Here is a 57671-nt window from a genome sequence, read left to right as displayed (position 1 = left end):
CGACGAGCGCCGTGGGCACCATGTAGTCCGGCAGCCGCTCGGTCAGGGCGGTCCGGAGCCGGTCGAGGTCCAGCGGGCCGGCCGCCGGGACGACATACCCCGTGAGCCGCTTGTCGCCGGGCTGGTCCTCCCGTACGAGCACCGCGTGGGCGAGGACGCCGGGCTGGGCCGCGAGCGCGGCCTCCACCTCCGCGAGCTCGATCCGGAAGCCGCGCACCTTGACCTGGTCGTCGGCACGGCCCACGAACTCCAGCCGGGCGTCGCCGTTCCACCGCACCAGGTCGCCTGTGCGATACATACGTGTTCCGGGCGTGCCGTAGGGGTCGGCGACGAACCGCTCGGCCGACAGGCCGGGACGGGCCCAATAGCCCCGGGCCAGACCGGCGCCCGCCACGTACAACTCTCCCGCGACCCCGTCCGGCACCGGGTGGAGGCCCGGGTCGAGAACGTACAACCGCATGTTGTCGAGCGGCCGCCCGATGGGAACCACGCTGGAGATCCCGTCGGCGTTCCGCGCGCCGACCGGGTTGCGGGTCGCGAACACTGTGGTTTCACTGGGCCCGTAGCCATTGACGATCTCGATGCGCGGGCAGCGGGCCAGCACCCGGCGTACCGCGGCCGGGGAGACCACGTCGCCGCCGGTCCAGACCTGCCGTACGCACTCGAAGGCGTCGGGCCGTTCCTCGGCCATGACGGCGAACAGGCCGGCCGTGAGCCACAGCCCGGTGATGCCGTATCCGGTGATGAGCGAGGCCAGGGACTCCAACCCGAGGTCGCCCGCGGGGGCGACGACGACAGCTCCCCCGCCGAGGAGCGCCACCCACAGTTCCAGGGTGAGCGCGTCCCAGGCGTGCGGCGAGTGCAGCAGTACGCGCTCGGCGCAGCCCGAGTCCCACCACCGGTCGTACACGAGGTCGGCGATGTTGCCGTGCGTGGTGGCGACGCCCTTGGGGTCGCCGGTGGAACCCGAGGTGAACGTCACGCAGGCCAGCGTGTCCGGCAGCGGGGTGCACCCGGGGGCCGTGCTCTTCTCACTGGCCAGTGCGCGGGCCGTCTCCGGGTCGTCGACCACGACGACCTCGCGGTCCCCGGCTGCGGCCAGGGCCCGGTCGCGCAGGGCGCGGTCGGCGATCAGCAGGGGCGCCCCGGTCTCCTCGACGATCCAGCGAAGTCGGTCGTCGGGGTAGGTGGCGCTCAGCGGCACGTAGGCGCCGCCCGCCTTGAGTACGGCGAGCACGGCGACGACGAGGTCGACCGAGCGTTCCATGAGGAGCGCGACCCGCGACTCGGCGCCCACGCCGGAACGGCGCAGCCGGTGCGCGAGCCGGTGGGCCCGCGCCGTCAGTTCGGCGTAGCTGAGAGCCTCGCCGTCGGCGACGACCGCGGCCTTGTCCGGGGTGGCTGTCGCGTGGCTCTCGAAGAGTCCGAGCAGCGTTCCGCCGGGCGTGGCGCGTGCCGTGTCGTTGCGGTCCTCCAGAAGCGCGCCGCGTTCGGTGCCGCTCAGTACGTCGATACGGGTGACCGGTAGGTCGGGATCGGCGAGGGCCGCCTCCAGTATGCGTACCAGGCGGGCGGCCAGCCGCTCGGTGGTGATGACGTCGTACAGGTCGGTCGCGAAGTCGATCCGGCCGGTGAGACCCCAGCCGTCAGGATGGGTCCGAACGAAAGTGACGGATAGATCGAACTTGGCGATGTTCGTACGGAGTTCGTGCCCGGCCACGGTCAGTCCGGGCAACCGGAGGGTGTGGGCGAGGGCCTCCTGATCCGCAGTGTCGTCCAGGGTGAGGACGGTCTGGAACAGCGGATGCCGGGAGGTCGAGCGCGTCACATCCAGCGCGTCCACCAGCCGTTCGAAGGGCACGTCCTGGTGGGCATAGGCGGCCAGGTCGAACTCGCGTACACGGGCGACGAGTTCGCGGAAGGTGGGATTGCCGGACAGGTCGGTGCGCAGCACCAGGGTGTTGGCGAAGAACCCGATGAGATCCTCGACGGCGTCATCGGTGCGCCCGGCGATCGGGGTGCCGATCGGGATGTCGGTCCCCGCCCCGAGCCGGGACAGCAGGGTCGCCAGCGCGGCCTGCACCACCATGAACGGACTGGCCTCGAACTCCCTCGCCACCGCCGTCAGCCGCTCGTGCAGCGCGGACGGCACCTCGAACTCCACCGAGCCACCGGCATGGGTCGCGACCGCGGGCCGCCGGCGGTCCAGCGGCAGGTCGAGCTCCTCCGGCAGCCCTTCCAGGGCCCCCCGCCAGAAGGCGAGCTGCCGCGAGACGACACTGTCCGGGTCGTCCTCCGCACCCAGCACCTCCCGCTGCCACAGCGTGTAGTCGGCGTACTGGACCGGGAGTTCGGCCCACTGCGGGGTTCTGCCCGCCAGGCGTGCCGCGTAGGCGGTGGTCAGGTCCCGCGCGAGCGGGCCGGTCGAGCGGCCGTCGCCCGCGATGTGATGAACCACGAGAAGCAGCACGTGCAGGTCCGGTGCCTGGTCCCACAGCACCGCGCGCAGCGGAGTCTCGGCGCTCAGATCGAAGGAGTACAGGGCCTCCTCCCGCAGCTCGGCCTCGGTCGTCGCCGTGTGCAGCCGCGGCCGGGCCTGGTCCAGCACCATCTGGTACGGGCCGTCGTCGTCCTCGGCGAAGACCGTGCGCAGCGACTCGTGCCGCGCGACCAGGTCGGCCAGCGCCGACTCCATCGCCTCCCGGTCGAACTCGCCGGTCAGCCGGAGGGCCAGGGGAATGTTGTAGGTGGCGCTGGGGCCGTCGAAGCGGTGCAGGAACCACAGCCTCCGCTGGGCGAACGACAGCGGAATCCGCTCGTGCCCGCGCTCTTGGCGTATGACGGGACGCCGTGCGCCGTCGGCCTGCGAACCCGCCGCCAGCGCCCGCCCGAGGGAGACGACCGTCGGCGCATCGAACAGCTCGCGGATGGAGAGTTCGGTGCCGAGCGTGGCGCGGATGCGGTTGGCGAGCCGGGTGGCGAGGAGTGAGTGGCCGCCGAGGTCGAAGAAGTTGTCGTCGATGCCGACCCGGTCCACGCCGAGGACCTCGGCGAACAGGCCGCACAGGATCTCCTCGCGCGGTGACCGCGGAGCGCGGTACCGCTCCTGGATCCCGTACTCCGGCGCGGGCAGGGCCGTGCGGTCCAGCTTGCCGTTGGTGGTCAACGGCAGCGCCGGGAGGAACATCACCGCGGACGGCACCATGTACTCCGGCAGTTCCGACGACAGCAGCGCGTGCACCGAGGCGATGTCCGGCGGGTTCTCGCCGGGTACGGCGTACGCGACGAGACGCTTGTCGCCCGGCTGGTCCTCGCGGACGATCACCGCCGCCTGGGCAACCTCCGGGTGCTCCAGCAGCGCGGCCTCGACCTCCCCGAGCTCGATCCGGAAGCCGCGGATCTTGACCTGGTCGTCGGACCGGCCCAGATATTCCAGCTCCCCGTCGATCGTCCACCGGGCGAGGTCGCCAGTGCGGTACATGCGCTCGCCCGCCGAGGTGAACGGGCAGGCGACGAACCGTTCCGCGGTCAGCCCCGGACGGTTCAGATAGCCGCGCGCCAGACCCGCACCCGCGACGTACAGTTCGCCCGTGACCCCGGCCGGAGCCGGCCGGAGCGCACCGTCGAGCACATAGACCCGCAGGTCGGCGATGCCGGCACCGATGAGGCTCGGGGAGTGGCCGGCCCACAGGGAGCGGTCGAGGACGCGGGCGCTGACATGGACGGTGGTCTCGGTGATGCCGTACATGTTGACCAGTACGGGCCCGGTGTCACCGTGCCGCCGTCCCCACGCGTCCAGTCGGCTGAGATCCAGGGCCTCGCCGCCGAAGACGACCCAGCGCAGACTCAGCTGGTCGCCGAGCTCCGGGTGATCCTGGTCGGACTGGATGAGCTGGTAGAAGGCGGAAGGCGTCTGGTTGAGGACGGTCACGCGCTCCCGCACGAGCAGCCGGAGGAACTCCACCGGCGTTCGACTGACCTCGAACGGCACCACGACCAGTCGCCCGCCGTACAGCAGCGCTCCCCACAGCTCCCACACGGAGAAGTCGAACGCGCTGGAGTGGAACAGCGTCCACACGTCGTCCGCGCCGAAGCCGTACATCTCCTGCGTCGCCGTGAACAGCCGCACCACGTTTCCGTGCGGCACCACGACACCCTTGGGGCGTCCCGTGGATCCCGAGGTGTAGATCACATAGGCCGGATGGGCCGGCCGCCTGGCGCCACGCTCGGCCGGAGCGAGATCGTGGTCCTCGCACGCGGCCAGCGCCTGCGCGGTCTCCTCCGCGTCCAGGATGAACGTGCGCCGGTCCGGGTCGTGCGGCAGCCGGTCGGCGATCTCCGTACGAGTCACCACCAGCCGGGGAGCCGCATCGGCCAGAACGTACGCGATGCGGTCCGCCGGATATCCGGGATCGACGGGTACGTAGGCCGCCCCCGACTTCACCACGGCCAACAGGGCGACCACCAGCTCCGCCGAGCGGGGCAACGCGATCGCAACGAACCGCTCCGGGCCCGCACCGCGCTCCACGAGCAGCCGGGCCAGCCGGTTCGCCCGCCTGTTCAGCTCTCCGTACGACAAGGCCTGCGCACCGAACGAGACGGCCACCGCATCCGGTGCATGCGCCGCCTGACGCTCGAACAGTTCGGCGAGCGTCTCCGTGGGCGCGGCCGCCGCACCCTGCCCGGCGGCGGCCAGCAGCCTTTCCCGCTCGGCCGCGTCGGTCACCTCCACGCGGGTGACGAGCCGGTCCGGGTCGGTGAGCACCGCGTCGAGCACCCGCAACAGGCGCTCGGCGAGCGAGCGCGCGGTACGGGACGTGTACAGGTCCGTGCTGTACGTCAGCGTGCCCTGCAGGCCGGCCGACGTGCCGTCCGCGGCACGCCGTTCCTCGAATGCCACGACGAGGTCGAACTTCGCGATTCCGGCGTCGAGCGACTGGGCGTGGACGGAGAGCCCCGGCAACGAGCGCAGCGAGCCGAGCGCCTGCTCCACGGTGTCGTTCCAGCTGAGGACGGTCTGGAACAAGGGGTGGCGGGAGGTCGAGCGGGCGGGGTTGAGGATCTCCACCAGTCGTTCGAAGGGCACGTCCTGGTGGGCATAGGCGGCCAGGTCGAACTCGCGTACACGGGCGACGAGTTCGCGGAAGGTGGGGTTGCCGGACAGGTCGGTGCGCAGCACCAGGGTGTTGGCGAAGAACCCGATGAGATCCTCGACGGCGTCATCGGTGCGCCCGGCGATCGGGGTGCCGATCGGGATGTCGGTCCCCGCCCCGAGCCGGGACAGCAGGGTCGCCAGCGCGGCCTGCACCACCATGAACGGACTGGCCTCGAACTCCCTCGCCACCGCCGTCAGCCGCTCGTGCAGCGCGGACGGCACCTCGAACTCCACCGAGCCACCGGCATGGGTCGCGACCGCGGGCCGCCGGCGGTCCAGCGGCAGGTCGAGCTCCTCCGGCAGCCCTTCCAGGGCCCCCCGCCAGAAGGCGAGCTGCCGCGAGACGACACTGTCCGGGTCGTCCTCGGCGCCCAGCACCTCCCGCTGCCACAGGGAGTAGTCCGCGTACTGCACCGGAAGACCGGGGCCTGCCCACTCCTGACCGGTGCTGCGTGCCGCGTAGGCCGCCGTCAGATCGCGCGCCATCGGTCCGACGGACCAGCCGTCGCCCGCGATGTGGTGGACCACGAGCAGCAGCACATGGTCACCGGGTGCGAGGGAGAAGAGCCGGGCGCGCAGGGGCGGTTCGGCTGCCAGATCGAAGCCGAGGCCGACCGCTTCGCGCAGCAGCCCGTCGAGCTGTCCCTCGTCCGTACGCACCGTCTCCAGGTGCGGCCGGGCGGCATCGGGGGCGAGCACCCGCTGGTGCGGTCCCTCGGCGTCCTCGACGAAGAGCGTCCGCAGCGACTCGTGCCGCGCGACCACGTCGCCGAGCGCGCGCTCCAGAGCGTCCCGGTCCAGTTCCCCGGTGAGCCGCAACACCGCGGGGATGTTGTAAGTTGCGGGCGCCTGGGCGAACTGGTTGAGGAACCACAGGCGTTCCTGTGCGAAGGACAGCGGCAGCCGCGGGGGTCGCTCGCCCGACGTGACGCGGGCACGGTCCGTCGCCGTGCCGTCCCCCGCCGCGAGTGCGGCCGGCGTGGGCGTCGCGAACAGCTCGCGGATGGAGAGTTCGGTGCCGAGCGTGGCGCGGATGCGGTTGGCGAGCCGGGTGGCGAGGAGTGAGTGGCCGCCGAGGTCGAAGAAGTTGTCGTCGATGCCGACCCGGTCCACGCCGAGGACCTCGGCGAACAGGCCGCACAGGATCTCCTCGCGCGGTGACCGCGGAGCGCGGTACCGCTCCTGGATCCCGTACTCCGGCGCGGGCAGGGCCTCGCGGTCCAGCTTGCCGTTCGGAGTCAGCGGCAGCGTCTCCACCGACACGAACGCAGAGGGCACCATGTACTCCGCCAGCCGTGCGGCGACGTGCCGACGCAACTCCGCCGGGTCGGCCGTGGTGCCGGGCACGGGCACGACGTAGCCGACGAGCCGCTTGTCGCCCGGCCGGTCCTCGCGCACCACGACGGCGCCGCGGGCAACCGAGGGATGAGCCCCCAGGGCCGCGGCCACCTCACCCGGCTCGACCCGGAAGCCGCGGATCTTGACCTGGTCGTCGGACCGGCCCAGGTACTCGAGTTCCCCGTCGGCGGTCCAGCGGACGACGTCGCCAGTGCGGTACATGCGCTCGCCCGCCGAGGTGAACGGGCAGGCGACGAAGCGCTCGGCGGTCAGCCCCGGACGGTTCAGATAGCCGCGGGCCAGACCGCGACCCGCGACGTACAGCTCGCCGGGGGTGCCCACAGGTACGGGGAGCAGGGAGCCGTCCAGTACGTACAGCCTGCTGTTGACGATCGGGACCCCGATCGGCGGCACCCGCTTCCCCGACAGCGGCTCGCTCATGCTCGCGCACACCGTTGTCTCCGTGGGCCCGTACGCATTGATCATCCTCCGGCCGACGGACCACCGCGCCACCAGGTCGGATGCGGCAGCCTCGCCCGCCACTACCAGCGTCGTCACACTCTCCAGCGCCCCGTCTGCGAGGACGGCCAGCGCCGTTGGGGGCAGCGTCACATGCGTGACCCGCTGCCGCGCCACCAGATCCTCGAGGGCGGGGCCCGGGGCGAGGTGCTCGGCGGGGGCAACGACGAGTGCGGCGCCTGTCAGCAGGGCCATGCCCAGCTCGGAGACGGCCGCGTCGAAGCTCGGTGACGCGAACCACAGCACCCTGCTGTCCGGCACCACCGCGAACACCTCGGACTGCCCGGCCACCAGGCTCGCGATGCCCGTGTGACTGACGGAGACGCCCTTGGGCACGCCGGTCGAACCGGAGGTGTAGATCACATAGGCCGGGTGCGCCGCGGCGAACGGCGGCAGATCGCCGGCATTCCGACGCGCTACGTCGGCTTCGGCATGGGCGAGCCAGTCCGCGTCGACGACCAGCGCCGGATCGGCGTCCCGCAGGATGTGGGTGATGCGCTCGGCCGGGTAGTCCGGGTCCACGGGCACATACGCCGCGCCGGACTTCATGACGGCCAGCAGTGTGACCACGAGGTCGATCGAGCGCGGCAGCAGCACCGCGACACGGCGTTCCGGGCCCGCACCGCGCTCGACGAGCAGCCGGGCGAGCCGATTGGCCCGCGCGTTGAGCTCGGCGTACGTCAGATCCCCTTCCTCGGACGCCACCGCCGTGGCGTCCGGGGTGCGGGCCACCTGCGCCTGGAAGAGCTCGGGCAGCCCGCCCGATGCGACCTGGCCCGTCCGTGTGCCCCAGGTGTCGAGCAGCCGCCGCTCGGTGGCGTCCAGCAATCCGACGCGCCCGGCGGGCAGGCCTGGCCACTCGGCCAGCGCCTCCAAGGCCCGCAGCAGCCGGTCCGCGACAGCTGTCGCGGCCGTACGGCCGACCAGGTCCGGTTGGAAGTCCAGCCGGAACCGCAGTTCCGCGCCCGGCACCGCGACGAGGCCGTAGGTGTAGTGCACCGCGTCGTGGGTCCGGGCCCCCGTCAGGCGGATGCCGGTGCCTTCGGTGAGTGCGTCGAAGCCGGTGGGGTCGAGGGGGTAGTTCTCGAAGACGAGTGAGGTGTCGAAGAGTTCGCCGTGCCCGGTGGTGTGCTGGATGTCGGCGAGGCCGAGGTGGTTGTGGTCGAGGAGTCGGGTCTGTTCGTTCTGGAGGCGCTTGACGAGGTCGGTGAGTGTTTCGGCGGGGTTGACGGTCAGGCGCAGGGGGACGGTGTTGATGAAGAGGCCGACCATGTTTTCGATGCCGTCGGTTTCGGCTGGGCGTCCGGAGACGGTGATGCCGAAGACGATGTCGTCGCGTCCGAGGGAGCGGGCGAGGGTGAGGCCCCAGGCTGCCTGGACGACGGTGTTGAGGGTGACGCCGAGTGTGCGGGCCTGCTCGGTCAGCTTGGCGGTCGCCGACACCGACAGACCGAAGTCGACGGTGTCCGGCAAGAGCGGCGTGCGTTCGACGGGCGAAACCGCCATCCGCGTCGGCTCCTCCAGTCCGGCGAGGGCCTGCTGCCAGGCCTGTTCTGCGGCGTTCCGGTCTCGGCCGGCCAGCCATGCGAGATGGTCGCGGAAGGGCCGTACGGGCGGCAGGGTGCCCTCGCCCCGGTACAACTCCAGCAGTTCCCGCACCACCACCGGCAGCGACCAGCCGTCCCACAGCACATGGTGGGACGTGATCGCGAAGCAGTACCGCGAGGTGTCCGTGCGCACCAGCGTGAACCGAACGAGCGGAGGCCGCGCCGGGTCGAACCGGCGGGCGCGCTCGGCCTCCAGGACCTGACGGGCCTCCCGTTCGCGGTCGGTCTCGGGCAGGCTCCGCAGATCCACCTCGTCCCACGCGAGCGGTACGTCGCGCAGGACGGCCTGGACCGGTCGGCCCAGCCCCTCGTGGACGAACGCTGTCCGCAGGTTGGCATGCCGGTCCAGCAGGGCGTCCGCGGCCGCTGCGAGGGCACCGGGGTTCACCGGTCCCTCGATGTCCAGGGCGAGCTGCGTGGTGTAGACGTCGCCGGAGTCGTCCTTGTCGGCCGTCTGGTCGAAGGCGTGGTGGAAGAGGAGACCCTCCTGCAGAGGCGACAGCGGCAGTACGTCCTCCAGGGTCGGCAGTCGGCGCTCCAGAATCTCGATCTCCCGCTGGCCCAGCCCCGCGAGCGCTATGTCCGACGGCGTCAGACCGCCCGCGTCGGCGCGGCGGGCGTGCCTGGCCAGGCCGCGCAGAACGGTGAACCATTCGTCCGCCAGCGCGCGTACGTCGTCCTCGCTGACGAGCCGCCTCGCCCAGGTCCAGGTGGCGACGAGCTCGGGGCCCTCCGCGCCCTCGACGGCGAGGGCGTTCAGCTCCACCGCGTGGGCGAGAGGGGTGCCGGCGTCGGCTGAGCCGCCGATGCCCTGGCTGTCCGGGACGACGGCCCAGTCGGCGTCTTCGTCCCGGGTCACGCGGCCGAGGTAGTTGAAGCCCAGAACGGGCTGTGGCAGTGCGGACAGCTCATCCGAGGCGGCCGGGTCGAGATACCGCAGCACTCCGTAGCCCGTCCCGTTGTCCGGCACCGCCCGCAGCTGCTCCTTGACGTGCTTGAGCAGCAGGCCCGCTTCCCGTCCGCCCGCCCGCACCCCGGCCCGTCCCGGCCCGTCGAGGGCACTGGTGTCCAGCCGTACCGGAAACAGGCTGGTGAACCAGCCCACGGTGGCGGCCACATCGGTGGCGGAGGCACCCGTGCCGACGGCACCATTGCGGGCGGCCGGCAGGTCGTCGCGCCCATGCCCCTCGACGTCCACCAGCACAGATGTGCTGTGCGCGGGCCGCCACGACGAGGTGGCCGCCAGCGCGAACGCGGCGAGCAGCACGTCATTGACCCCTGCCCTGTAGCGGGAACCGACGGATGTCAGGACGTCCGCGGTCACCTCGGCGGGCAGCCGCAGCGTCAGCGATGCCGCGCTGCCGTATGTGTCGAGCTCCGGGTCGAGCCGGACGGAGGCGGACTCCTCGGTGCCCTCCCCCGTGAGCACCCCACGCCAGTAGGGAAGCTGCCGGCGGTACGCGCCCTCGACGCCGGAACTCTGCAGGCCGCGCGCCCACGACCGGAAGGAACGGGTGGCCGGAGCGGCGTCCGGTGTTCCACCAGCCACCGCCGCCGTATAGGCCGCCGTCAGATCGGGCAGCAGGATCCGCCACGACACGCCGTCCACGACGAGATGGTGCGCGACCAGCACCAGCCGCCCGGACTCCGCCGGTCCCCGGTCGAGCCACACCAGTTGCAGCATGGTGCCCCTGCGCGGGGCGAGCCGCGCCCTGGCGGCCGCGGCGTGCCGGGCCGTCAGCTCGTCCAGCGCCGCGCCCGTGATACCCACGGCGTCCACCCGCCGCAGGCAGGCCTCTTCCGGCACCGATCCGGGCTCGCCGATCTCCAGCTCCCAGGCGGTGTCGCCGGCCAGCCGCATACGCAGCGTGTCATGGCGGTCAAGCACGGTCCGTACGGCCACCAGCAGACCGGCATGGCTGGTCCCGGCGGGCGTGTGCACCGCCACGGACTGGGCGAACCCGTCCACGGGGCCGCCGCGTTCGGCCAGCCAGTGAGCGATGGGAGTGAGCGGGACGGGGCCGACGGCGACGTCCCGCTCGTCCGCACCGATCTCCGCCGTCCGCCCGGCGACCGCGGCGAGAGCTGCGACCGTGCGCTGCTCGAAGACGTCACGCGCCGTCAGGACCAGGCCCTCGCGCCGGGCCCTGCCGACCAGCTGGATCGACATGATGCTGTCGCCGCCGAGGTCGAAGAACCCGTCGTCGACGCCTACACCGGTGACCCCCAGCACCGCGCCGAAGAGCCGGCCCAGGATCCGCTCGGCGTCGGTGCGCGGTTCCCGGCCGCTCTTCCCTGCGGCGGGTTGGTCCGGCGCCGGCAGCGCCTTGCGGTCCAGCTTCCCGTTCGGGGTCAGCGGCAGCGCGTCGAGGGCCACGAAGGCCGACGGCACCATGTAGTCGGGGAGTGTCGCCGCCAGATGGCCGCGCAGCTGTTCAGGCGGGAGGCCACTGCCCGACGGCAGGACGTAAGCGACGAGCCTTCGGTCTCCCGGCCGGTCCTCCCGGACCACGGCCTCGGCCCACGCGACACCAGGGTGTGCCGCCAACGCCGAACCGATCTCGCCCAGTTCGATACGGAAACCGCGAATCTTCACCTGGTGGTCGGTGCGCCCGATGTACTCCAGAACGCCGTCCGCCCGCCACCGGGCCACATCCCCGGTCCGGTACATCCGGGAGCCCACCGGACCGTACGGGTCGGCGACGAACCGCTCGGAGGTCAGCCCGGCCCGGTTCAGATAGCCGCGGGCCAGACCGGCGCCGGACAGATAGAGCTCGCCGGGCGTGCCGACGGGCACGGGGCGCAGACCGCTGTCCAGGACGCGGGTCGTGATATTCCAGATCGGCCGTCCGATCGGCACCGATGCACCGGTGTTCTGCGGGCGGCACATCCACGCAGTCACGTCGATCGCGGCCTCGGTCGGGCCGTAGAGGTTGTGCAACTCCGCGTCGAACCGCTCGTGGAACTGCTGGGCAAGCTCGCCCGGCAGCGCCTCACCGCTGCAGATCACCCGGCGCAGAGAGGTGCAGTTCGCCGTGCCGGGCTCCTGCAGGAAGGCCTGGAGCATCGACGGCACGAAGTGCACGGTCGTGACCCGCTGGGTCCGGATCAGCTCGGCGAGATAGGCCGCGTCCTTGTGGCCGTCTGGCCGTGCGACGACCAGGGCTGCGCCCTCGGCCAGCGGCCAGAAGAACTCCCACACCGAGACGTCGAAGCTGAACACCGTCTTCTGGAGCACACGGTCCGTACTGCTCAGTCCGTAGGCGCCCTGCATCCAGCGCAGCCGGTTGCCGATGGCCGCGTGGTCCACGACCACGCCCTTGGGTCGCCCGGTGGAGCCGGAGGTGTAGATGACGTACGCGGGGTGCGAGAGCGACGCCGGAGCCGTCCGCTCCACGTCCGTGAGGTCGACGGAGGCGTAACCGGCCGTGTCCGCCTCGTCCAGCAGGAGACGAGCGGTGCCGTTGTCCGGCAGCCGTTCGGCCGTCTCGCTCCGGGTCACCAGGAGCTGAGGACCGGCGTCGTCCAACACGTAGGCAATGCGGTCCGCGGGATACTCCGGGTCGACCGGCAGATACGCGCCACCCGCCTTGATCACCGCGTAGATGGCCACGACCAGGTCGAGCGAGCGTGGCAGGGCGATCGCGACGCGGCGCTCCGGGCCGGCACCGTGCTCGACGAGCAGCCGGGCGAGCCGGTTGGCCCGCGCGTTGAGCTCGGCGTAGGTGAGCTCTTCGGCCTCGTACACCACGGCCGTGGCATCGGGGGTGCGGGCGACCTGTGCCTCGAACACCTCGGCCAGGGTGCTCAGCGGTACGGGGTGCGCGGTGTCGTTCCAGGTCCGCAGGACCCGCTGCTTCTCGGCCTCGTCCAGTACCTCCAGCCGTCCGACAGGCAGCCGGCCGTCGGAGGCGACGGTCTCCAGCACCCGGGCGAATCGGGCCAGGTATGCCTCGGCGGCCGTACGGCCGACCAGGTCCGGTTGGAAGTCCAGCCGGTAGCGGAGTTCGTCGCCGGGCACCAGGACCAGCCCGAGGGCATAGTGCACCGCGTCGTGCGGGTACACCTCGCCGATGCGCAGGGATGCCGCGGCGGCGCCGTCCTGGAGAGCGGTGGGGTCGAGGGGGTAGTTCTCGAAGACGAGTGAGGTGTCGAAGAGTTCGCCGTGCCCGGTGGTGTGCTGGATGTCGGCGAGGCCGAGGTGGTTGTGGTCGAGGAGTCGGGTCTGTTCGTTCTGGAGGCGGTTGAGGAGGTCGGTGAGTGTTTCGGCGGGGTTGACGGTCAGGCGCAGGGGGACGGTGTTGATGAAGAGGCCGACCATGTTTTCGATGCCGTCGGTTTCGGCTGGGCGTCCGGAGACGGTGATGCCGAAGACGATGTCGTCGCGTCCGAGGGAGCGGGCGAGGGTGAGGCCCCAGGCTGCCTGGACGACGGTGTTGAGGGTGACGCCGAGTGTGCGGGCCTGCTCGGTCAGCTTGGCGGTCGCCGACACCGACAGAGCGGACTCCAGCCGCTCCGGCCGCTGCGGAACCCGCCCCGCCGCAGCCGCGGCCACCCGGGTCGGCTCCTCCAGTCCGGCGAGGGCCTGCTGCCAGGCCTGTTCTGCGGCGGTCCGGTCGCGGCCGGCCAGCCATGCGAGATGGTCGCGGAAGGGCCGTACGGGCGGCAGGGTGCCCTCGCCCCGGTACAACTCCAGCAGTTCCCGCACCACCACCGGCAGCGACCAGCCGTCCAGCACGGCGTGGTGGACACTCAGCGCGAGCACATGGCGGTCCGGCGCGGTACGGGCGAGCAGGAACCGTACGAGCGGCGGCGCGGCCAGGTCGAACCGCCGCTCACGCTCACGCGTCAGCATGTGCCGCAGCGCCGTGTCGTCGGCAACCTCGGCCTCGGTCCAGTCCACCGGCACGTCGTGCTGCGTGAACTGGACCGCCCGGCTCAGCCCCTCGACGAGGAATCCGGAGCGCAGCGCCTCGTGCCGGGCGAGCAGAGCGTGGGCCGCCGCCTTCAGCCTGCCCGCGTCGAGCCGCCCGAGGAGCTCGACCCCCACCTGGAGGGTGTAGATCTCGGGGGCGTTCTCGTCGAAGACGCTGTGGAAGAGCAGGCCCTCCTGCAGCGGAGACAGCGGCAACACCTCGCCGGGACCGGGCAGAGCCTCGGTCACCCGGGCCAGTTCAGTGCCCTCCACCGGCGGCCGAAGGAGGTCCGGACGGATCTCCTCGAGAACAGCGCCGGTCGTGGCCTCCGCCAGCCCGGCCACAGTGCGGTGGGTGAACACGTCCTTGACGGTGAGGGGGAACCCGGCCTTGCGGGCGAGTCCCACCAACCGCACGGCGACGATGCTGTCACCTCCGAGGTCGAAGAAACTGTCGTCGATGCCGGCCCCCGGGACTCCCAGGACCTGCGCGAACAGCCCGCAAAGCCGCTCCTCACGGGGGTTGCGCGCTCCGCGTCCCGACAACACGACATCCTCAGCGCCCGGAGCGGGCAGCGCCGACCGGGCGAGCTTCCCGTTCGGTGTCAGCGGCAGCTCAGCCAGCATCACGAACACCGACGGCACCATGTAGTCGGGCAACTCCCGTGCCACGAAGTCCCGCAGCTCCGCGCTGTCGGCCGCGCCCACGGTGTACGCCACCAGCCGCCGCTCGCCGGGCCGGTCCTCCCGTACCACCACGACGGCCTGCGAGACCTCCGTGTGCCGCAGCAGCACGGCCTCGATCTCCCCGGGCTCGATGCGGTAGCCCCGCACCTTCACCTGGTGGTCGACCCGGCCCACGTACTCCAGGTCCCCGTCCCGGGACCAGCGCACCAGATCCCCGGTCCGGTACATGCGGTCGCCCGGCCCGTCGAACGGATCGGCGACGAAGCGCTCCGCTGTCAGACCCGGCTGGTTCCAGTACTCCGAGGCCAGGCCGGCACCTGCGATGTACAGCTCACCGGCCGTCCCGACCGGCGCCGGCCGCAACACACCGTCGAGCACGTATACCCGCGTATTCGCGATCGGCCGGCCGATCGATCCCCGTACCGCGCTGCCGGGCGACACCTCGCCCGCCGTCGACCACACGGTCGTCTCGGTGGGCCCGTACACGTTGAGCACCGAACGGGCCGCGCCCCTCAGCCGGTCCGCGAGATCGGCCGGCAGCGCCTCGCCGCCCACCAGCACCCGCACACCGGACAGCACCGCTTCGGCGTCCGGGACCGCGTCCACCAGAGCACGCCACAGACTCGGCGTCGCCTGCATGACCGATACCCCGGCCGCCGTCACCAGCGCTCCCAGCGCCTCCGGGTCACGCACGGTGTCCCGGTCCGCGAGGACCACCGTGGCGCCCGACAACAGCGGCACGAACAGTTCCAGCGTCGCGATGTCGAACCCGACCGTCGTCACGGCGAGCAGCCGGTCCCCGGGGCGCATCCCCAGCGTCTCCCGGAACCATCCCAGGAAGTTCACAAGCGCTGCGTGTCCAACCACCACGCCCTTGGGCCGGCCCGTCGAGCCCGACGTGTAGATCACATAGGCCGCCGCGGACGGCTCCACCGGGCCGAGGCCCGTGTCCGCGAACCGTTCGGCGACCGCCGTCGAGGCCGCCAGCCAGGCTTCGTCGATCACGAGTGCGGGAGCGGCGTCCGCGAGGATGTACGCCCTCCGCTCCGCCGGGAACTCCGGGTCCACCGGGAGATACGCCGCCCCGGTCTTCGCCACCGCCAGCAGTACGCACACCAGGTCCGCTGATCGCGGGAGCACGACCGCGACCCGTCGGCCGGGGCCCGCCCCCTGCTCGGCCAGCAGTCGGGCAAGGCGGTTGGCCCGCGCGTCGAGCTGCGCGTACGTCATTTCCATGCCCTGGAAGACCAGGGCCACTGCATCCGCAGTGCGGGCGGCCTGTGCCTCGAACCACTGCGGAAGCGCGGGTTCCACCACGTCCCGTGCTGTGGCGTTCCACCCCGCGAGCACCTGCTCCCGCTCGGCCTCCGCCAGCACGTCCATCCGGCCCACCGGCACGTCCGCATCCGCGGCCAGCGCTTCCAGCGCGCGCACGAAGGCGTCCAGGGCACGCGTGGCCATCGGCCGGCCCACGAGGTCGGGCTGGTGGTCGAGACGCAGCGCCAGTTCCGGACCGGGGTGGATCACCAGGCTCAGCGCGTAGTGGGCACCTTCGTGGGCCCGGGCGTCGTCAAGGGTGAGACCTGCGCCCTCGGCGAGTGCACTGATCGTGGAGCGGTCCAGCGGGTAGTTCTCGAAGACCGTCGACGTGTCGAAGAGCTCTCCGAGGCCGACCCAGCGCTGGATGGCCGCCAGGCCCGTGTACTGGTGCGGCATCAGTGAGGTCTGTTCCCGCTGGAGCCGTAGGGCCAGGGTGCCCACGGACTCCGCCGGGTCGAGCCGGACCCTCAGCGGCAGCGTGTTGATGAACAGACCGGCCTTGTCCTCGACCCCGTCGAGTTCCGCGGGCCGTCCCGACACCGTGGTGCCGAAGACCAGGTCCTGGCGTCCCATCAGCTGGGACAAGGTGAGCGCCCAGGCCGTGCTGGTCAGCGAGTTGAGCGTGACGCCCAGGGAGCGGGCCCGCTCGTCGAGGCGCGCGGTGAGTCCCGCAGACAGGGTTCGCAGGACGCGCTGCGGTGCCGTTGGCGTACGGCCCGCCGCGCCCGGAGCCAGCAGGGCGGGCTCCGCCAACCCCTCGAACGCGGCGGTCCAGGCCTGCCGGGCGCCCTCGGTGTCGCGGCGCGCCAGCCACTCCAGGTAGCGGTGCAGGGGCTGGGGCCGGGGGCGCGGACGATGGCCCGCGTAGGACTCCAGCAGGTCCCGCACGACGACCGGCAGCGACCAGCCGTCGAGGACCGCGTGGTGGGCAGTGACCGCCAGGCAGTGGCGGCCGGGTCCGGTGCGGACCAGCAAGAACCGCACGAGAGGTGGCCGGTCCAGGGCGAAGCGCCGGACCCGCTCCCTCGCCAGAAGTTCCTCCAGCTCCAGGCCGTCGGCGGCAGCCGACTCACACCAGTCGAGGGCCGCATCGCGGGGAACGATCTGCACGGCGCGGCTGAGCCCCTCGTGCACGAATCCCGCGCGCAGGGCATCGTGCCGGTCGAGCAGGGCCGTGGCCGCGGCCTTGAGCGCGGGAACGTCGAGGCCACCACCGAGTTCGAGGACGGCCTGCACGGTGTAGAGGTCGGGTCGGCTCTCGTCGAAGACGCTGTGGAAGAGCAGACCTTCCTGGAGTGGTGTCAGCGGCAGCACCTGGGTGCTCTCGGGCACGCCGAGGAGCTCCCGCTCGTCCTCCGGCAGGGGAGATTCCAGGACGTACGCAGCGTCGTCCGCGGACTCGGCCGCCTCCGCTGCGACGGAGGCCAGGCCCTGCGCCGTACGGTGCACGAAGACGTCCTGCGCGGTGAACGCCAGTCCTGCCCGGCGCGCGCGGCTGACCAGCCGGACCGCGAGGATGCTGTCACCGCCGAGGTCGAAGAAACTCAGGTCGGCCCCGACGGACTCCAGTCCGAGGGTTTCGGCGATGAGCGCGCCCAGCTGCCGTTCGCGTGCCGTCCGCGGTGCCGCGCCCCGGGACTCGTAGCGCGGGGCAGGCAGCGCCCGCCGGTCCAGCTTGCCGTTGGCGGTCAACGGCAGCGCGTCGAGGACGACGACGGCCGAGGGGACCAGGTAGTCCGGCAGGGTACGGGCGGCCCGCTCGCGCAGTTCGGCGGGCTCGGCCTGGCCCACGACGTAGGCGACGAGCCGCTTGTCGCCCGGCCGGTCCTCCCGCTGCACCACCAGGGCGCGCTCCACCGACGGATGGGCCGCCAGCACCGCCTCGATCTCCGCCGGTTCCACCCGGAACCCGCGCACCTTCACCAGGTGGTCGGAACGGCCGAGGTACTCGAGTTCGCCGTCAGCCGTCCACTGGGCGAGGTCGCCGGTGCGGTACATCCGGGCGCCCGGTGCGAAGGGGCAGGCAACGAAGCGCTCGGCGGTCAGCCCAGGACGGTTCAGGTAGCCGCGGGCCAGACCCGCGCCCGCGACGTACAGCTCACCGGGAGCGCCCACGGGGACCGGGCGCAGCTCGGTGTCGAGCACGTACACGTGCGTGTTGGCGATCGGCCGTCCGATGCGAACGGACTCGTCGGTGACCTCCGCGTACAGGCTGTCGCCGCTGGCCTCGGAGGAGCCGTAGAGGTTGAGCAGGCGCGCCTGTGGGAGCGAGGCCGCGAACTGCCGGGCGTACGCCGGGGGAAGGGCCTCGCCGCTCGTCACCCACAGCGTGCAGGGAGCCAAGGCTCCCTCGTCGTCGCCCTCCAGGAGCTCGGCAAGCAGGCTGGGCACCACCGTCGTACGGGACACCCCGTGCCGAGCGACGAGTTCGGTCAGCCCGGCGGCGCTGCGGGCCTCCTCGGCGCCGCACAGCACCACGGGGGCACCGTGAACCAGCGGGCCGAGCAGCTCGGTGGTGCCGTCCACGAAGCTGAGGGAGCTCTTGGCCAGTACCGGCCGCTCGGAGTCGAAGGGGAATGCCCGGCCGAACCACAGGAGGCGGTTCACCGCGCCCCCGTGCAGGCCGAGAACCCCCTTGGGGACACCGGTGGACCCCGAGGTGTAGATGACGTAGGCGGGGTGCGCGGGACGCAGTGGCCGAACGCGATCCTGGTCCGTGGGATCGTCCGCCGGCTGCCCGGCCGTGTCCAGGTCGTCGAGCAGCAGGACCTCGGCCGAACCGAGCGGGAGCCTGCCCGCTAGGTCGGGCGTGGTGAGGACCAGCCCCGGCGCGGTGTCGCCCAGCATGTGGGCGATCCGCTCCGCCGGATAGTCCGGGTCGACCGGCAGATAGGCGGCGCCGGCCTTGAGAACGGCGAGCAAGGCGACGACAAGGTCGGCGGTACGGGGCAGGACAAGGCCGACGTAGTGCTCGGGGCCCGCGCCGCGGGCGATCAGCAGATGAGCCAGGCGGTTGGCCCGGGTGTTGAGCTCGACGTAGGTGAGCTCAACAGAGTCGTGGAGCAGCGCGGGGGCGTCGGGCGTGCGCGCGGCCTGGGACTCGAAGAGGGCGGGCAAGGTGACGGTGGGCAGGCCCGTCCCTGTGTGGTTCCACTCCCTCAGCATGCACCTCCGCTCGGTCGCGGTGAGCAGATCGAGCTCGGCCAAGGGTCGGTCGGGTTCAGCGGCGGCTCGCTCCAGAAAGGCGAGGAAACGTTCCTGGTGGCGGGCGACGTCGTCGTGATCGTAGAGAGCGCTGTTGCCGCTGAACTCCAGACGCATGCCGGCCGCGCGGCTGCCCGCGCCGCCCGGCATGCGGTAGACGTTGATGACGAGATCGGCGACCAGTCCGGTCGACAGCTGCCGGTACTCCGCTGGGCACGAGCCGAAACTGAACTCCTGCTCGAAGGCCATGACGTTGACCTGTGGGCCGGTCAGAGCCGCCGCATCACCGGACAGTCCGAGATCGGCGCGCAGGAGGTCACCGCGGTAGCGCTGGTGGCGGACCGTCTGCCGGATCTTCTCAGCGGCCTGACCCACTAGCTCGGTGAAGGTGGTCGTCGGACCGACGGAGAGCCGGACCGGCAGTTCGTTGGCGAGCATCGCAGGCGTGCGCAGCCCCGCCGGCGAACGGCGCGCGGCCATGGGGAGTTTGATGACCACTTCAGGACTGCCGAGGAATCGGTGCACATATGCCCCGGTGGCAGCGAGGATCGCCGCGGACCAACCGCCCACGCTCCCCCGCCCGGTACCGAGAAGCGTGTCGACGCGCTGCTGGTCGAGGGTCACGGTGTGGCGCACGCTGGGGCCCGAGGGAGCTGTCCGCCCGGCCAGCGGCGTGCCTTCGGGCAGGTCGGCGTACTCAGCCCGCCAGAAGGCCGCGTCGCGGGCGTGCTCGGCCGACGCGTGGTAGGCAAGGTCCTCGTCGAGCAGCTGGGACAGCGGTGCGGCGACGGACGGTCCAGGCTCCTGGCCGGCCTCGAAGCCGGTGTACAGCTCGGCGAGTCGGCGGCAGTAGAGGAACTGGCCGAACCCGTCCATGACGATGTGGTGGTACCGGAAATACAGCAGGCTCTGCCGGGGTGCCAGGGTGAACAGCACATGGGTGTAGGGAACTCCGGCCGCCAGGTCGAGCGCGACAGCGAGATCGTCGCGCATCCAGGCCTCTGCCGCCGCCGCGGGGTCCTCTGCGTCGGACAGATCGATCAGCCGGAGAGAGGGCTCGCCCTCCGCCGCGACGGTGAGCCGGACGCCGTCCGGGGCCTCGTGGAACCGCGTGCGCAGGGTCTCCGTCTCGGCGACGGCCCGGGTCACGGCGCGGCGGAGAGCCGCACGGTCGACCGAGCCGGTGAGGGTGAAGACGACGCCACAGTTGAAGAACGGGTTGTCGGGTTCCAGTTGCTGCGCCACCCAGATGCCGGTCTGAGCGGCGGAGGCGGTACGGAGAACGGTGTTGTCGGACACTTTCTTCCCATCCCGGAGCGGCACAACTGCGGCACGGCAGCGTGGACTGCGCGCCGGGGCCGGGGTGTCGTGATGACGACCCCCGGGCCCGGCGTTCTTGCTGGGCGGTTCTTGCTCAGGCGGCGCGGGACAGCTCCGCGCTGATCGCCTCGATGAGCGCGTCGACGGTGGGGTTGTCCCACATCATCGTGGGATCGACCGTCAGCCCGAAGTGGTCCTCGATCTCGGTCGCGACTGTCAGGGCGTAGAGCGAGTCCAGGCCGTAGTCGCTGAGCGGCACGTCCGGCTCGAGCTCGTCGGGGGACATGCGTAGATGCTCGGCGAGCCGCTCCACGAGCCACTCGCGCATGGTGTCCGGGTCGTCCCTGACCAAGGACTCTTCCATCTCGTTTCTCCAATCAGGCTGACGCGGTGCGTCGTGGGATGAGCCCGAAGCCCTGGGCGCGGTCGAAGCGTTCGAGCAACCGCTCCCACAACGGGCCTTCGAGGTACGGCGGCAGGCTGCGGTCCGCCCCACCGGGGGTGCCGCGTAGCCTGTGGAGTGCGGCGGCCGCCCAGACGGGGTCCGACAGGAGCGGGTCACCGGTGATCCGGGCCTGCCGCCATGTCTCGAAGCACGCGGCTGCCACCAGGACGTTCACATATCGGGTGGTCAGGTCGTACGCGTACGAACTCGCCGCTACGGACAGTTCGCCGGGCGAGAGCACGGCGCACTCCTCCGCGAGCCTGACGAGTTCCTGGGCGAAGTGCTCGCCGTACGCGCGGAGTGCGGAGTACGCGCGGCCCTCGCCCTCCGGCATGGCCGCGAGGGCGGCGGCGAGCGTGGTGCTCAGGCTCTCGCGGCCCCCGGCGGTGACCGCCAGCTTGCGGAAGTCCATCGCCGGCAGGTCGGCGCCCGGCCGGAACAGTCCGGCAGGCGCGGTGGCGTCACCCAGCCAGGAGCGGCGGGCCAGCAGCGGCAGCTGCGGCAGCATCGAAACCTGGCAGGCCGCGCGGGCAGCGTGGCCGAAGCCCACCGGCTGGATGTCCCGCAGCATCTTCTGGAAGATCGCGGAGGGGCCCTCCCTCAAGTAGAAATGCGCCCCGAGGACCGAGGAGAGCTGGTTCATGGCATCCATCAGTGCCTTTGACACGAAGTACTTGACGGCCTGGCCGTGGATCGCCGTCTCGGCCGGCAGCAGATGCAGGGCGCGGGTCGCGACGGTCGCGAAGCAGTCCGCCGTGAGCAGATCCGAGAACACCCCGGTCAGCACCGACCGTACGTGCGGGAGATCGGCGGCTGTCCGCCCGTACAGGTGGCGGCCCCGCGCGTGGCGCAGCGTGGTCTCCAGCGCCGTGTCGACGACGCCCGTGGACATCGAGACCAGTGTGGTGCGGGTGACCTGGAACGAACGCAGGGCGGTTTCCAGCCCCTTCCCCGCACCGCCGAGCAGGGCGTCGTCGGGCAGCGGGCAGTCGTGGAACTCCACACCGCCGAGTTGCACTCCGCGCATGCCGCTGGTGCGGAACCGCGGCAGATAGGCCATCCGGCCGGCCGGAAGCCGGGACTTCTCGATGTACAACTGCGAGTGGCTGCGGCTGCCGGGGGCGGTCGAGGTACGGGTGAACACCACGATGGCCTCGGCGCGCTGGACGTTGGTGATCACTTCCTTGCGGCCGTTGAGAAGGAGCCGCCCGTCGCCGCTCGGCAGCGCGGTGAACTCGGTGCGCGCCATGTCGTTGCCGTGGGCCAGTTCGTGATACGCGACGGCCACCCGGCTGCCGTTGAGCAGGTGGGCAGCAGCGGCCCGGCCCTGCTCCTCGCTGCCCATGGTCCAGATGTTGACGCCTGCGATGAAGGAGCTGGCGCCGTAACCGAGGCCGAGACAGGGGTCACGCCGGTAGACCGTGCGCATCACGTCGACGAGGTGATCGAGGCGGGTGAGACGGCCGCCGAGGGCGGCGGGCACGAACTCGGCGTTCAGGCCGAACTCGTGCAGTACAGCCTCGCCCGCCGGCAGCATCTCCCCCCGCTCGTCGGCGGCGATCACAGCGGCGTGGCCGACGGGATTCGCCGGGTCGGCGGGATCGCCGAGCAGCCGGTCCAGGGTGTCGACCCGGGAGGGCAGGGCGGGGGCGGTGGACGCTGTCGTCACAGAATGCTCCCCTGTGTCTGCTGGGCCGAGCGGGCGGCGGGAATGCGGCCGTCGGACCCCAGGAGCTGGTCGGCCAGCAGGTCGAACGGTTCGGCGCGCGCCTCGTCGGTCTCAAAGCCCAACCTGGCGAGTACGAGGGCCAGTCCGGCCCGCAGCCACAGGCTGTCGTACGAGGTGCGCGCGCTGTCGAGCCACAGGTGGATCAGGGCCGCCCCCGCGAAGCACAGCTCGTACTGGGCCGCCAGGTCGAAGGCGGCCTGGGGGACGTCCCTGGGAGTTCGCTCCAGGTCCGCCATGGCGGCGTGCACGGACGTCGCGGATGCACGGAGCTCATCGGCCATCCGCGCGGCCTCCTGGGGTAGGAGCCCTTCCTGCACGGCGTCCTTGAGGCTCTGGGTGGACTCGGGCAGGAGTTGTACGAGGCTGCACCCGCCGGTCGACAGCAGCCGCAGCCGCGTCGGGTCGAAGGGGGTGGCAGACGCACCTGGCATGGTGCGCGCCACCGCGTTCCGGTCGGCCGAGCCGGCACGCCATGCGCGGGCGAGCGCGGGGAAATGGTCGATGAGCACGTTGCGGTTGACGGCTGTGCTGCCGTCGAAGACCGCCACGATCCGGTGGTCCCGCTCGAGTTTGGCGAAGGCACCGTCAAGGTAGGACTCGCTCAGAAAGCCACGCACACCGAGGAGTTCAGAGATCCGTTCGAGGGCGTCCTGCACGAGTGTCGGTACGAACGCCTTGGTGACGGCGGAGATCACACTGAGTTCGGGGGTGAGCGTCTGGATGCTCCGGGCGGCCAGCGTGGTGACCGAGTCCGCGACGACCAGGGCCGCGGTGACCTCGCCCAGGATACGGCGGACCCGTGGCAGGTCGCCGAGATAACGCCCGTAGAGATTTCGGGAGTTGGCGTAGTCGGCAGCGATCGCCAGTCCGTGGTCGAGAGCCCCGAGCGACAGGGCGGTGCACATGGTGCGGGTCAGCTGGAGGGACTTGAGGACCGTCTCGATGCCGCTTCCGACCTCCCCCACGAGCGCATCGGCCGGGACGAGCGCGCCGTCGAAGACGATGCCACTGATGTCCGCACCTCGGATGCCGTGCGTCCGCGCCTTCGGCAGCGTCCGGTACGAGCCGGGTGCCAGCTGTTCCTTGTCGACCAGGAACAGGCTGAATCCCCGCGGTCCTCCCGTCTCCGCCGTCCGGGCGAGCACGCACACGTACTGGCCGCGCGTGGCGTTGTTGATCAGCCACTTCTCGCCGTTGATCCGCCAGCCGTCCTTCTCCGGAAGAGCCGTGACCCGTCCCGACAGCAAATCGCTGCCGTGGTCGCGCTCCGTGAGAGCCCAGGACACGACCGCGCCCTCGCACACGGCCGCGGCGAGCCGGGCAGCCTGTTCGGGGGAGCCCGCGATCCAGACGGGGGCCGAACCGAGGAAGGTCTTTCCGTGGGCGACGGCGACCGTCAGATCTCGGCGAGCGACGGTGCGCTGCAGCCGGACCAGCTCGACCATGTCACGCAGCCGACCCCCGTGGCGGGCGTCCACGTAGTGGGAGGCGAGGCCGAAGGCGTCCAGCGCCGCACAGGCTTCGGCGGGGAACTCCTCCTCCCGGTCGAGTTCGGCCATCGCCGCACCGGTGAACAGCGCGTGCGTGCCGGAGCGGTCGAGGAACTGATCGAGTACGCGTACGGAGTCGTGCAGCACGATGAACCCCCGGGATGCGGTGACTGAGCTGATGAATGCGTCTCACGGGCTGCCTCTCGCCGCCTGGCGGCGCAGCGCGTCAGGAGACGGTCTGCTCGAGCGAGCGGTCGAGCTTCGCGAACAGCGGTCGCAGGGCATGGGCGCGGAACATGTCGCGCGTCTGCAGGCGCTGGATCTTGCCGCTGGTGGTACGCGGAACAGTGCCGCGGCTGACCAGGACGAGGCCGGCGAGGTGTGCGCCGAACGCGGTGGAGACCGCACGCCGGATCGAGGCGGACAGCTGCTCCAGCTCCTCCTCGCCGGGCTTGCCGCGGACCTCGTGCACGAGGACGAGGAGCTCCTCCTCCAGGCCGGTCTCATCCCGGACAGGCACGGTGAACGCGGCGCCGAACAGGCTCTGGAGCTGGGGGTGGAGGCTGCGTACCTCGTACTCGATGTCCTGCGGGTAGAGGTTGCGTCCCCGCAGGATCAGCATCTCTTTGATGCGACCGGTGACGTAGAGCTCGTCGTCCAGAACCGCGCCCAGGTCGCCGGTGCGCAGAAAGTCGCGGCCCGCCAGGACGGCCCGCTCATCGGCCGGCGGCCTCCCCCAGTAGCCCTGTCCGATGCTCGGGCCGTGCAGCCAGATCTCGCCGATCGTTCCGGGGGGAACCGCTTCGCCGGAGGCGGGGTCGACGATCCGCAGGTCGAAGTCGATGGGAGAGCCGCAGGACACCAGGTCCCGGCCTGGCAGCCCGTCGCCCGCGGGAACGAGTGCGCCGCCGGACAGCCGCTCGTCGTCGAATCGGCGGACCACCGGCTCCCGCCGTACGGAACTGCTCACGAAGACGGTGGCCTCGGCCATCCCGTAGCAGGGTGCGAGGGTCTCAGCGCGCAGTCCAGCGGGCGCGAAGCGTTTGGCGAATGCGGCAAGAGTGGCGGCCTGTACGGCTTCCGATCCATTGCAGGCGTACTTCCACCGGGACAGATCAAGTGTGGCGATCTGCTCGTCGGTGACTCTCCGACTACACAGCTCGAAGGCGAAATTCGGCCCGGCAGAGGCGGTGATATCGAATTCGTCTATCATACGCAGCCACCAGTGCGGCCGCCTGATGAAATTCGCCGGGCTCATCAGTACGGAAGAGCCACCCAGGGCCAGCGGCGGGAGGATGATGCCCATGAGCCCCATGTCATGGTAATGCGGAATCCAGGACCCGAATCGTGAGGTGTCATCGAACTCGAAAGTGCGCCTCAGGGTGTCCACATTCTGGAGCAGGTTTCCATGGGTGAGCATGACGCCCTTGGGGTCGCCCGTGGAGCCTGAGGTGTACTGCAGCAGGGCAAGGCTGTCACGGTCGAGTCGCGGCAGCGAGGCGACGTCGATCGGAGAGCTTTCGAGGAGATCGGTGACCAGCAGTCGCGCGGGGTCGAGGTCCGCGGTCCGGGCCCACTCGTCGACTCCCGGCAAAGTCCTGGAGTCGGTGAGCACCACGGAGACCTGGGCGTCGGTGGCGATGGCCGTGACTCGGCGCTGGTGGTGCTGGTACTGCCCGGGCAGCGGCGATGGCACGGCCACGATGCCGGCGTAGAGGCAGCCGACGAAGGCCGTGGTGAAGTCGAGCCCTTCCGGATACAGCAGCAGGGCGCGGTCGCCCGGCGAGCAGCGTTCGAGCAGCGCGGCGGCAATGACACGGGCCCTGCGGTCGAGGTCCTCGTAGGACAGGGATATTCGACCGTCACCGACATCGAAATCCGACAGGAAAGTAATCGCTGTCTTCGAGCCGCGATCCAACGCATTGCGGAGTATGGGCTCCGCGAAGTGTTCGCCTAACAAGACTAGCCCCCGTTGACCATATGCACTCGTTCTGGCGTTCGATTCACCTTAGCTGTGATCGATCTTGGCCGTCAAGGTCCTTCGTGGGGAAGGGGTGTTACGGACGGCCTCCTTTGACAGCATGAAACGTCAACCACTTGGAGGCGGTCAACTATCTTTGGTCACGTCCGACCCAACTAAAGTCAAGTGCGGACACTGAAGCGGAATTATTGAATCCATCTGATCGATGCTATTGAGTCACGCAGGGATCGTTTTGGGACACCCCAAGGGGCTGCTTGACGCCCCATGGGGCCTGATCTACGGTCGGGCGGAATCGCTGAACTGACTGATGTGAGGATGTCGCGGATTTTCTGTGACGGTGGGATTCCCTTGCATTCCGAGTTCTGCCGCTGCCGACGGGGGTGTGACACATTCGTGATCAGCACATTGGATCTCACCAAGTCCTACCGCGGGGTCGACGCACTGCGCGGGGTGACCCTTCAGGTAGAGGAAGGTGCGGTACTGGGTCTGCTGGGTCACAACGGCGCCGGCAAGACGACGCTGGTCAGCATCCTCGCCACCCTGCTGCCCCCCAGTGGCGGTACAGCCACCGTCGCCGGTCACGACGTCGTACGCGAGAGCCGGAAGGTACGGGAGCGGATCGGGCTCACGGGCCAGTTCACTTCGGTGGACGAGAAACTGTCCGGCCACGACAACCTGATCCTCGTCGGGCGCCTGCTGGGTGCAAGTCGGCGCCAGGCCCGTGACCGGGCCGGCGAACTACTCGAGGCGTTCGGCCTGACTGCCGCCGCGGACCGGCACTGCCGCACGTACTCGGGCGGGATGCGACGCCGGCTGGACCTGGCCGTCAGCCTGGTCGGCCGCCCACGGGTGCTATTCCTGGACGAACCTTCCACCGGTCTCGACCCGGCGAGCCGGATCTCCCTGTGGGAGCGCATCGAGTCGCTGGTGGCCGACGGCACCACAGTGCTGCTCACCACGCAGTACCTGGAGGAGGCTGAGCGCCTCGCGCATCAGGTGGTGGTGCTGTCCGAAGGCACGGTCGTGGCGGCCGGCACCCCCGCCGAGCTGAAGGCCCGCATCGGTGAGCGCCGGGCCCATCTGTCGGTGACCCGGCGCGATGACGCGACCAGGGCTGCCGCCGCCCTGCGCCGCTCCGGGATCGCGGCGGTGGAGACCCCGGAGGAGGGCACCGTCAGCGTGCCCGTCGCCGAGTTCACCGACTTCGTCCGAATCGTGCGCGCTGTCGAGGACGCCGAGGTGCCCGTCGTCGGGTTCTCGCTTTCCGAGCCCTCCCTCGACGACGTCTACCTCGCGCTGGCGACTGATCCCACCACCCTTACCCGACGCTGACCACCCCAAGCCCCAAGGAGCGACTGCCATGGCCATCACGGCTCCTGCAGACCGCAACGACTCCGTTGTGACCGAGGTGGACTCATCCTGGCGTCCCGCCGGTGCAGTAACGCAGTTCGTGGTGCTGACCGGGCGATCCCTGCGCGGCATCGTCATCGACCGCAGACTCGTCGCGCTCACCCTTCTCCAGCCGCTGATCCTGCTGGTCATCTTCAGCGAGGTCTTCGGCAGCATGGCCAACCCCCGGCACTTCCCACCGGGAGTCAGATACATCGACTACCTGATGCCCGCGATCCTCGTCACGAGCGGCATCACCTCGGCGGTCGGCTCCGGTTCGGAACTCATCCGCGACATGGACAACGGTGTACTCTCACGGTTCCGCGTCCTCCCCGTCGATCTGCAGTGGGTGCTCGTCGCGCGTGCCGTGGCCGATGTGCTGCGCACCGCCGCCCAGATCGTGCTGCTGCTGGGCTGCGCCGCACTCTTCTTCGGCTTCCGCCCGGCCGGCGGCCCGGCCGGAGTGGCAGCGGCGCTGGCCCTGTCGCTTCTCGTCATCACCGCGATGACCTGGATGTTCATCGCGGTGGGCGCGTGGGTGCGGAGCGCCAGGATCATGCAGGGCATCAGTGGTCTGACGCTGTTTCCCCTGATGTTCGCATCGAGCGCGTACGTGCCCCTCGACGCGCTCCCGGACTGGCTGCAGGCTGTAGCCCTGGTGAACCCCGTGTCCTACGCCGTGGACGCCACCCGCGCGCTGGCGCTGGACTGGCCACTCGGCAACACGGTGTTCGGCGCCATCGCGACCAGCCTGCTGACCGGTTCGGTCGCCATGTGGACGGCGGTGCGCGGCTTCAAGCGGCCGCTTGTCCTCTGAGTCCCGTTGCCGCGCCGCCGGCCGCCCGCGCCGTCAGAGCTCTCGCCTTAAGTACTCGATGATGCTCTTGTTCACTGCGTCCGGGTTCTCCAGATAGCCGTAATGTCCACAGTCGTCGACCATTTCGAAGGTGGCACCCGGAATGGCCTCCGCGACTTCCCGCCCCAGATTCGGGGGCGTGATCATGTCGTCGGAGAACGCCACCACATGACACATCCCGGAAATCGAGCGATACGCGGACAGGCGATCGGCCATAGCAGAGAAATCGTGGTGAATCCGCTCTCCCCGACCCGGCGGACCCGACATCTCGAACACATCGAGCCAGTCCCGGACCAGCGCCGGATCGGACAGCGTCCGCGGTGAGAGATTCTGCATGGCCCGCACCACCGCGGCGTACGTCGGGGGTAGCCGCACCCCCGAATCGCGAAGCGCGATCTCAGCCTCGGCCATGGCGCGGCGCATCGGGTCGGCCCGCCCGCGGGTGGCCATCAGGACGGCCTTCTCCACTAGGTTGGGGTGGGTGAGCAGGAGTTCCTGCACGATTTGCGCGCCCAGTGAGGTGCCCACGGCAAGGCACGGCCCGATCCCCAGCGCACGGATGAGCGCAGCAGTGTCCTCCACCATATCTTCGACAGTGAAGCCCTCGGCACATTCGTCGGTCGGCGGAATTCCGCGGTTGTCGAAGGTGATGACACGGTATCCGGCGGCTGTGAGGGCAGGCACCTGATGCAGATCCCATACCCGCCCTTTGCTGCCGCTGCCCATCACCAGGAGGACAGGTATGCCCTCCCCGTGCGATTCGTAGTGCATCAGTATGCCATTGACATTCAACCACGCCATGCCATTCTCCTCTTGCCCCGACAGCGGCCCCTCAGAGGCTAAATTGATCACCCGGCCGAGTCAATGAAGTCCCCCGGAATGCAACGGGAACGAATCTTTTGATCCGAGAAGGCGGTAAATCCGCGCTGGAGGAAAGTGGGATCCACCGTACGAGCACGTCGGATGCGCAGGATGCCGGCGAGGGGGGTCAGGCATCGGCCGAGCGGTGACGGCTGCGCGCAGGTATTCCGCTCCCGCAGGGATCGCACCGCATCGGTCTGCGGTGGCTGACTTGCGCCCATCGTCCATGCCTGTCACCGCTCAGACCGATCTCGCCAGTTCGCCGGTCCGATCTTGGTCGCTCCGCTTGCCGACACACCCCCCAAGGCGTCCAGGCTGGGCTCGCGCTGCGTCAGCACCGACCCAGCACGGTCGGGGTTGATACGGGTGATGACGGGTGATGAGAGGTCAGCACCAGACCAGCACGGGATGCAGGAGGGCCCCGCCAAGAGGCGAGGCCAGGCGCGGTGACGGGTGGTTCTCCCGAGGCGGTGACCAGCGCCGCCGCCTACCGTGGAAAACACAGAGCCCCACCCCTCCGGGGAGGCGATCGACATGACCGGAACGACCTACGACGCCGTGGTCGTGGGAGCCCGCTGCGCGGGCGCGAGCACGGCGATGCTGCTGGCCCGCCAGGGCTACCGGGTGCTGGTGGTGGACCGGGCGGTCTTCCCCAGCGACACGCTCTCCACCCACCTCATCCACCCGCCCGGGGTCGCCGCCCTGCGGCGCTGGGGCCTGCTGGACCGGGTCGTCGCCACCGGCTGCCCGGAGATCACCACGTACACCTTCGACCTGGGCCCCATCGTCATCTCCGGGTCGCCGGCGGGACTGGGCTGCCAGGGCTCGTACGCGCCCCGGCGGACCGTCCTCGACAAGATCCTCATCGACGCGGCGGTGGAGGCCGGCGCCGAGGTGCGCGAGAAGTTCACCGTGGAGGGCCTGGTCACGGACGGGGACGCGGTGACCGGCATCCGCGGCCACGGCCCGGACGGTGCCGCGACCGCCGAATACGGCCGGGTCGTCATCGGCGCCGACGGCGCCCACTCGATGGTCGCCCGCGCCGTGGACGCCCCCCGCTACGCGGAGAAGCCGAAGCTCCAGGTCAGCTACTACACGTACTGGGCGAACCTGCCGATGCACGGCGGGTTCGAGGCGTACATGCGGGGCGACCGCGCCTTCGCGGCCTGGCCCACCAACGACGACGTGACGCTGGTGATCTGCGGACTGCCGATGCGGGACTTCGAGGCGAACCGCGCCGACATCGAGGGCGGCTACCACGAGACCCTGAACCGGGTGCCGGCCTTCGCCGACCGGATCGCCGCCGCCACCAGTACCGGACGGCTGGTCGGCACCGCCGTCGAGAACCATTTCCGGGTCCCCTACGGACCGGGGTGGGCGCTGGTCGGCGACGCCGGGTACCTGAAGGACTTCATCACGGCCCAGGGAATCCAGGACGCCTTCCAGGACGCCGAGTTGTGCGTGCGGGCCCTGTGCGACGCCTTCACGGGCCGCAGGGCATTCGGCGACGCCATGCGCGGGTATCAGGAGGCGAGGGACGAACGGGTCATGCAGATGTACGAGTTCACCGCCGACTTCGCGGCCCTCGAACCTCCGCCGCCCGAAATGCAGCGGGTCCTGGGCAAGGTCGCCGAGAGCCAGGACACCATGGACGGCTTCGTCCGGGTGAACGCGGGCCTCACCAAGCCCGGCGAGTTCTTCTCCGACCCGCGGCTCATGGGGGCGGCGCAGCAGGTGAGTTGATCCCCCCTCTGGTAGCACCCTCAGGCGCTCAGGGCGCGTACGTCTCCCCGCCCGGCGTGAGCGTGGCGCTCCCGGCGGTGCTGTCCGCGAGCCAGGCCTCGAAGGCGGGCAGGTCCGCCTCGGGCAGGGCGACCTCGATCTCCACGGCGTTCCCGTAGCGCACGTCGACCACGGTCCTCCCGGTGGAGCGCAGGTCGTTCTCGGTCTTGCCGGCCCGCTGGTGGTCCACGGTGACGGTGACCAGCCGGTAGCGGTGGCGGGTGACGGTGCCGAGCGCGTCGAGGGCCTCTCCGACGACCCCTCCGTAGGCGCGGATGAGCCCGCCGGCGCCGAGCTTCACGCCGCCGTAGTAGCGGGTGACGACGGCGACCGCGTAGCGGATGTCGCGGCGCGTGAGCATCTGCAGCATCGGCACCCCGGCGGTGCCGCCGGGCTCGCCGTCGTCGCTGGCCTTCTGCACGGAGGCGTCGGCGCCGATGACATAGGCAAAGCAGTTGTGCGAGGCGGTGGGGTGCTCCTTGCGGATCCGGGCGACGAAGTCCTGCGCCTCCCGCTCGGTCGCGGCGGGCGCGAGCGCGCACAGGAACCGCGAGCGGTTGATCTCGGACTCGTGCACGCCCTCACGGGCCACCGTCACGTACTGGTCTGCCTTCACCCGTCCACCCTACGGGGAATCCGACATGCGTCTTTTCGGTTGATCGAGGGGGCTGCGATCAGCGGCCAGAGGCAGCACCAGCAGCAGGAGGCGGCACACGTGTACGGCGATCCGGCAACCATCCGCAAGATCCTCACCGAGCTCGGCGACACCTGGGCCGTGGTGGGCCTGTCCAACAACCAGGACCGGGCCGCGTACCGCGTGGCCGAGGTCCTGCAGCGGTACGGCAAGCGCGTGATCCCCGTACACCCCAAGGCGGAGACGGTCCACGGCGAGCAGGGATACGCCTCGCTGGAGGCGATCCCGTTCAAGGTGGACGTGGTGGACGTCTTCGTGAACAGCGCGCTGGCGGGCGCGGTCGCCGACGAGGCCGTCGCGAAGGGGGCGGAGGCCGTCTGGTTCCAGCTCAACGTGGTCGACGAGACCGCCTTCGACCGTACCCGCGCGGCCGGACTGGACATGATCATGGACCGCTGCCCGGCGATCGAGATCCCCGCCCTCTGAGGCCCCGGGGTCGGGCCCCCGGCCTTCAACCCTTTCAACGCGGCTCAAGTATCCAAACCGCCCAAACGGTACGAATACTTGAGACCGCGCCTCCCCGTCGGGGTCTGCCGCGCACCTCAGACCGGCCCCGACCAGGGAGTCCCACCGTGATCAGCCATGCCCACAGTCATGCCCAGAGCCCGTCCGGGAGCCCTTCCGGCAGCCGCTCCGGCAGCCACAGCCGCATCGCCGTGCTCGACCTCGACGGAACGCTGGCCGAAGGCTCGCTGGCGGCCCCGTTCGTGGAGTCCCTCATCGCCGGCGGCGTCTGTGAACCGGCGGCCGGACGGGCTGCGCTCGCCGCGATAGCGGGCTACCACGACGAGGACTCCGACCCCGGGGACGCGCCCGCCCACGCCCCCACCGCCGCCGCCTTCTACGCCCACTTCGCGCGGGCCCTCGAAGGCGCGGACCGGAGCGACGTGGAGCGGGCCGCCGAGGCCGCCTGGCCGGCAGCCCGGAAGAGGATCCTCCCCTTCGCCGACGAGCTCGTACGGCTCCTGCACGCGGCCGGACTGCGCACGGTACTGATCTCCGGGAGCCCGTACGAGATCGTCCGGCGCGCGGCGGCGGAGCTGGGCATCGGCGAGGCCCACGGGATGCGGGCCGAGTTCCGGCGCGGCCGCTGCACCGGAGCCCTCACCGCCACGCCGGCCCTGCCCGGCGGCAAGCGCGCGGCCCTGCGCACCGCGACGAAGGGAAGTCCCGTGGACCGCCGGAGTTCCTTCGCCATCGGGAACTCCCCCTCCGACGCCGAGGTGTTCGAGCAGGTCGGGCTGGCCATCGCCTTCGAACCGGACCCGGTACTGCGGGGCTGGGCGATGGACCGGGACTGGATCACGGCCGACCGGCAGAACGTGCTGGCCGTCTGCCAGGACCTGATCGCGACACACCCGGTGCTGGGCGCGACCCCGGCGACGGCCCGGACGACCAGCCGTGAGGCGGGCCGGAGCACCGGCGTGCCGGTCGCCGACCCGCGCTGACCACGCGCCGGGCCCGGCCCCTCCACGCTCGGGGCTTCGTGCGTCACAGACCGGTCACAGGCAGCACACAGGCACCACACAGCCCCCGCGACCCGGACAGAGTGGCGCGATGCGCACACATCACGCCGCAATCACACTCGCCGCCGCAGGCCTCCTCGCCCTCACCGCCTGTTCCGGGGCCGTCACCAGCGAGCCCGAGCCCGACGCCAAGCCCGTCTCGTCGCCGTCCGCCGCACCCACCGCGGCACCCACCTCCGCTGCCGCCTCCGCTCCCGCCCCGGTGAGCAGCAAGCCCGCCGCACCGGCCACCACGCCGCCTGCGGCCCCCGCACCCGCGCCCGCCCGGGCCGCCGTCCCGAACGGCGTCGGTCAGGTCCTCCAGGCCGCCCAGGACAACGCGCAGGCAGCGGGGTTCTTCCTCCTCGGCTCCACGGACGCCCTCGGCCAGAGCCGCATGCAGGTCCTCGACCGGAATTGGAAGGTCTGCTCGCAGGCGCCCACCGCCGGCACGCAGGCCGCCACCGACACGAAGATCGTGTTCCATACGGTCAAGCTCGAAGAGTCCTGCCCCTGACGCCCCCTGACGCGCCGACTCCTGCTGCCCTGCGACCGGGCAGCAGGTGCGGGGTTCACTCCTGCTCGGCCATGTCCGCGAGCGCGCGCAACTGCTCCGGTGTGATCCCGTCGGGGATCGGCACCGGCGCCGGGGTGCGCAGCGGCGGCTGCCAGCCGGCCTCGGGGTCCCAGCGTCGGACGATCCGCGCCGGCGCCCCCGCCACCACGGCGTGGTCCGGCACCTCGCCCCGTACGACGGCCCCCGCCGCCACCACGACGTTGCGGCCCAGCCGCGCCCCGGGCAGGATCACCGAGCCGGTCCCCAGCCAGCAGCCCGGGCCGATCTCCACCGGGGCGCTGCGCGGCCACTGCTTGCCGACGGGCTCGTGCGGATCGTCGTAGCTGTGGTTGGTGGAGGTGATGTACACCCCGGGACCGCAGAAGGTGTCGTTGCCGATCGTGATCCGGGTGTCGGCGATGACGTGGCTGTCGCGGCCGATGACCACTCCGTTGCCGAGGACCAGCACCGGTTCGGCGCCGAGGTCGAGGTCGGGCATCATCCCGGCGGTGAGCGTGACCTGTTCACCGATGATGCAGTGGTCGCCGAGCCGGATCCAGGGCGCGCCGAAGACCGTGCCCTGCGGGAAGGCGAGCCGGGTGCCGTGCCCGATCGCGCCGAAGCGCAGCCCGCCGGGGGTCTGGGCGGTCACCGCGCCGGCCCGCTGCATCCAGCGCCAGCCCGCGTGGACGGCGCGCCCGGCGAGCCGGCGGCGCAGCGCCGTCAGGGAGGAGAGCGCCGTCAGAGAAGAGAACGTGTTCTGGTTCTTCGCCACCGGGTCACCGTAGCGCGCGGGGGGCCCGGGCCGCGCCGTGATCTTCACCCCATCCCCGGGGGCGCGGACGGCGTGGCCTACGGTTCCGGTAGCGCGACGCGACGTACCGGAAGAGGAAGAGAACACATGACGCAGCAGGCGGCCCAGGCACTCGTGGCGGGTGTCGGCGGGAAGAACCCCGTGATCGATCCGACGGCGTTCACCGCTCCCACCTCCGTCGTGGTCGGGGACGTGACGCTCGGCGCGGGGTCGAGCATCTGGTACTCGGCGGTGCTCCGCGCGGACTGCGGTCCGATCACGCTCGGCGCGGACAGCAACGTGCAGGACAACTGCACCGTGCACGTGGACCCCGGTTTCCCGGTCTCCATCGGCGAGCGCGTCTCCATCGGCCACAACGCCGTCGTGCACGGCTGCACGGTCGAGGACGACTGCCTGATCGGGATGGGCGCGACGGTCCTCAACGGCGCGGTGATCGGCGCCGGCTCCCTGGTGGCCGCCCAGGCGCTGGTGCCCCAGGGCATGATCGTCCCGCCCGGTTCGCTGGTCGCGGGCGTCCCGGCGAAGGTGCGGCGCGAACTGACCGCGGAGGAGCGCGAGGGCCTCAAGGTCAACGCCCTCATGTACACGGAACTGGCCGGTCAGCACCGCGCCTCGGTGACCCCGGGCGCGTGACGGGCGTTGCCCGGTGATCGCTGGTGCTCCCCCGCCCGCGCTCGGGCCGGGCGGGGGACGGGGGGCGGGGCAGCCCGGCCTCTCAGTCGGTGAGCACGCTCGACGCGGCCGGAACCTGCCCCGGCACCGGAGCCGCGTCGGTACCGGCCTCGGCCGCCGCCGCCTCGGCCTTCGCCGTCGCGGCCGCCTTCTTCATCCGTCCGCGCACCACCACGGTCATGGCGATCCCGCAGCCGAGGGCCAGGGCGAGCGCCACCCACGAGAACCCCTTCAGCCACGGCTCGGCGACGATCCCGATCGAGTAGATGACGGCCGTCGTACCGCCGGCCCACAGGATCCCGCCGAGGACGTTCGCGACGAGGAACCGCCAGTAGGGCATGTGCAGGACCCCCGCCAGCGGCCCCGCGAAGATCCGCAGCAGGGCCACGAACCGCCCGAAGAAGACGGCCCACATGCCCCACTTGTCGAAGGAACGCTCCGCCATGGCCACCTGGTCCGGCCCGAAGTGCTTGGGGAAGCGCCGTCCCAGCCGCTCCAGCATCGGCTTCCCGCCCCTGCGCCCGATCGCGTAGCCGATCGAGTCGCCCACGATCGCCCCGGTGGTCGCGCAGATGCCCAGCACCACGGGGTCGATGTGCCCCTGCTGCGAGGCCAGCAGCGCCGAGCTGACCAGGACGATCTCCCCCGGCAGCGGGATGCCGAGGCTTTCCAGCCCGATGACGATCCCCACCAGGAGGTAGATGCTGACCGCCGGAATCGTCTCCAGCCATTCCTGGATGTCCACCGGTACGTCCTCCTGAGTTCTCCGCCGGCCCGCCCCCTGTGGCGGGCCGAACGGGCAGCCTATCCGGTCGCCACCACAGCCTTTGCCCGCAGCGGCAGTTCGCGTGAGGAACGCCCCGCGAACACCTCGCGCCGGCCCGTTCCCACCACCCACGCGTCCCGTTCCGGATCCCAGGACGACAGCGTGCGCGCGTCGATGTCCAGGACGATCCGCCGTGCCTCCCCGGGCTCGAGGGTCAGGCGCCGGTACCCGGCCAGCGCCCGGACCGGCTGGTCCAGTTTCAGGTCCGGGGACGGGCCCACGTAGACCTGGGCCACCTCGGTGCCCGTGCGCCGTCCGGTGTTGCGGACGGTGAACTCCACGCGCAGCCCGCTCCGCTTCCCGTGCGCGCCGCCCGGCCGGACCGCCAGCTTCTCGTACGCCCAGGTCGTGTACGAGAGCCCGTGCCCGAAGGCGAACAGCGGAGCCACCCGCTGCTGGTCGTACCAGCGGTGGCCCACGTGGACCCCCTCGGTGTACTCCTGCCGCCCGCCCACCCCCGGGTAGCGCATCAGGTCGGCGCCGACCGGGGTCGCCCGCTCGTCGGCCGGGAAGGTCTGGGTGAGGCGGCCGCCCGGGTCCGCGTCGCCGAAGAGCACGTCGGCGGTGGCGGCCGCGCCCTCCTGGCCCGGGTAGTACATCTGGAGGACCGCTCCGGTACGCGGGAGCCACGGCATGGTCGTACCGGAGGAGGTGTTGAGCACCACCGTGGTGCGCGGGTTGGCGGCGGCGACCGCCTCGATCAGCGCCGGCTGGCCGCCCGGGAGCCCCAGTGAGGTGCGGTCGCTGCCCTCGGTGGCGTCCTCGTAGGCGAACAGCACCACGCTGCGGGCCGCCTTGGCCGCCTTGACGGCCTCGGCGAGGTCGGCGGCCCGGGTGGCCTTCGTGGTGTGCCGCAGCCGCAGCCGCTGGCCCTTCGGCCCGCCCTCGGCGAAGACGGCGAGGCGGTGTTCGCCCGCCTTGAGCGCGAGGGTGCGGCGGCGCACGGTGCGGCCGTCGGGCGCCGCGCCGAGCAGGCCGCCGGCGAACTGCTCGGCCACGCCCTGCCGTACGGGGAAGAGCTCCTCCCCGTCGAGCCGGACGGACGGCCGTTTCCCGGTGTAGTGCACGAGCAGGGTCCACTCGTCGTCGGCGGCCAGCCGGAAGGCCCCCTCGAAGCCCCAGGTGCGCCCGGGGGCCACCGCCCGGTCGTCGAGGTCGGGGTCGGGCGTCAGCAGTTTCGCCGGCAGCGGGCGCCCGTAGAGGTCCTCGCCGAGCGCGTAGCCCACCGTGGAGCCGCTCCCGGCCCGCCGCCGGATCTCGTCGAGGGGGGAGGCGGCCGCGTCCGGCACCACGTGGGCGCTGCCGCCGCCGCCGACGAAGGGGGTCCGCCCGGTGGGGCCGATCACGGCGATGGAGCGGGCGGCGGGCCCCGCCAGCGGCAGGGTGGCCCGCTCGTTGCGCAGCAGGACCGCTCCGGCGGTGGCGATCTGCCGGGCGGTACGGGCCCCGGCGGCGGCGTCCCGGGCGGGCCGGGCGGGCCGGTGTCCGGCGAGCAGTCCGAAGCGGTCCATGGTGGTCAGGATCCGGCGTACCGCGAGGTCCACGGTGTTCTCGTGGACGGAGCCGCCGCGCACCGCCTCCCGTAGTGGGGCGCCGTAGTGGGTGCCTGCGGGCATCTCCATGTCGAGGCCGGCGCCGATCGAGGCGACGGTGCTGTGGGTGGCGTTCCAGTCCGACATCACCCAGCCGTCGAACCCCCAGCGCCCGCGGAGCAGTTCGTCGAGGAGCGGCCTGCTCTCGCAGGCGTAGACCCCGTTGACCTTGTTGTAGGCGCCCATCACGGCCCCGGCCCCGGCGGCCACGGCGGCTTCGAAGCCCCGCAGCTCCGTCTCGTGGAGGGTCTGTTCGGCGGCGATCACGTCGACGGTGTCGCGGCCCTTCTCCTGGTTGTTGAGCGCGAAGTGCTTGACGGTGGCGATGAGGCCCTCGTCCTGGATGCCCCGGACGACCTCGGCGACCAGGTCGGCCGTCAGCTTCGGATCCTCCGAGAACGTCTCGAAGTTCCGTCCGGCGTACGGGGTGCGGATGAGGTTGGCCATCGGCGAGAGGAGCACGTCGATGCCGAGCGCGCGGCCCTCGCGGCCGATGACCCGCCCGTACGCGCGGGCGAGCGCCGGGTCGAAGGCGGAGGCGAGCAGGACCGGCGCGGGCAGGGCGGTGGCGGGCCTGGCGACGCGGACCCCCGCCGGACCGTCGGCGAGGCGGAGCGCAGGGATGCCCAGGCGCGGGATGCCGGGTACGTAGCCGGCCTGGCCGAGCGGGTCCGGGTCCGGGCCGCCGTGCAGCAGGACGGTCTTCTCCTCCAGGGTGAGCCGCTCCAGCAACGCGTCGATCCGGGCGCTCCGGCCGGCCGCCGGCGCGGCGGCGGGGGCGGCCGCGGAGGCGGTGGTCCTACGGGGCTGCGCGCCGGGCGGCGGCGCCGGTACGCAGCCGGCCGCGCCGAGGGCGGTGCCCACCGCCCCGAGGAGGCGCATCGCACGGCGTCTGGACACGGCCTCGCTCATGGGCGCTCCCTGCGGCGTGGGCATCGGCGTCAGGTGGCGGGAGCGGCCCGCGCCGGACCGCTCCCGCCACCCACTGTGCGCCGACCGCCGCGCGGACCCGCTTCAGGCGCGCCACCGCGTCGCCGATGTTCAGCCCTGCGGCGGCTGCCGCTCCAGGTCGGCCTCGCGCCGGGGCTCGTCCTGGAGCTGGACCCGGGCCTCGGTGCGGTGGCCGCGCTCGATGTAGTCCCGTACGACGGCCTCCACCGCGTCCTGGGGCGACCCGATCCCGGCGAGGACCATCACCTCCACCACGAGCTCGGCGTCGAGGCTGATGCTGATCTTGGCTCGGCCCGGCACGGGACCCCCTCCATCCGTCGTCGGATCAGGGACTCTAGCGGGGTCAGGCGTTGGGGCGCAGCGTCCAGAGCACGGTCATCTCGCCCGTCACGGCCTCGTCCTCGCGCTGGATGGCGATGGTGACGGGGAACTCGGGGCGGCCGCCCGCGTCGAGTTCGGCGACGACCTCGGCGGCGGGGCGGCCGAGGGTGGCGGTGGCCGTCACGACGCCCTTGGCGAGCTTCTTGTAGCCGATCTCCGCGCTCACCGCGAGGGGCACGGCGCGCGAGAGCTGGTCGCCGAAGGCGGCCAGGACGATCGCGCCGCTCGCGGACTCGGCGAGGGTGAACATCGCGCCGGCGTGCGGGCCGCCGAGGTGGTTGTGGAACTCGGCCTGGTCCGGGAGCCGGACGACGGCGCGCTCGGGGGTGGTCTCCAGGAACTGGAGGTTCAGGGTCTTGGCCATCGGCACGGTCGCGGCGAGCAGTTCGCCCACGTTCATCTGTTCAGCGCTCATGCAACGCGATGTTACCCGCGAGTAGTAGACATTGGCCATACCCGTACGGGGGCGGCCGTGGCTCCCCGCCCGCACTCCCACTATCGTTACCGGCCATGTGGCCAGGACAGCAGCAGCCGCCCGGGGGAGAACCCGACCCCCAGGACGCGCATAAGAACCCGTACCAGCAGCAGCCGGGAACGCCGAACCCGTACCAGCAGCAGCCGCCGACGGCGGCGTACGGGGAGCAGCAGCAGCCCGGCTACGGGTACCCGCAGCAGCCCCCCGCTCCTCAGGCGTGGGGCCAGCAGCCCCCGACCGTTCCCGTACCCCAGTGGGGCGGCACCCCGCCGCCCCAGCCCCCGCGCGGCGGGAGCCCCTTCTCGACCAGGACCGTGGCCATCGTCGCGGCCACCGCCGTCTTCGTGGCGGCCGCCGCCACCGGGGCGTTCGTCCTGACCCGGGACGACAAGACCGCCGACCAGGCGGACGGCAAGCCGAGCTCCTCCCCCTCCGCCCCGGCCTCCTCCGCCGCGCCCGCCCCGGCGAGCCCGAGCGCCAACCCGCGCGGCGGCGCCGACGCCAAGCCGGTCATCCCCGGCTGGAAGGTCGTCCTCAACCCGAAGTACGGCACCGCCTTTGACGTCCCGCCGGACTGGGACGTCAAGTCCTCGGGTCTGTCCATCGGCTTCGAGGACGACTCCAAGGACGACGGATCGCCCCTCGTGATGATGTCCGCGCCGGCCTTCCTCAAGGAGGACTGGTGCAAGGTCGACTCCAACAAGGACGGCAAGGAGGAGTCGACCGAGCTGGCGGGCACCGCCACCAAGGGCGGCATGGGCGCGAAGGGCACCGCCGAGGCCGCGTACAACGAGGCCGGCAACTGGGCCTTCGCCGCGTACGCCCAGAAGGCGCCGAAGGGCACCACCAAGGTCGCCGAGGCGAAGGAGTACACGACCTCCTCCGGGCTCAAGGGCCACATGGCGACCGCGACCGTCAGCGGCCTGCCCAAGGAGAACAAGTGCTCCACCGACGGCAAGTCCATCGCCTTCAGCTTCACGACCGCCAAGGGTGACCTCTCCACCTGGGTCCTCTACGGCGTCGCGGGCGTCCCGGGCGAAGTGAACAAGGAGACCTACGAGAAGATCCTGAGCAGCGTCCGCCTCCACGCGGGCTGATCTCCCCCGCCCCGCCTCCCGGGCCGGATATCCGTTTGGATTCCCGGCCCGGGACGGGGATAGTCCGGGGGTGAGCTCTCCCCCCGCCCCCTCCCCCGGGACCGCCCGTCCGTCCTCCTCCCGCCGCAGGCCGGAGTGGGCCGGCCGCAACTACACCCTGCTGACGGGTGCCGCGGTCATCACGAACCTCGGGAGCCACGGAGCGCTCATCGCGACCACCTGGGCGGTCCTGCAGTCGGGCGGCTCCCCCGGTGACGTCGGCCTGGTGGCCGCCGCCCGTACGCTGCCGCTCGTCCTCTTCCTCCTCATCGGCGGAGCCGTCGCCGACCGGATCCCCCGCCACCACGTCATGGTCGCGGCGAACACCCTCAACTGCCTCTCACAGGCCTTCTTCGCCTTCCTCGTCCTGACCGGCGATCCGAAGCTGTGGCAGATGATGCTGCTGACCGCGCTGTGCGGCACCGGTACGGCCTTCTTCAACCCGGCCGCCGAGGGCATGCTCATGGCCAGCGTCTCGGGCCCGCAGGCCAACCGCGCCTTCGCCCTCTTCCGGATGGCGATGAACGGCGCCGGCGTCGGCGGAGCGGCCCTCGGCGGAGCCATGGTCGCCCTGCTGGGCCCCGGCTGGGTGCTCGCCGTGGACGCGGCCGCCTTCGCCGCCGCCGGAGCCCTACGAGCCTTCCTCGACGTCGGCCACATCGCCGAACGCGCTCCCGGCGGCGGCCTGCTGACCGATCTGCGCGAGGGCTGGGTGGAGTTCAAGAGCCGCCCCTGGCTGTGGAGCATCGTGCTCCAGTTCTCCGTCGTCGTGGCCGTCGTCGGCGCCGCCGAAGCGGTCTACGGTCCCCTCGTCGCGCTGGAGCGACTGGGCGGGGCGGCTCCGTGGGGCGTGGCCCTGGCCTTCTTCGGCCTCGGCACCATCGGCGGGGCCGTCCTGATGATGACCTGGAAACCGCACCGCCTGCTGCTGGTCGGCACCCTGTGCGTGTTCCCGCTGGCGCTCCCCGCGGCGGGGCTGGCGGTGCCGCTTCCGGTGTGGGGGCTGTGCGCGGTGATGTTCGTGAGCGGCGCGGCCATCGAGGTGTTCGGCGTGAGCTGGATGACGACGATGCACCAGGAGATCCCGGAGGAGATGTTCTCCCGGGTCTCCTCCTACGACTGGTTCGGCTCGCTGTCGATGCTCCCGCTGGCCACGGCGCTGGCCGGCCCGGTCGAATCCGCCATCGGCCGCACCGCGGCCCTCTGGGGCTGCGCGGCCCTGGTGGTCGTGGTGACGGCAGCCGTCCTCCTGGTCCCGGACGTCCGCCGCATGACCCGCAAACCGCCCGCCACCCACGGCCCCGGCCTCGCCAAGCTGGGCCCTGTCGACTCCGGCCCTGTCGACTCCAGCCCCGCCAAATCCAGCCCCGCCGGCGTTTGAGGCGGCCTTTCAGCCCCGCCGGCGTTTGAGGCGAGGGGTCGGGGGCGGAGCCCCCGGGAACGGTGGAAGGGCGGGTAGGGGACAAGAGCCCCGCGCAGCGGCCGGCAAGCCCCTCAGCCGAGGCTGAACGCCCCCTCCGGCGGCTCGGGCGAAGCCACCGCGTCGGCGTCGGCCACCGGCCGAGCCCCCCGCATCAGCCGCGCGAGGGCCGCCCCCGCCTCTACCCGCGCGGGAAACACGTCACCCGCGCACACCCGCGAAAGCTCCGCCACCGGCAGCCCCCGCTCCGAAGCCAGCAGCACCGCGTTCCCGAACCGCCGCCCCCGCAGCACCCCCGGCTCCGCGATCAGCGCCAACTCCCCGAAAACCGCCCCGAAGTTCGCGAGCTGCCCGCGCAGGAAATCGAAGGGCGCCCCGTCGGCGAGGTTCGCCACGTACACCCCGCCGGGCCTCAGCACCCGCGCCACCTTCCGCGCGTACTCCACCGAGGCCAGCGAAGCCGGCACCCTGGATCCGCCGAAGACGTCCCCCACCACCACGTCCGCGCTCGCGTCCGGCGCCGCGGCCAGCCAGGCCCGCGCGTCGGCGACGTGCACGGTGATCCCGCTCCCGGCCGCGACCGGCAGGAACTCCCCGACCAGCGCGACGAGCCCGGCGTCGAACTCGACCACGTCCTGCCGCGACCCCGGCCGGCCCGCCGCCGCGTACCGCGGCAGGGTCAGCGCTCCGCCGCCCAGGTGCAGCAGGTCCAGCGCGGCCCCCGGCTCGCCCACGCAGTCCAGGACGTGCGCGAGGCGGCGTACGTACTCGAACTCCAGGTGCTCCGGGTCGTCGAGGTCCACGTACGACTGCGGCGCCCCGTCCACGGTGAGCAGCCAGGCCCGCTCCCGGTCGATGTCCGGCATCAGTTTGGCGGTGCCCTGGGCCACGTCCCGGATCACCGGGATCTGTTCGTCACTCACCGGACCATTGTCAGGCCCCCGGAGCCGCCCACACCTCGCGCGCCTGCTCCACGTGGAGCGCGGCCTGCTCCAGCCCCGCCCGCGCGGCCGGATCGCGGCGCGCGGGGTCCAGTACGTTGCGTCCGAAGACCTTGCGGGCCCCCGCGGACGGGGTGATCAGCAGCACCTTCGCCCCGGCCTCCCGCAGGCGCGCGGCCTGCGCCGCGGGCGAGGGGATCAGCCCGGCGCCCGTGGCCATCGGCGCGAGGATCACCACGCGCGCGTAGCCCGCGGCGAGGTCGGCGTTGGTCGCGGAGCGGATCCCGCCGTCGATGAACCGCCGCCCCGCGACCGTCACGGGCGGCCACACCCCGGGTACGGCGCAGCTCGCCGAGACGGCGTCGACCAGCCCGGCCTCGCTCCCCCGCTCGAAGGCCGCGAGTTCGCCGGTCAGCGCGTCGACCGCGGCGACGACGAGGCGCCGCGCGGGCCAGTCGTGCGACACCAGCCGGGCTTCGAGCACCTTGCGGCGCAGCGCCTCCGGCTCCGTGTCGGCGGCGAGGGCGAAGGCGCCGATCCGGCGCCGGTAGGACTTGGCGTCGCGGGAGCGCACCATCGCGACGGCGTAGCGCCCGATCAGGGAGGCCCCCAGCTTCGCGGGGAGCTCCCCGCCGGGGTCGCCCAGCTGGCGCTCGTACAGCTCCTGCGGGGTGAGCAGTCCGGAGGTGAGCTGCGCGCCGACGACCGAGCCGGCCGAGGTCCCGACGACGAGGTCGGCCCCGGTCAGGTCGACGCCCGCGCGGGCGAGCCCGTAGAGCATCCCGGCCTCCCAGCCGACGCCGGTCAGCCCGCCGCCGCCGAGCACCAGAGCCGTGCCCTTGCCTTCCCCGCTGCCGCTGCCGCTGCCGCTGCCCATGCCGCTGCCCATGCTGCCGTCTTCCACGAACCGCTCCCTCCCCGCATGCCAGTGGTGACGGCAGTCTGGCGCAAGCCGACCACCGCCACCACAGCGGGTCCTACACGGCCGCTAACCGACGGCTACCCGACCTCGGTGACCGTCCCGGCCCCGACGGTGCGCCCGCCCTCGCGGATCGCGAAGCCGAGCCCGCTCTCCAGCGGAACGTCCCGCCCGAGCTCCACGGTCATGGTGACCGTGTCCCCGGGCCGGGCCCGGCCCGCCTCGCCCAGGTCCACGTCCCCCACCACGTCGGCGGTGCGGATGTAGAACTGCGGCCGGTAGCCGGTCGCCACCGGCGTGCTGCGGCCGCCCTCGCGGGCGGACAGCACGTACACCCGCGCCGTGAAGCGGCGCCTGGGTACGACGCTGCCGGGCGCGGCCACCACGCCGCCGCGGCGCACCGCGTCGCGGGGCACCCCGCGCAGCAGCAGCGCGACGTTGTCCCCGGCCTCGGCGGACTCCATCGGCTTCCCGAAGGTCTCCAGCCCGGTGACCACGGACTCCACGGCCGCGCCGTCGCCGCCGAGCAGCGCGACGCGGTCGCCCATGGCAACGGTGCCCCGCTCGACGGCGCCGGTGACGACGGTGCCGCGCCCGGTGATGGTGAGGACGTTCTCCACCGGCATCAGGAACGGCGCGTCGGTGTACCGCACGGGCAGGGGCACGTACGTGTCCACGGCGTCGAGCAGGGCCTCGATCGCCGAGGTCCAGCGCGGGTCGCCGTCCAGCGCCCCGAGCCCGGAGACCCGTACGACCGGGGCGGCGTCCCCGCCGTAGCCGTTCGCGGTGAGCAGCTCGCGGACCTCCAGCTCGACCAGGTCGGTGAGCTCGGGGTCCCCGGCGTCGGCCTTGTTCAGCGCGACGACGATGTGGTCGACGCCGACCTGCCGGGCGAGGAGGACGTGCTCGGCGGTTTGCGGCATGACCCCGTCGAGGGCGGAGACGACGAGGATCGCCCCGTCGAGCTGGGCCGCGCCGGTGACCATGTTCTTGATGTAATCGGCGTGGCCGGGCATGTCCACGTGGGCGTAGTGCCGGGTGTCGGTCTCGTACTCGACGTGCGTGAGGTTGATGGTGATGCCGCGCCGGGCCTCCTCGGGGGCCCGGTCGATCCGGTCGAACGGCACGAAGGCGGCGCCGCCGCGCTCGGCGAGGACCTTGGTGATGGCGGCGGTCAGCGTCGTCTTGCCGTGGTCGACGTGACCCATGGTGCCGATGTTCAGGTGCGGCTTGGTGCGCACGAAGGCCGTCTTGGCCATGATGTCTTCCCGTGTGATCCGAAACTGGAGATACGGGACCCCCTGAGCGAACCGACCCTCCCCCTGTGGGGTCCGCCGGACGATCCGGGAAGGGTCAGCTTCGTGCGCCGTCGAACGCGGCTGCGCCTACGGCGAGTTCTGCGGGGACGGCAGCCTTCGGCGCGTCTGCGACTGCGGACGGCGCTGCGGGGAAGGCGTGCCTGGACATGTGCCCGATCCTGTCGGACCCTGGTCGGCGGGGCCACTGAATTACGCGGCGGCGGGCCCGACTTCGCCGATGTTCTTGAGCGCCTCGCGCACCGAGAGCGGGGACAGCGACTCCCGCTCGGCGGTGACGAAGGCGCGTACGGCGGCGGGGTCCGTCTTGGCGTACTCGCGCAGGCACCAGCCGATGGCCTTGCGGACGAAGAAGTCGGGGTGGCCGCTCCGGCGGCGGCAGTACGCGAAGAGCCGGTCGGTGTCGGTCGCGGACTTGAAGCGGAGCTGGTGGAGCAGGGCGGTGCGGGCCACCCACAGGTCCTCGTCCTCGATCCACTCGTCCATGACGGCGGCGAGCACCGGGTCCGCCGCCACGAGCGGGCCGACCGTGTGCGCGGCGAGCAGGTCGACGGTGTCCCACCAGGGGACGGTCGCGATCAGGTGCCGGACCACGGGCAGGAAGCCGGAGGAACAGCGGGAGACGTGTCGGCGCAGGTAGTCGACGGCGAAGTACCGGTACTCACGCTCCGGAAGCTCCCAGCAGCGCAGCGCGAGCGCCGCGCAGTCCGTTTCGGACGGTTTCGGGGTGTTCTTGGTCACGGCCCTCGACAGCTCGCGGCGCAGCGGGGTGGGGATCCCGAGGAAGGGCGACACGTCCTTCATGTACGCGGCCATGGGCCCGGCCCGCCCCACGTCGGCCGCGGCGCCGTAGGACTCCGTGAGCCGCGCCACCAACAGCTCGGCGAGGGCGCTGTGCGGAACCGGCGGAGGCCGCCGGTCGTTCGACTGCATGAGGCCCAGATTACGGCGCTCGGTCAGGATGGTCGGTTAGTCTCCCGGAATGTCCCTCCTCCTCGCGCCGTGGACCCGGCTCTCGCTGCTCGTCGTGCTGCTCCTCGCGGCCGGCGTCTGCGTCGTGGTGTACGAGCCCCAGCGTCTGCTCGCGGAGGGCTGGCCCCCGGGGCTCCCGGTGGGCACCGCGGTCCTGCTCTTCGCCGCGGCGTACGGGGTGTGCACGGCCGCCCTGGTGCCCCGCCCCCTGCTGAACCTGGCCTCCGGGGCCCTCTTCGGCTCCCAGTTCGGCCTGGTCGCGGCGGTCGCCGGCTCGGTCATCGGCGCGGGGATCGCCTTCGGCCTCGGCCGGATGATGGGCCGCGACGCCCTGCGTCCGCTGATCCGCGGCCGCTGGCTGCAGGCGGCCGACGACCAGTTGGCCCGGCACGGCTTCCGCTCGATGCTGGCGGTCCGGATCTTCCCCGGTCTGCCCTTCGCGGTGGCCAACTACGCCGCCGCGCTGTCCCGCTGCGGCTGGCTCCCCTTCCTCCTCGCCACCGCGATCGGCGTGGTCCCGAACACCGCCGCGTACGTGATCGCGGGGGCCAGCGCCTCCTCCCCGACCTCCCCCGCGTTCCTCGCCTCGTTCGGCTTCATCGCCGTCTCCGCGGTGGGTGCGGCGGTCGTCGCCTGGCGCAAGCGGCACCGGCTGGCGCCCGTCCGCAGGCCCGAGCGAACCGTGCCGGCGCGGGAACTGACGGCCGTACACCCCCCGGTGGTCACGGCCGCACCTCACGGGCCCTAGCATCGGACGCGAACTGCCCGACGATCACAAGGACGAGCGCACCCCGACATGAGCTGGTTCGAATCCCTAATCCTCGGTCTCGTCCAGGGGCTTACGGAGTTCCTCCCGATCTCCTCCAGCGCCCATCTGCGGCTGACCGCGGCGTTCGCCGGCTGGCACGATCCGGGAGCGGCCTTCACCGCCATCACGCAGATCGGCACCGAGGCCGCCGTGCTGATCTACTTCCGCAAGGACATCGCGAAGATCATCTCCACCTGGTCCCGCTCGCTGTACACGAAGGCGCTGCGCTCCGAGCAGGAAGCCAAGATGGGCTGGCTGGTGATCGTCGGCTCGATCCCGATCGGCGTGCTCGGCCTCGCCTTCAAGGACCAGATCGAAGGCCCGTTCCGTGACCTGCGGCTGATCGCCACCACCCTCATCGTGATGGGCATCGTGCTCGGCATCGCCGACCGGCTGGCCGCGCGCGACGAGGAGGGCGGCCGGCACCGCGCCATCCGCGAGCGCAAGACCCTGAAGGAACTGGGCGTCAAGGACGGCCTCATCTTCGGTCTCTGCCAGGCGTTGGCCCTGATCCCGGGTGTGTCCCGGTCGGGTGCGACGCTCTCCGGCGGTCTGCTGCTGGGCTTCACCCGCGAGGCCGCGGCCCGCTACTCCTTCCTCCTCGCCATCCCGGCCGTGCTGGCCTCGGGCCTGTTCGAGATCATGGACGTGGTGGAGAACCCGGGCCACATCGCCTGGAGTCAGACGATCTTCGCCACGGTCGTCGCCTTCCTCGTCGGCTACGCGGTCATCGCCTGGTTCATGAAGTTCATCTCCAGCAAGAGCTTCATGCCCTTCGTGATCTACCGGATTCTGCTCGGCATCCTGCTGTTCGTGCTGGTGGGAGCCGGTGTGCTGAGCCCGCACGCGGGCGAATCCGGCGGCTGATCCAGGGCCGCACAGGTAGCGCTATCTAGCATTTCCTAGCGCCTGATTGCAGCACCACGCCATGATCATCTCCCACTTGTCTCCCACTCATCTCCCACCAGGGAGCCGGGACACGCCCCACTAGGGCGCGTGCTTCTGCAAAGTAGGGAATGACACGGAAGGGCCCGCACGGCCAGTGCGGGCCCTTCCGTACAGAGGGTGGAGCGGGTCAGCTGAGGTTCATGTCCGGCCTATGCCGGACCTTCGCCACGAGGAAACGCAGCCGCTCGTCCACCGTGTCCCAGGCATCGCCGGTGAGGTCGGCCGGCTGTAGGGCCAGGCGTCCGCGTCCAGGGCGATCCGGGTGAACTCCGAGCTGTCGACCAGGTCCCGAGCGAGCCGGTCGAGGGAGCGGGCGGCCCGCACGTGGCAGGCCGCGTCCAGCACCAGTTAACGCTCCGCACGGCTCGGCGGAACCCGGGAAGCAGCCGCGGCACCGCCGTACGCCAGGGCACCACTTGCGGGGCCCCCTGACCTGTGAGGACAAGGACGGGGGGCTTCCACTGCGACCTCGACGACATCGCAAGCCTGGTGTCGGCCGACCTCGACCCGGCGCTCAAGTTGACGTGCACCACGCCTCCGAAGCAGCTCGTCCATGGACCACGTCATCCAGATCCACACCGAGATGATCACCGGCCTCCGGCTCCTCGGATCCACACGGGCCGAGTGAGAGGTCCGGTCGCTCGACTATGCTGACACCAGCGTTGAGCCCGTGTCCGCGATCCGGGATGAGGGCCCCTGACCTCTTCGAGGCGCCTGGAGGAAGCCGTGACCGCCGAACTCCCCGACTGGATGATCCCGCCCAGGATCAGCGGCTGGGAAGCCGATGACCTCGACCTCCTCGCCCAGGCACCGCGGCACACCGAACTCATCGACGGGGCCCTGATCTTCATGATGTCGCCGCAGCGGTCCTGGCACGCCCGGCTGGTGGAGAACCTGACCTTCGCCCTGCGCCAGGCCGCCCCCGTCGGGTTCGACGCCGAGCGTGAGATGACAGTCAGGCTCGACAAGAAGAGCCGCCCCGAGCCGGACATCCTGGTCACGACCGCCCCGTACGACCCCGACCGAACGTGGTACGCGCCCGAAGACGTCGCCCTGGTCATCGAGGTCGTCTCAGAGGAGTCGGCGGACCGCGACCGTTCCCTGAAGCCCTTCAAGTACGCACAGGCCAGGATCCCCCACTTCTGGCGCGTCGAGGACGAGATCGGCGCCCCCACCGTCCACACCTACGAACTCGACACCATGACCAGCACCTACGTGGCCACCGGCATCCACCGCAACCGGTTGAAGGTCTCCGTCCCCATCCCCCTCGACATCGACCTCGACAGCCTCGTGCCCTGACCGCCCCTCCCGGACGCCAGGCCACGGCTTCGCGAGCTGGAAGCGTAAGCCGCCTCACGCCCCCGCGAGGGCGAAGGTGAACGGTTCACGGGGCTCGTACCGGCCGGTGACGTCGCGAGCAGGTTGCCGGCACTCGACGACCGCCGAGTCTCCGTGGCGTGGTCAAGCGCCAGGTGCACCGTGCTCCACGTGCCCGCGTGGGCGTCCCCCTGTGGGCGCACCTGGAAAAGTTCGGCCTCCAGCGCGTCGACCGCCTCGGCGACGGTGGGGAAGCGATCCAGGAGGTACTGCGTCCACATTGCGGCGCTCACGGCCGGCAGGCGCGGGTCGCGCTCCCCATAGTCCGATTCGGCCAGCCACGGCAGATGCGCGCCAAGACCCGCCTCGTTGATCCCGTCCGTGGTGGCGGAGTCGTACGCGATGGCCACCGCCCTGCCGTAACGGGCTCCACCGCAGCGGCAGCGGGTCGTCCGCTCCCGTGCCCGCCCGCTCCGCCCCGCTGGATAGCACCCACAGGTTGGTGTCCAGGCTCTGCTTCCAGCCCATGTTCCGGCCCACGACGACCGGCTGCCCGGCCGCCTGCCACAGCACACACGCGCACACATGTGGGAGTGCCACAGGTGTCGTACGCCGTCGCAGACGTGCAGGGGGAAGGTCTCCGGCCTCGGCGGCAGCCATCTCAAAGCCCGACGAGCCGCGCATCCCGCAAGAGTGGGACCGGTTCTCGTACGTCACGGCGGCACCGTCCCCGACCTCGCGACGGCACAGAAATGGGCGCACGAAGCCCCGTACCGACGACCAATAATTTACTCATGGGTCATATTGCCCCCTGGTGACGGCCCGGCTCTCGTATGGCTACTGAGTAACCATCCGGCCTCGGTTGTGGATTCCTTCGTTCGCGGACTTCCGGACATACGACTGTGGCGCCACCGGCTGATGCCAGTGGCGCCACAGAGAGAGCGACGACCTCAGTCAGCCGTTGACACAGAGGGTGCCGAACGCAGGGTTCAGAGCGCCGATGAGGTTCGCCGTGTTGCCGCAGATGTTGATCGGAACGTGGACCGGGTATTGTCCGAGGTTGCCCGAGTAAACACCGGGGGAGCCCACCGCAGCACCTTCGGCCGCGGCGTCAGCGGCGGCCGAGCCGGCGGCCGCGCGATCGGGGGCTCACAATGAGCCTCAATGAGCGAAACGTCCCATCGGCCAAGACGACACGGGCCCGGCCAGGATTTGCCTTGTTCAACACAATCGTCGTACCGCGACGGGTGAGGTTCCCCCGAGATGCGGGGATGGGTGACAGAGGGTCAGATGGGTCTCATGAGAGGAGCCCAGACGATGCCTGCCCCGAGGAAATACCCCAAGACCACGGAGTTATGGCTTGTCCGCCGCTGTCAACAGGGCGGGGGTATTCGGGAGAAGTGCCGGTCACCAACGGGAGTAATCGTCAAGACCTGTGGATCGGTTGATCTCAGTTTCGTTGTGATGGGTTGATTGCGACGAGTTCGACCTCGAAGCCGTCGTCGTTTTCCAGGTAGGCGGCGTAGTGCTGCGCGCCGCCGGCGTGCGGATGCCGGTCGGGGAACAGCAGATGCCAGCCGTGCCGGGCCGCGTCGGTGGCCAGCTGGTCGACCGCGGTGTCGTCTTCGACGTGAAAGGCCAGGTGGTTCAGCCCTGGCCGGCAGCGGTCGTGCCGGTCGGCGGTGAGGGCCGGGGACTGCTCCACGACCAGATAGGTCGGCCCGAGCCGCCAGCTGCGTCCGCTGTTCCAGCTCTGGAAAAGGGTGTGGCCCAGCGCCTCCAGGAGCCAGCCGAGAGAGGCGACCGCGCGGTCGAGGTCCGGCACCCACAACTCGACGTGATGCAACATGCCAACGGTGGGCCGGTTCACGCCGCTACCGCCTCGGGGCGTTCGACGAGGTGGCCGCGTTCGAAGCGGGCGCCGGCCCGGACCAGGGCGACGAGGTGGGGTGCGTTCACGGCCCGCCAGCGTTCCTGGGCTGACTCGATGAGCTTGAAGACCATGGCCAGGGCGGCGGCCCGGCTGCCGGCGCCCTTGGTGACCTTGGTGCGTAGCCGGACGGTGGCGAAGGTCGACTCGATCGGGTTCGTGGTCCGCAGGTGGATCCAGTGCTCGGCGGGGAAGTCGAAGAACGCCAGGAGTTCTTCCTCGTCGTCGGTGATCCGCTTGACGACCTTGGGGTATTTCGCCCCGTACTGCTTGGCGAACGCGGCGACGGCCTTGGCCGCACGCTCCTTGTCCTCGGCGTTGTAGATCTCCTGGATCGCGCGTTTGGCGGCGGGCTGGGCCGACTTCGGGAGCGCGTCGAGGACGTTCGCGGTCTTGTGCACCCAGCACCGCTGGTGGCGGGTCTCGGGGAACACCTCGTTCAACGCGTTCCAGAAGCCGAGCGCCCCGTCGCCGACGGCCAGGACGGGGGCCCGCATGCCCCGGCGGGCATAGTCCCGCAGTAGTCCGGCCCACGCCTCGGACGACTCGCGGTAGCCGTCGGTCATCGCGATCAGTTCCTTGGTGCCGTCGGCCCGCACGCCGACCATGACCAGGACGGCGGCCTTCGCCTCTTCCAGGCGTATGCGCAGGTGAACGCCATCGGCCCAGACGTAGACGTAGTCCGTGGCGGACAGATCGCGGTCCATGAACGACTTGTGGTCGGCCTGCCACCGCGCGGTCAGCCGCGTGATCGTCGCGGGCGACAGGCCGGCAGAGGAGCCGAGGAACTGCTCCAGCGCGGGCACGAAGTCACCAGTTGACAGGCCGTGCAGATACAGCAGCGGCAGCACCTCGCTGATCTTCGGGGATTTACGAGCCCAGGGCGGCAGGATCGCCGAGGAGAACCGCTTGCGTTCGCCGGTGGCCTCGTCGACGCGCTTGTCGTTGACCCGCGGGGCCTTCACCTCGATCGCCCCGGCCGATGTCGTCACCTTCCGCGGCTGGTGGAAGCCGTTGCGCACGACCAGACGGCGGCCGGAATGGTCTCGCTGATCGACCAACTCGGATATGTAGGCGTTGACTTCTGCTTCCAGGGCGGCGGCCAGCATCCGCCTCGCGCCCTCGCGGACGATCTCGTCAATCAGGGAGCCGTGTGGCGTCGTTCCGTCTTCGTTGACTACCGTGAGCACGGGCGTGCCTTCCCGACCGACGCAGCGAACGTCGGCCTACTCGATGACCATCACAGGATCATTCGGGAAGGTACGCCCTTCGCGTGCCAACCCGAGGCCGATCCACAGGTCTTGAGCATTGCTCCGGCAACGGGACTCCTGATAGAGCGAGGAAGCCGACCAAGGTCTTCCCGCCTGAAGGAGCCCCGTTGCCCGTTCAGTGTTCCACCGTCACGCTCACGTCGTCCATCACCGTCGCCAACGGGGTCTTCGCTCCGGGGCATCTGGGCGAGCTGACCCGGCACTTGCCCTTCGAACTGGTCGATGACGTGCTGGAACGTACTGGCGGCACCCAGCGGAGGCTGAGGCTGCTGCCGTCGAGGGTCGGCGTCTACTTCGTGCTGGCACTGGTTCTCTTCCCGCAGCTGGGCTACCTGCGGGTATGGGACAAACTCACCTGCGGGCTGCGCGGGCTCCTTCCGCTGCGCCCGTCGGAGAAGGCGCTGCGGGAGGTGCGCCGGCGGCTGGGCGCCGCGCCACTGCGGCTGCTCTTCGAGACACTGGCCGGTCCCGTGGCACAGCCGAGCACACCAGGGGTGCGTTACAGGTGCTGGCGCACAGTCGCCTTCGACGGCTGCAGCTCCACCAAGGCTCCCGACCGGCCGCGAGTCTGCGCCTGGTTGGGCAAACACAGGCACCGTTACGGCACGGACGGATATCCGATGCTGAAGATCATGGTGCTGTGCGAGACAGGGACCCGGGCTCTCCTCGGCGCGGTCTTCGGACCGACGCCCGAGAAGGAGACCGGTTACGCCGAGCAGCTGCTACCACTGCTGGACGACACAATGCTGCTGCTCAACGACCGGGGCTTCGACTCCGACGACTTCCTCGCGAAGGCCGCTGCCACCGGGGCACAGCTGCTGGTACGCCTCAAGGGAACCCGGACACCCGCACGTTGGGCGCTTCTGCCGGACGGGTCGTTTCTGACACGGATCAACGGGACGCGGCTGAGGATCATCGATGCACACATTGCGGTGACGACAGCCAAAGGGCTGCGGCTGGAAGGACACTACCGGCTGGCCACGACGCTGACCGATCACCGTCGCTACCCCGCCGCAGAGCTGGTGGAGCTCTACCACGAGCGATGGGAGATCGAGTCAGCGTTCTACTCGCTTCGGCACACCCTGCAGCACGGCCTGGTGCTGCGATCCCAGGACGCGACCGGGATCCAGCAGGAACTCTGGGCGCACCTGACCGTCTACCAGGCACTGCGCCGGGCGATGGCCGAGGCCGTCGAGACACTCCCCGGCACCGACCCGGACCGCGCCTCCTTCACCGTCGCCCTGGAGACCGCAAAAGACCAGCTCATCGCCGCCGCCGACGTACTGCCCGAAACCGGACCGGGACGAATCACATCGGCCCTGCTGCACGATCTGCTCCCACCCCGCCGGACCCGCGTCAACCCGCGCCGCGTCAAATGCCCCATCTCCCGCTACGCCGCACCGCCCCACCAGGCACAAGTCCTCGGCGCATCCAGAATTGCCAGCATCAGTGTCACCGTGCACTCCTCCGCCGGCCCCGGCCCCGACGGACGCCGTGACCGCACGCTGCAACTCCTGCGGACTGATCCCCGCCGCACCCAGCGTGCCTGTGAGATCGCCCGCGGTATCGGACTGGACGACGCCCAAGGACTACGCGCAGAACTGGGACGCTGGGTCCGCGAAGGAATCCTCCGCCGCACCGGCCGGGGCCTCTACACCCTCGAACCCGAGTGGACCACCCCAACCGCCACAAGCCCACCGCCCCTGTTGACAGCGGTGGATAAGCCATATCTCCGTGGTCTTGAAAGTACCCGCTGGAGTTGCGTGAGCGTGCGGTGCGGATGTACCGGAGCACCGGCCCGAGGCCGCAGATCAGGAAGCTGGGGGCCGATCTCTGAGGAGAGTTTGCCGTCCTGGCCGGTCTGCGGCGCGTGGCCGGTCTCAGCGTCGCTTGAGCCACCTGGTGGCGGCGACAGCCAGGCCGATCACCACTACGACAGTGATCACCGCCATGATCTTCATTCCGGTGTCCATCATTCCGATCATCTGTATCTCCCTGATTGTCTGCGGGTGGGGGCGGCAGGCCCCTGGTTGTCTCTTACAAAACGGATGGTCTCGTGCGGCTCGACGCCGGTTCTATCCAGGCTCGGCACCGCCGCGAACCACGCGGTAGCTCAGCAGGTCGCCCGGTTGGCAGTCCAGCACCCGGCAGATACTCGTGAGGGTCGTGAAGCGGATTGCTTTCGCGCGGCCGTTCTTGAGGATGGACAGATTGACGTTGGTCACGCCCACGCGAACGGCGAGCTCCGCCAGCGTCATGCCCCGCTCTGCAAGGAGACGGTCGAGATGCACGTGGATGTCGTGGGTCTCGTTTCCCTCGGCGGACATCAGACGGTCCCTTCGAGGTCCTCGCGCATGATGGCGCCGACACGCGTAATCCGTGCGAACGTGAGCACCCCCAGGGCAGCCAGGATCGCCAGGTAGGGGAATCTCGATGTGTGCAGCACTGCCTCGGCTGAGAACGTGACGTCGTTGGCGAGTGTGGCCAGCATGGCTGCGCGGGCGCCGGCTTCGATGACTTCCGCGAGCAGGCTGCCGATGAGCAGCCACCAGCCGAGCAGTCGCAGCCTGGTGGCAGCCTGCAGGGTGTAGACCCCGTCTCGGGCTGCCGACCGAAGAAGGCGGTTGAGCAGGATGAGCCCACCGATCAGCAGACCGAGGGTCGGTACGCCTGCGAGCACTCCGAGGAGACGCTGGTAGTCGCTGGGGTGTTCGGCGCAGTACTGCGGGAGCGCGCTGACGTGCGCCCCTTCTCGGGCGCCGAACATGGCGTCGGCTGCACTTGAGCTGCCGGAGATCCAGTCTGCGGTCACGCAGTTGTCGGCGCCGCTCCAGAGCGGGACGTCGTTGTTGAAAAGGCTCAGGATGAAGCTGATCGCGAGGAGGCCGATCAACAGGCGGAGAACGCCCGATACCACCGAGGAGAGCGGTTCAAGGAGCTTCTGGTCCTCACTCATCACGGCCAACCTCCATTATCGCTTATCGATGTTATCGAAAAACGATACCCCATGGAGGGGAGTGAGGGAACCTCCAGGTCATACCCGGTCGCCGCCGGCCAGGTGGCTGCTCCGGCGGACGACGCGGCGGTCCGCCGCGGAGATCAGGGAGGACGGGCCGATCCGGGGGAAGATCCGAGGGGATCCACCAGCTGCAGCGGAGTCACGCGGCCCTGCAACTCGACGGCTGACGAACGAAAAAAGCGGCAGCCGCGGACCTGCCCGCCCCCGCAGGGCTGCACTCACTCTCACGGGGGCAGGCAGGCGATACCGCGCCTGCCGGACTACGGCCTGGTCGGCTCAGGACCTACCAGGCGGCGGCATGGTCAGGACCGCCGCTCCAGGTGGACTACACCCTCTTGAGGTAACCGCCCTTGAAACCGTCCTGGTCGGCCCACATGCGGTGACGGCAGGACCAGGTGCCGTACATCGCGAACTTCCCGGTCCACACGGTTTCTGAGTGCGCGTTGTTTCCCGGGTCGGCAGAAATCCAGTTCTTGATCGGTTCCTTGTCGAACGACAGGGCGGGCACCCAGTTGGTGTGGCTGGCCCAGCCATTGTGGACAACCGTGACCCTGCTGCCGGAGACACGGTAATTGACACCGAGCTTCACGGTCGTGACCTTGACGCCCATAATCGTGTCGGAAACGCTGTGCCAGTTGCTCATGTCACGGGACGCCGCCATCGGAGACATCGCCGGGGAATCCGAAGAGTTCGACTCCTCCTTGTTGATCACGATGTCACCGCCGGCCAGCACGCTCTGCTTGGCGGTGGGGCTCTTCGCCACGTCCATGAACGCCTGGAAGTGATCCGGCTTGTTGAGGTACCCCAGGAACTTCTGCTGCTTTTCCTTGGACAGCGCCTTGAACTGCGCGATCGTCTCGGCCGCACCAGGATCCGACTCCAGCCACGCGACGTAAGCCTGCGGCGTGGAGGGGAGCGGCGCCTCTGCTGCCGTCGCCTGAGCGGGAAGGACCGCCAGAGTCATCGCTCCGATCGTCGCACCCATGAGCCCGACAAACCCCCGCCGAGTGGTGTTATTCATTCCGCTTCCCCCAACAAATTGATCCTGCGTGACGAAACATAAAAGAAAGGGAGGCAAACAACGCCTGGTACAGGAAGTGACACTTCCCCCAGGCTCCCAACCCCCCGCAAAGGAGCCACTGTTGGTCGACAGCGGCCCCACGAAGACCCTCACACAGGAAACAGCGGACCAGCAAGCCTCAAATGGATCTCTGAGGTTCACTTGAGGATCAGCATGGCCGCACCACCAAAAGGGAGTGATTCAGAACACATCGAAGGATTTTTCAGACATGGCCCGCCGGGCAGAATGCCGGCAGATCCGCAGCCTCACCCCGCAGAGCGCTGCGACCTCCTTCCGCCCCAGGCCGAGGGGGGACATGCGCGGCCGGAGCGTTCCCGGTGTCGCGCACTCGTCCGTCACGGGGTCAGCGGGATGTGCCACGGCGATGCCGGACCAGGGCGTACGCACCCGCGCCAGCGGCGACCAGAGCGATGGCGCCGCCGAGCAGCCAGGGCCGCGCCGATGGCCTGGCGGCGCTCGCCTGCGGCGGGGCCGGGTCCTGGCAGTCCGGCGCGGCTGCGGTCACCTGGTACCGGGCCCAGGTCTTCACCGGCTTCCCCGGCTCATGCCATTGCACGGCGTAGAGCCCTGGCTCCGTATCGCACCGGATCCGGGCGGTGGCGTCGATCGTCTTGGTTCCGCGCATCAGCACCGGCTGAGTGAACGCCGGGGAGGTCAGCTTGACCTCACCGTCTCCGGCCATGTGCGCGTTGTCGGTGGCCGTGATCCGCTCTCCCGCCCGCACGGTGCGCACGTGCCAGGGTGTCTGCGGCCACGGCGCGTCGGCACTCCAGTGTTCTTCCTGTGGCTCCGGCGGCAGTTCAGACACCCGGCGTGCGCACTCCGCTCGCTCCGCTTCACCGGCCGGCTCCACCCGGATGCTCGCCCACAGCCGGTCGATCTTGGACGGATTCTCCTCCCCGATGGGTGAGCCGAAGCGCACTTCGTAGGAGCCGGGGGCGGCCGTACAGGAGACCGTCATGACCGCGGTGACGAGGCGGTCCTCCATCCGCAGCGTGCCCTCCGCCTCGAAGGCGCCGGAGATCACCCTGACGCCGTTTCTGGTGTCTGAGTCGACCGCGGCATCCGTCGAGATCGTGATCCGGTCTCCCGGCCGGACCGGCAGCTCCGTACCGCTCGGCAGCGGCCGGGGCGGATTCTCGGCCGACGCCGCTAAGGCACTGCCCGCCGCACCCGACAGCAGCAGCGCAAGCACGGTCGCCGCACTGGCCCGCGTCCTGTTCGTGGCCATTAGGGCTCTTTTCATCTCCGTTGACGATCTTTCAAACCGCTGCATAGTCTGCCTCCTCGTCGAACTGACGCACCATTACGCATGGTTACGCTGCGTCATTGCCCCGCTCAGAAAGTAAGTTTGTTGAGATCCAGATGGTTGACCGCACTCGCCCTCAGCATCACGCCCGCCTTACTCGGCAGCACTGCCGCCGTGGCCTCGGGCCTCCCAGCCCCGACCGCTTCGGTGTCGGTGTCCGCTTCTCCCTCTCCCTCTCCCTCTCCCTCTCCCTCTCCCTCTCCCTCTCCCTCTCCCTCTC

Annotated in this window: 36 protein-coding genes and 2 pseudogenes (1 of these 38 running past the window's edge); 13 read left to right on the top strand and 25 right to left on the bottom strand. The window is 70.8% G+C overall.

Annotation, left to right across the window (positions count from 1 at the left end; genetic code table 11):
* The 5 genes from AC061S_RS17435 to AC061S_RS17415 all read right to left on the bottom strand — a co-directional run.
* On the bottom strand, positions 1-20044 hold the 5' portion of the coding sequence (locus tag AC061S_RS17435; RefSeq protein ID WP_478686856.1) for a non-ribosomal peptide synthase/polyketide synthase. Its footprint begins 1856 nt before the window's first position; 20044 of the gene's 21900 nt are visible here — the first part of the coding sequence; its start codon is at positions 20042-20044; its stop codon lies off the left edge, out of view.
* Between the two features lie 115 nt (positions 20045-20159).
* Positions 20160-20429, bottom strand: coding sequence for an acyl carrier protein (locus AC061S_RS17430; RefSeq protein WP_478686855.1), 270 nt, complete (start codon positions 20427-20429; stop codon positions 20160-20162).
* 13 nt (positions 20430-20442) lie between these two features.
* A complete protein-coding gene (locus tag AC061S_RS17425) occupies positions 20443-22179 on the bottom strand; it encodes an acyl-CoA dehydrogenase (RefSeq protein WP_478686854.1) in 1737 nt (578 codons plus the stop codon).
* Entirely contained in the window at positions 22176-23876 is a 1701-nt protein-coding gene (locus AC061S_RS17420) for an acyl-CoA dehydrogenase family protein (RefSeq protein WP_478686853.1), read from the bottom strand. The genes AC061S_RS17425 and AC061S_RS17420 overlap by 4 nt, the downstream gene beginning before the upstream one ends.
* A gap of 79 nt (positions 23877-23955) precedes the next feature.
* Positions 23956-25647, bottom strand: coding sequence for a fatty acyl-AMP ligase (locus tag AC061S_RS17415; protein WP_478686852.1), 1692 nt, complete (start codon positions 25645-25647; stop codon positions 23956-23958).
* Between the two features lie 456 nt (positions 25648-26103).
* On the opposite strand from AC061S_RS17415, the gene AC061S_RS17410 reads away from it, so the two are divergent.
* Complete coding sequence (locus tag AC061S_RS17410) at positions 26104-27042, top strand: ATP-binding cassette domain-containing protein (protein ID WP_478686851.1); 939 nt, start codon at positions 26104-26106, stop codon at positions 27040-27042.
* 28 nt (positions 27043-27070) lie between these two features.
* Positions 27071-27916 (top strand): ABC transporter permease, encoded by an 846-nt coding sequence (locus AC061S_RS17405; RefSeq protein ID WP_478686850.1) that lies wholly within the window; start codon positions 27071-27073, stop codon positions 27914-27916.
* A 33-nt stretch (positions 27917-27949) separates the two neighbouring features.
* On the opposite strand, the gene AC061S_RS17400 is transcribed toward AC061S_RS17405, so the two are convergent.
* Positions 27950-28756 carry an alpha/beta fold hydrolase gene (locus AC061S_RS17400; RefSeq protein ID WP_478686849.1) on the bottom strand — a complete coding sequence of 269 codons (807 nt, stop codon included), beginning with the start codon at positions 28754-28756 and terminating at the stop codon, positions 27950-27952.
* A gap of 594 nt (positions 28757-29350) precedes the next feature.
* Between AC061S_RS17400 and AC061S_RS17395 the strand changes: the two genes are divergently transcribed.
* Entirely contained in the window at positions 29351-30559 is a 1209-nt protein-coding gene (locus tag AC061S_RS17395; protein ID WP_478686848.1) for an NAD(P)/FAD-dependent oxidoreductase, read from the top strand.
* Between the two features lie 28 nt (positions 30560-30587).
* On the opposite strand, the gene AC061S_RS17390 is transcribed toward AC061S_RS17395, so the two are convergent.
* Positions 30588-31214: a YigZ family protein gene (locus AC061S_RS17390; protein ID WP_478686847.1), complete on the bottom strand. Its 627-nt coding sequence runs from the start codon at positions 31212-31214 to the stop codon at positions 30588-30590.
* A 99-nt stretch (positions 31215-31313) separates the two neighbouring features.
* Between AC061S_RS17390 and AC061S_RS17385 the strand changes: the two genes are divergently transcribed.
* The 3 genes from AC061S_RS17385 to AC061S_RS17375 all read left to right on the top strand — a co-directional run bounded on the left by AC061S_RS17385 (position 31314) and on the right by AC061S_RS17375 (position 33314).
* A complete protein-coding gene (locus tag AC061S_RS17385; RefSeq protein WP_478686846.1) occupies positions 31314-31718 on the top strand; it encodes a CoA-binding protein in 405 nt (134 codons plus the stop codon).
* A gap of 146 nt (positions 31719-31864) precedes the next feature.
* Positions 31865-32740, top strand: a complete 876-nt coding sequence (locus AC061S_RS17380) for an HAD family hydrolase (protein WP_478686845.1) — start codon at positions 31865-31867, stop codon at positions 32738-32740.
* 109 nt (positions 32741-32849) lie between these two features.
* Positions 32850-33314 carry a hypothetical protein gene (locus AC061S_RS17375; protein WP_478686844.1) on the top strand — a complete coding sequence of 155 codons (465 nt, stop codon included), beginning with the start codon at positions 32850-32852 and terminating at the stop codon, positions 33312-33314.
* A 55-nt stretch (positions 33315-33369) separates the two neighbouring features.
* Here AC061S_RS17375 and AC061S_RS17370 read toward each other — a convergent pair whose 3' ends face one another.
* The gene (locus AC061S_RS17370; protein WP_478686843.1) at positions 33370-34128 is read right to left on the bottom strand and encodes an acyltransferase; all 759 of its coding nucleotides are present in this window, start codon (positions 34126-34128) and stop codon (positions 33370-33372) included.
* Between the two features lie 126 nt (positions 34129-34254).
* Between AC061S_RS17370 and AC061S_RS17365 the strand changes: the two genes are divergently transcribed.
* Complete coding sequence (locus AC061S_RS17365; RefSeq protein WP_478686842.1) at positions 34255-34800, top strand: gamma carbonic anhydrase family protein; 546 nt, start codon at positions 34255-34257, stop codon at positions 34798-34800.
* 82 nt (positions 34801-34882) lie between these two features.
* Here AC061S_RS17365 and AC061S_RS17360 read toward each other — a convergent pair whose 3' ends face one another.
* The 4 genes from AC061S_RS17360 to AC061S_RS17345 form a co-directional block, all read right to left on the bottom strand.
* A complete protein-coding gene (locus AC061S_RS17360; RefSeq protein ID WP_478686841.1) occupies positions 34883-35584 on the bottom strand; it encodes a DedA family protein in 702 nt (233 codons plus the stop codon).
* 59 nt (positions 35585-35643) lie between these two features.
* Complete coding sequence (locus AC061S_RS17355; protein ID WP_478686840.1) at positions 35644-38169, bottom strand: beta-glucosidase; 2526 nt, start codon at positions 38167-38169, stop codon at positions 35644-35646.
* Positions 38170-38298: 129 nt separating this feature from the next.
* Entirely contained in the window at positions 38299-38451 is a 153-nt protein-coding gene (locus tag AC061S_RS17350; protein ID WP_478686887.1) for a metal-sensitive transcriptional regulator, read from the bottom strand.
* A gap of 100 nt (positions 38452-38551) precedes the next feature.
* The gene (locus AC061S_RS17345; protein WP_478686839.1) at positions 38552-39004 is read right to left on the bottom strand and encodes a DUF4442 domain-containing protein; all 453 of its coding nucleotides are present in this window, start codon (positions 39002-39004) and stop codon (positions 38552-38554) included.
* Between the two features lie 95 nt (positions 39005-39099).
* Here AC061S_RS17345 and AC061S_RS17340 point away from each other — a divergent pair, with 95 nt between their 5' ends.
* Both AC061S_RS17340 and AC061S_RS17335 read left to right on the top strand, forming a co-directional pair.
* Positions 39100-40161 carry a DUF8017 domain-containing protein gene (locus AC061S_RS17340; protein ID WP_478686838.1) on the top strand — a complete coding sequence of 354 codons (1062 nt, stop codon included), beginning with the start codon at positions 39100-39102 and terminating at the stop codon, positions 40159-40161.
* A gap of 70 nt (positions 40162-40231) precedes the next feature.
* Complete coding sequence (locus tag AC061S_RS17335; protein WP_478686837.1) at positions 40232-41581, top strand: MFS transporter; 1350 nt, start codon at positions 40232-40234, stop codon at positions 41579-41581.
* Positions 41582-41694: 113 nt separating this feature from the next.
* On the opposite strand, the gene AC061S_RS17330 is transcribed toward AC061S_RS17335, so the two are convergent.
* The 4 genes from AC061S_RS17330 to AC061S_RS17315 all read right to left on the bottom strand — a co-directional run bounded on the left by AC061S_RS17330 (position 41695) and on the right by AC061S_RS17315 (position 45729).
* Positions 41695-42486: a spermidine synthase gene (locus tag AC061S_RS17330; protein ID WP_478686886.1), complete on the bottom strand. Its 792-nt coding sequence runs from the start codon at positions 42484-42486 to the stop codon at positions 41695-41697.
* 67 nt (positions 42487-42553) lie between these two features.
* Positions 42554-43450, bottom strand: a complete 897-nt coding sequence (locus AC061S_RS17325; protein WP_478686885.1) for a patatin-like phospholipase family protein — start codon at positions 43448-43450, stop codon at positions 42554-42556.
* Positions 43451-43560: 110 nt separating this feature from the next.
* Positions 43561-44739 (bottom strand): elongation factor Tu, encoded by a 1179-nt coding sequence (tuf, locus tag AC061S_RS17320; protein WP_478686836.1) that lies wholly within the window; start codon positions 44737-44739, stop codon positions 43561-43563.
* 249 nt (positions 44740-44988) lie between these two features.
* Positions 44989-45729 carry a DNA alkylation repair protein gene (locus tag AC061S_RS17315; RefSeq protein ID WP_478686835.1) on the bottom strand — a complete coding sequence of 247 codons (741 nt, stop codon included), beginning with the start codon at positions 45727-45729 and terminating at the stop codon, positions 44989-44991.
* Positions 45730-45778: 49 nt separating this feature from the next.
* Here AC061S_RS17315 and AC061S_RS17310 point away from each other — a divergent pair, with 49 nt between their 5' ends.
* From AC061S_RS17310 to AC061S_RS17300, 3 genes are all read left to right on the top strand, one after another.
* On the top strand, positions 45779-46516 hold the full coding sequence (locus AC061S_RS17310; protein ID WP_478686834.1) for a TVP38/TMEM64 family protein: 738 nt from the start codon (positions 45779-45781) through the stop codon (positions 46514-46516).
* A gap of 48 nt (positions 46517-46564) precedes the next feature.
* Complete coding sequence (locus tag AC061S_RS17305) at positions 46565-47443, top strand: undecaprenyl-diphosphate phosphatase (RefSeq protein ID WP_478686833.1); 879 nt, start codon at positions 46565-46567, stop codon at positions 47441-47443.
* 831 nt (positions 47444-48274) lie between these two features.
* The gene (locus AC061S_RS17300) at positions 48275-48823 is read left to right on the top strand and encodes a Uma2 family endonuclease (protein ID WP_478686884.1); all 549 of its coding nucleotides are present in this window, start codon (positions 48275-48277) and stop codon (positions 48821-48823) included.
* Here the strand turns inward: AC061S_RS17300 and AC061S_RS17295 are convergent.
* The 4 genes and pseudogenes from AC061S_RS17295 to AC061S_RS17280 all read right to left on the bottom strand — a co-directional run bounded on the left by AC061S_RS17295 (position 48736) and on the right by AC061S_RS17280 (position 51961).
* Positions 48736-49428 carry a linear amide C-N hydrolase gene (locus AC061S_RS17295; protein WP_478686832.1) on the bottom strand — a complete coding sequence of 231 codons (693 nt, stop codon included), beginning with the start codon at positions 49426-49428 and terminating at the stop codon, positions 48736-48738. The genes AC061S_RS17300 and AC061S_RS17295 overlap by 88 nt on opposite strands.
* Before the next feature lie 367 nt (positions 49429-49795).
* Positions 49796-49978 (bottom strand): annotated as a pseudogene (locus AC061S_RS17290) (chaplin); the annotation flags it as partial.
* A 313-nt stretch (positions 49979-50291) separates the two neighbouring features.
* A complete protein-coding gene (locus tag AC061S_RS17285) occupies positions 50292-50690 on the bottom strand; it encodes a VOC family protein (RefSeq protein WP_478686883.1) in 399 nt (132 codons plus the stop codon).
* Between the two features lie 17 nt (positions 50691-50707).
* Positions 50708-51961 carry an IS256 family transposase gene (locus tag AC061S_RS17280; RefSeq protein ID WP_478686831.1) on the bottom strand — a complete coding sequence of 418 codons (1254 nt, stop codon included), beginning with the start codon at positions 51959-51961 and terminating at the stop codon, positions 50708-50710.
* Positions 51962-52149: 188 nt separating this feature from the next.
* Here AC061S_RS17280 and AC061S_RS17275 point away from each other — a divergent pair.
* Positions 52150-53769, top strand: a pseudogene (locus AC061S_RS17275) (IS4 family transposase); the annotation flags it as partial.
* A gap of 348 nt (positions 53770-54117) precedes the next feature.
* Here AC061S_RS17275 and AC061S_RS17270 read toward each other — a convergent pair.
* From AC061S_RS17270 to AC061S_RS17250, 5 genes are all read right to left on the bottom strand, one after another.
* Positions 54118-54369: a helix-turn-helix domain-containing protein gene (locus AC061S_RS17270; RefSeq protein WP_478686882.1), complete on the bottom strand. Its 252-nt coding sequence runs from the start codon at positions 54367-54369 to the stop codon at positions 54118-54120.
* Positions 54369-54998 (bottom strand): hypothetical protein, encoded by a 630-nt coding sequence (locus AC061S_RS17265; RefSeq protein ID WP_478686830.1) that lies wholly within the window; start codon positions 54996-54998, stop codon positions 54369-54371. The genes AC061S_RS17270 and AC061S_RS17265 overlap by 1 nt, the downstream gene beginning before the upstream one ends.
* A gap of 388 nt (positions 54999-55386) precedes the next feature.
* Positions 55387-56025 carry a hypothetical protein gene (locus tag AC061S_RS17260; RefSeq protein ID WP_478686829.1) on the bottom strand — a complete coding sequence of 213 codons (639 nt, stop codon included), beginning with the start codon at positions 56023-56025 and terminating at the stop codon, positions 55387-55389.
* A 460-nt stretch (positions 56026-56485) separates the two neighbouring features.
* A complete protein-coding gene (locus AC061S_RS17255; RefSeq protein ID WP_478686828.1) occupies positions 56486-57373 on the bottom strand; it encodes a hypothetical protein in 888 nt (295 codons plus the stop codon).
* A gap of 107 nt (positions 57374-57480) precedes the next feature.
* Positions 57481-57671 (bottom strand): hypothetical protein (locus AC061S_RS17250; RefSeq protein WP_478686827.1); only part of this gene is annotated, 191 nt, incomplete at its 5' end.

This window comes from Streptomyces sp. CA189, assembly GCF_056428985.1.
The sequence above is the reverse complement of the archived record's forward strand: the minus strand, read 5'-3'. Positions and strand labels throughout refer to the sequence as shown.

Bases quoted from the DNA above. Each gene is read 5' to 3' on its own strand.
- AC061S_RS17430 (WP_478686855.1), bottom strand. From the start codon at position 20,429: ATGGAAGAGTCCTTGGTCAGGGACGACCCGGACACCATGCGCGAGTGG.
- AC061S_RS17405 (WP_478686850.1), top strand. From the start codon at position 27,071: ATGGCCATCACGGCTCCTGCAGACCGCAACGACTCCGTTGTGACCGAG.
- AC061S_RS17400 (WP_478686849.1), bottom strand. From the start codon at position 28,756: ATGGCGTGGTTGAATGTCAATGGCATACTGATGCACTACGAATCGCAC.
- AC061S_RS17395 (WP_478686848.1), top strand. From the start codon at position 29,351: ATGACCGGAACGACCTACGACGCCGTGGTCGTGGGAGCCCGCTGCGCG.
- AC061S_RS17375 (WP_478686844.1), top strand. From the start codon at position 32,850: ATGCGCACACATCACGCCGCAATCACACTCGCCGCCGCAGGCCTCCTC.
- AC061S_RS17365 (WP_478686842.1), top strand. From the start codon at position 34,255: ATGACGCAGCAGGCGGCCCAGGCACTCGTGGCGGGTGTCGGCGGGAAG.
- AC061S_RS17355 (WP_478686840.1), bottom strand. From the start codon at position 38,169: ATGAGCGAGGCCGTGTCCAGACGCCGTGCGATGCGCCTCCTCGGGGCG.
- AC061S_RS17350 (WP_478686887.1), bottom strand. From the start codon at position 38,451: ATGGTCCTCGCCGGGATCGGGTCGCCCCAGGACGCGGTGGAGGCCGTC.
- AC061S_RS17345 (WP_478686839.1), bottom strand. From the start codon at position 39,004: ATGAGCGCTGAACAGATGAACGTGGGCGAACTGCTCGCCGCGACCGTG.
- AC061S_RS17340 (WP_478686838.1), top strand. From the start codon at position 39,100: ATGTGGCCAGGACAGCAGCAGCCGCCCGGGGGAGAACCCGACCCCCAG.
- AC061S_RS17330 (WP_478686886.1), bottom strand. From the start codon at position 42,486: ATGCCGGACATCGACCGGGAGCGGGCCTGGCTGCTCACCGTGGACGGG.
- AC061S_RS17325 (WP_478686885.1), bottom strand. From the start codon at position 43,450: ATGGGCAGCGGCATGGGCAGCGGCAGCGGCAGCGGCAGCGGGGAAGGC.
- tuf (WP_478686836.1), bottom strand. From the start codon at position 44,739: ATGGCCAAGACGGCCTTCGTGCGCACCAAGCCGCACCTGAACATCGGC.
- AC061S_RS17315 (WP_478686835.1), bottom strand. From the start codon at position 45,729: ATGCAGTCGAACGACCGGCGGCCTCCGCCGGTTCCGCACAGCGCCCTC.
- AC061S_RS17310 (WP_478686834.1), top strand. From the start codon at position 45,779: ATGTCCCTCCTCCTCGCGCCGTGGACCCGGCTCTCGCTGCTCGTCGTG.
- AC061S_RS17305 (WP_478686833.1), top strand. From the start codon at position 46,565: ATGAGCTGGTTCGAATCCCTAATCCTCGGTCTCGTCCAGGGGCTTACG.
- AC061S_RS17300 (WP_478686884.1), top strand. From the start codon at position 48,275: ATGATCCCGCCCAGGATCAGCGGCTGGGAAGCCGATGACCTCGACCTC.
- AC061S_RS17295 (WP_478686832.1), bottom strand. From the start codon at position 49,428: ATGTGTGCGCGTGTGTGCTGTGGCAGGCGGCCGGGCAGCCGGTCGTCG.
- AC061S_RS17285 (WP_478686883.1), bottom strand. From the start codon at position 50,690: ATGTTGCATCACGTCGAGTTGTGGGTGCCGGACCTCGACCGCGCGGTC.
- AC061S_RS17270 (WP_478686882.1), bottom strand. From the start codon at position 54,369: ATGTCCGCCGAGGGAAACGAGACCCACGACATCCACGTGCATCTCGAC.
- AC061S_RS17265 (WP_478686830.1), bottom strand. From the start codon at position 54,998: ATGAGTGAGGACCAGAAGCTCCTTGAACCGCTCTCCTCGGTGGTATCG.
- AC061S_RS17260 (WP_478686829.1), bottom strand. From the start codon at position 56,025: ATGACTCTGGCGGTCCTTCCCGCTCAGGCGACGGCAGCAGAGGCGCCG.
- AC061S_RS17255 (WP_478686828.1), bottom strand. From the start codon at position 57,373: ATGGCCACGAACAGGACGCGGGCCAGTGCGGCGACCGTGCTTGCGCTG.